The organism is Streptomyces sp. SCA2-17 (assembly GCF_044336695.1).
In genome coordinates this window covers 684,390-741,327 of the sequence record NZ_CP117521.1, presented here as the reverse complement: position 1 = coordinate 741,327, position 56,938 = coordinate 684,390, and the positions used below count along the sequence as shown (strand labels likewise).

Below are 56,938 nucleotides of genomic sequence, written 5' to 3'. Positions count from 1 at the left end.
CTGAACGCCTCCGCGGTGAGCCAGTTCAGGGCGCTCATGCGACGGGGCCCCCGGCCTGGCCGGCGCCGCCGCCGAGCAGCCGCTCGACGTACTTGGCGAGGACGTCCACCTCGAGGTTGACGAGGTCGCCGGGCTGCTTGATGCCGAGCGTCGTCAGTTCGAGCGTGGTGGGGATGAGGCTGACGGTGAAGAAGTCGTCCCCGGCCTCGACCACGGTGAGGCTGATGCCGTCGACGGTGATGGAGCCCTTGTCGACGACGTAGCGGGCGAGCTCCGCCGGCAGGCCGATCTTCACGATCTCCCAGTGCTCGCCGGGGATCCGCTCCAGCACCGTGCCCGTGCCGTCGACGTGGCCCTGGACGAGGTGGCCGCCGAGACGGCCGCCGAGCGCCATCGGGCGTTCGAGGTTGACGCGCGAGCCCGGCACGAGGGCGCCGAGGCTGGAGCGCTTGAGCGACTCGGCCATCACATCCGCGGTGAACTCGCCGCCGGCGGTCTCCACGACGGTGAGGCACACGCCGTTGACGGCGATCGAGTCGCCGTGCTTGGCGTCCTCGGTGACGATCGGGCCGCGGAGCCGGAACAGGGAGCTGTCGCCGAGGTTCTCGACGGAGACGACCTCGCCCAGTTCTTCGACGATTCCGGTGAACACTGTCAGTTCTCCTCAGGGGCGGTGGGGACTGCGGTGATCCGCAGGTCGGGCCCGAGCCGGGCGACGTCGGTCACCTCGAGGCGCAGGGCCCGGGCGATGGTGCCGACGCCGGCGTCGCCGAGGGCGGCCGGCCCGGCGCCGAGCAGGGCGGGAGCGAGATAGCCGACGACGCGGTCCACGGCGCCGGCGGCGAGGAAGGAGCCGGCGAGGGCGGGGCCGCCTTCGAGCAGGACGGAGCGGACCCCGCGCCCGTACAGCTCGGTGAGCAGCGCGGGCACGTCCAGCCCGCCGCGGCCGGCCCCGGCGCGGGGCAGGCGGACGACGTCCACGCCCGGGAGGTGGCCGGTGTCCGCGTCCTCGCCGGCGGCGATCAGGGTGGGGGCCGCGTCGTCGAGGACGCGCGCGCCGGGCTTGACGGAGGCGTGGGTGTCGACGACGACGCGCAGCGGCTGCACCGCGGCGCCCCCTTCGAGGAGCTCTCCGCGTACGGCCAGGTGCGGGTCGTCGGCGCGCAGGGTGCCGGAGCCGACCACGACCGCGTCGGCCTCGGCACGCAGCCGGTGGACGTCGGCGCGGGAGGCGGCCGAGGTGATCCAGCGGCTGGTGCCGTCGGCGGCCGCGCTGCGCCCGTCGAGCGTGGCGGCGTACTTCCACGTGACGAAGGGGCGCCCGCGGCGGACCGAGGAGAGCCAGGCGATGTTGCCGGCGACGGCCTCGTCGGCGAGGAGGCCGCCTTCGGTGGCGATGCCGGCGGCGTGCAGGGCGGCCGCGCCGCCGGTGGCGTTGCCGGTGGGGTCGGCGACGGCGTAGACGACGCGGCCGACGCCGGCGTCGATCAGGGCCTGGGCGCAGGGGCCCGTGCGACCGGTGTGGTTGCAGGGTTCGAGGGTGACGACGGCGGTGCCGCCGCGCACGTCGTGGCCCGCGGCGGACGCCGCGGCGAGGGCTTCGACCTCGGCGTGCGGCCCGCCGGCCCGGCGGTGCCAGCCCTCGCCCAGGACGGCGCCCTGCGGATCGAGGATCACGCAGCCGACGACGGGGTTGGGGCTCGTCGCGCCAAGGGCGCGAGCGGCGAGCGCAAGGGCGCGTCGCATCGCGTCTGCTTCGGTCGCGGTGGCCACCGGGTCCTCCTGCCTCTTCGGGCACGGACTCCGGGGCTGTCGTACGGGACGACGATATGAAGCGGGTACGCCACAGCGGGGGACACCACGGCCCCTGACGGAGCCGTACGGGAGGGGCGCCCGATGAAGGGGCCGCCACCTGCGACGGTGTGCCGATGCGTGCCCGCCGCGCACTGCCTCCCATCCGGACTTTAACCGTCGGTCCAGGAATTTCACCTGGTCAACCGGCCGCTGGCTGCGGACGGGTCGCGGACTGTAACCGCCGGTTCGGACTTTCACCGACCCCGGAGTGCGCTGCGTTTCGTAAATGTCAGGTCATGCTACATGCGGTCGGCCGGCGGCTTCTCGAAACCGCTGGTCGACGGAACGAGCCTACGCCGGGCCGCGGCGCGGTGTCCACGGCGATGTGACGCACTGGACACGGCTCGCGACGGCGCTCCCGCGGCGGCCGCGGTGGAGCTTCGGGCTCCGGTTCCCGGACTTGGTCCGTACCTATTGACGCACTGGTCTAGTCCTCTTAACCTCTGCCACACCTCCGAGGAGTACGGCCCGGCGGTACGCGCGCACCACGGGCCACAGCACGTCGCACACCCCCCACGCACCGCTCTTTTGAGCCCCCCACTGGAGGACCCGATCGTGTTGTTCCGCAAGAGACCCCTCAGCCACCTCAGATCCCGCGCCCGCAGGAGCGCAGCCCTCGCGTCGGCGGGCACCGCTCTGGCCGGGCTGCTCGTGGGCACCCTGGCCGCGACGGCCTCGCACGCCGAGTACGCCGAAGACAACGCCGCCTGCCGCCCGGACGGCCTCTACGCCACCCCCGGCACCGACGTCCCCTACTGTTCGGTCTACGACTCCGCCGGCCGCGAGAAGATGGGCGCCGGCCACCAGCGCCGCGTCATCGGCTACTTCACGGGCTGGCGCACCGGCAAGGACGGCACCCCCGCCTACCTCGTCCCCGACATCCCCTGGGACAAGGTCACCCACCTCAACTACGCCTTCGCGCACGTCGGACCCGACGACAAGATCTCCGTCGGGGCGGACGGCCCGTCCAACCCCGCGACCGGCATGACCTGGCCCGGCGTCGCCGGCGCCGAAATGGACCCGGCCCTGCCGTACAAGGGTCACTTCAACCTCCTGACCACGTACAAGAAGCAGCACCCCGGCGTGAAGACCCTCATCTCCGTCGGCGGCTGGGCGGAGACCGGCGGCTACCTCGACGAGAACGGGAAGCGCGTCGACTCCGGAGGCTTCTACAAGACGGCCACGAACGCCGACGGCTCGGTCAACCAGGCCGGCATCGACACCTTCGCGGATTCGGCCGTCTCCTTCCTCCGGACGTACGGCTTCAACGGCGTCGACATCGACTACGAATACCCGACGTCGATGAAGGACGCCGGCAACCCCAAGGACTGGGCCCTCGCCAACGCCCGGCGCGGCGGGCTCAACAAGGGCTACGCGGCCCTCATGAAGACGCTCCGGCAAAAGCTCGACAAGGCCGGGGCGGCCGACGGAAAGCACTACCTCCTCTCCGTCGCCGCGCCCTCCTCCGGATATCTGCTGCGCGGAATGGAGACGTACCAGTCCACGCAGTACCTGGACTACGTGAACGTGATGTCGTACGACCTGCACGGCGCCTGGAACGAATTCGTCGGGCCCAACGCCGCGCTCTACGACGACGGAAAGGACGCCGAACTCGCCAAGTGGGGCGTCTACACCACCGCCCAGTACGGCGGCATCGGCTACCTCAACGGCGACTGGGCGTACCACTACTTCCGCGGCGCCCTGCCCCCGGGCCGCATCAACCTCGGCCTGCCGTACTACACGCGCGGCTGGAAGAACGTCACCGGCGGCACGAACGGCCTGTGGGGCACGGCGAAGACCACGTCCTGCCCGGCCGGATCCGGCCTCACCACCTGCGGCGACGGCGCCGTCGGCATCGACAACCTCTGGCACGACAAGGACGACGACGGCAAGGAGTCCCCGGCCGGCTCCAACCCGATGTGGCACGCGAAGAACCTGGAGAAGGGCGTCGTCGGGGACTACGCCGCGCGGTACGGCTTCCCGGCCGGCACCAAGCTGACCGGCACCTACGTCCGCAGCTACGACGCCACGCTCACCGCGCCCTGGCTCTGGAACGCCGAGAAGAAGGTCTTCCTCTCCACCGAGGACGAGCAGTCGGCCAAGGCCAAGGCCCAGTACGTCGTCGACAAGGGCCTCGGCGGCACCATGATCTGGGAACTCGCCGGCGACTACGGCTGGAACGCCGCCAAGGGCCAGTACGAACCCGGCAGCACGCTCACCACCGCGATGGACGACGCGTTCAAGAGCGCGCCCGCCTACGGGGCCCGGCGCGCGACGACCGACCTGCCCGCACAGGCGCTCGACATCGACGTCAGCCTCACGAACTTCCCGCTCGGCGACAGCAACTACCCCATCAACCCGAAGATCCACCTCACGAACCGGACCAAGGCCACCCTGCCCGGCGGCACGGAATTCCAGTTCGACTACGGGAACTCCGCGCCCGGCAACGCCAAGGACCAGTCGGGCTGGGGGCTCAAGGTCATCCGCAGCGACCACACCGCCGGCAACAACATCGGCGGCCTCAAGGGCGACTACAACCGGGTCTCCGTGAAGCTCCCGGCCTCTCAGCCGCTCGCTCCCGGCGCCTCCGCGGACCTCGACTACGTCTACTACCTGCCCGCGGCCACCCCCTCGAACTGGAGCGTGACCTTCGGCGGGAAGACGTACGCCCTCGCCGGCGACCTGGCCCGCGGGACGACCGTCGTCGACCCCGGCGGCACCACTACCCCCACCCCGACGGGCACGCCGACCGGCACCCCCACCGGCAAACCGACCGGCGGCACCTGCACCGCACCGCAGTGGGACAAGGGGGCCGTCTACAACGGCGGCGCCACCGTCGCCTGGAAGTCCCACTCCTGGAAGGCCAAGTGGTGGACCCAGGGCGACGAGCCCGGCACCACCGGCGAATGGGGGGTGTGGCAGGACCAGGGCGCCTGCTGAACCCGGCCGTGCACGGTCGGCGGGCCCGCGCGGGGGGTCGACCCGCGCGGGCCCCGTCCGGAAGGATGTCGGCCCATGGGCGCCGGAGAAGGGGACACGGGCCGCACCGACGACGGCCGGCTGCGCCGGGCACGGTTCGCCGTGGCCGCGGTGTTCGCCGTGCACGGCGCGGTCACCGGCAGCTTCGCCACCCGCGTCCCCTGGATCCAGAGCCACCTGGACCTCGGCTCCGGGGCGCTGGGCCTCGCGCTCGTCCTGCCCGCCGTCGGCTCCGCGTGCGCCATGCCGCTCGCGGGCCGCGTCAGCCACCGCCTCGGCTCCCGGGCCGCGCTCCGCCTGCTCCTGGTGCTGTGGTGCGCCTCCCTGGCACTGCCCGCCCTCGCGCCGGGGCTGCCCGCGCTCTGCGGGGTGCTCGCCGTCTACGGCGCGACGGCCGGCATAGCGGACGTCGCCATGAACGCCCTCGGCGTGGAGACCGAGGAGCGGCTGGGCCGCTCGATCATGTCGGGCCTGCACGGGATGTGGAGCGCGGGCGCGCTCGCGGGGTCGGCCGCCGGCACGGTCGCCGCGCACGCGGACCTCGACGCCCGGGTCCACCTGGGCTGCGCGGCCGCGGTGCTGGCCGTGCTGGGCGCGGCGGCCTGCCACTGGGTCCTCGACCTGCGCGCCGCCGGCGACGAGCACCCGCCGCCCCGGTTCACGCTGCCCCCGCGCGCGGCGCTGGTCATCGGCGCCGTGGGCTTCTGCGCGGTCTTCGCCGAGGGCGCGAGCCTGGACTGGTCGGCCGTCTACCTCCGGGACGTCATCGGATCCGATCCGGGCGTGGCCGCGGCCTGCACCACGGCCTTCACGTGCACGATGGCCCTCGCCCGCTTCGCGGGCGACCCGGCCGTGCGGCGCTTCGGGCCCGTACGGACCGTCCGCGCGAGCGGGGTGCTGGCCGCGGCCGGCGGGCTCCTGGTGGTCACGGCGCAGGGCGCGCCGTCCGCGATCGCCGGGTTCGCCCTCCTCGGGGTGGGCGTCGCCGTCGTCGTCCCGCTGGCCTTCGCGGCGGCGGGGCGCAGCGGGCCGGCGCCGAGCCGGGCCATCGCGGGCGTCGCGACGATCACGTACACGTCGGGGCTCGTCGCCCCGGCGGCCATCGGCCAGATCGCCCGGGCCGGCTCGCTCGTGGCGTCCTTCGGCCTGGTGACGGCGCTGGCGGTGGGGCTGGTGGTGGGGGCGGGGGTGCTGCGCACGCCGGAGAGAACGGCGGTGACGACTGCGTTCCTGCGGGCGCCGTCGAAGACGGAATGAGGCCGGATCCGATCCGGCGGGCCCGGTCCGGCACCGCAGGGCCGCCACGTCGTGGTTTTGCTCCGTTGCGGCGGTGACCCTCCGGGCCGTGCTGCCTATGGCTTCGCGTACGTTCACGGCCACCCGCCCGGAGGGCGAAACGCCGGACGGGCCGGGCGGCGGACCACGAGGGTCCGTCGCCACAGCCCGTGCCGTGGTTGTGTTGCGCTACTGCTGCGGTTAGAGGATGCCGCCGAGGAGACCCCAGCCGCCGCCCCAGCCGCCCCAGCCGCCCCAGCCGCCGTGGTGGTGGCCGCCGCAGCTGCGGTTGCAGTCGTCCCAGCCCCAGCCGCCGTGGCCGCCGCGGTGGCCGCCCCAGCCGCCGCCCCAGCCGCCGCCCCAGCCCCAGTCGTCCCAGCCCCAGCCGTGGTCGCAGTCGTCGCGGTCGTGGTGGCCCCAGCCACCGTGGTGGTGGCGGCCGTGGTCGTGGTCGCGGCCGTGGTCGCGCCCGTGGTCGCAGTCACGGTCGCGACCGTGGTCGCGCCCGTGGTCACGGCCGTGGTCGCGGCCGTGGTCGTCATCGTCGTCGCGGTCGTGGTCCCAGGCCTGGACCGCCGGCGTGGCGGGGGCGGCCTGTGCCATCCCGGCGGCCGGGACGATGGCGACGGCGGCGATGACGGCAGCGGCCGCTGCGCGGCCGGCGAGCTTACGCATATGTGTCTCCTGAGTTGCAGGAATCGGACAATGGCACCGATACCGTGCACGGAGCTGAGAAAAGCATGAGAAGCCGGTCATACAGTCCTACGGGCGATCGATTGCGCCGGTTGCAGCACACCCCGCGGTTCCGGCGGCCGGTCCGTGGCCTACCGCCCCGGGGGAGGTGGACCGGAGCACCGTCCGGCCCGGCTTAGCATGAACCGGATCACCCCCCACTCGACCTTTCGGGAGCATCCATGGGCCTCGGCGTGCGCTGGACCCTGCACGGTGACGGGCGCACCCCCGCCCCGGGCGCCGTCGTCCGGCCGGACGAGCGGCTGTCGTGGCCGCGCACCGCCGGGCTCGGCGCCCAGCACGTGGTCGCGATGTTCGGCGCCTCGTTCGTGGCCCCGGTCCTCATGGGCCTGGACCCGAACCTCGCGATCATGATGTCGGGCGTCGCCACGATCCTCTTCCTCCTCGCCACCCGCGGCCGGGTGCCCAGCTACCTGGGATGCAGCCTCTCCTTCGTCGGCGTCGCCGCGATCATCCGGGCGCAGGGCGGCGGCAGCGCGGCCGTCACCGGCGCGATCTTCGTGGTCGGCGTGGCGCTCCTGCTCAGCGGCCTGGTCGTGCAGAAGTTCGGGGCGCGCATCATCCACGCGGCGATGCCGCCCGTGGTCACCGGCGCCGTGGTCATGCTGATCGGCTTCAACCTGGCGCCGGTCACGGCCCGTACGTACTGGCCGCAGGACCAGTGGACGGCGCTGCTGACGATGCTCTTCACCGGCCTCGCCGTGGTGTGCCTGCGCGGCTTCTGGTCGCGCGTCGCGATCTTCCTCGGGCTGCTCTTCGGCTACGCGGTCTCCTGGCTCTTCGACCGCCTCTTCGGCAAGATCCACTCGGTCAACGGCGGACCTGAGGCGGTCGACCACTGGCGCCTGGACCTGTCCGGCGTCTCGAAGGCCGACTGGATCGGCCTGCCGTCGCTGCACGCGCCGAGCTTCGGCTGGTCCGCCGCGCTGGTGGCGCTGCCCGTCGTCATCGCGCTCATCGCCGAGAACGCGGGGCACGTCAAGGCCGTCGGCGAGATGACCGGCGACCGGCTGGACGACAAGCTGGGCACGGCGATCTCCGCGGACGGCTTCGCGACCATGCTCTCCACCGCGGTCGGCGGCCCCGCCAACACCACGTACTCCGAGAACATCGGCGTCATGGCGGCCACCCGCGTCTACTCCACCGCCGCGTACTGGGCCGCGGCCGGCTTCGCCCTGCTGTTCGGTGTCTGCCCGAAGTTCGGCGCGGTCGTCGCCGCGATCCCCGGCGGCGTGCTCGGCGGCATCACCGTCATCCTCTACGGCATGATCGGCCTGCTCGGCGCGCAGATCTGGGTCCACAACAAGGTCGACCTGCGCAACCCGCTGAACCTCGTGCCCGTCGCGGCCGGCGTCATCATCGGCATCGGCGGTGTCAGCCTGAAGATCAGCTCCAACTTCGAGCTCAGCGGCATCGCCCTGGGCACGATCGTCGTCCTCTCCGGCTACCACGTCCTGCGCGCCCTGGCCCCGGCCCACCTCAAGGCCCAGGAACCCCTGCTGGACGAGGGAACGAGCAGCTACGACGCTGCCGCGGACGCCGCTGCCGCGGACGCCGCTGCCGCGGGGGAGAAGGAAGCGGGGTAAGGCGGCTTCGGCACCGCCGGTGCGCGCCGTCGTGCCTTCTCGCCGTTACGTCGCCGGATCCTGCGGGTCGCGAGACCCGTCCCGCCGCGCGCCCCAGCCCGGACCCGACAGCACCTCCCCGTAGGCCTGCATCAGGTCCGGCAGCCGCAGCGTCGCCAGGTCGTCGCGCGTGGGCGTGCCGGGATAGCCCGACAGCCGCAGATCGCGGTAGGCGCAGCTCTTCTCGTACAGGGTGCGCAGGAAGCGGCCGTTGCCCAGCTCGTCGATCCAGCCCTGCGCGACCACGTGCGCGCTGATGCTGCGCAGCTCCTCCAGGGCCTCCTCGTCCCAGCTGTCGCCGTTCTCCGCGGCCAGCACCTCGCCGATGCTGGTGAGTTCGGCGGGGCGGTAGCTGGGGAAGTCGACGCGGGTGGTGAAGCGGGAGCCGAGGCCGGGGTTGGTGGCCAGCAGCCGGTCCATGCCCTCGGGGTAGCCGGCGAGGATCACCACCAGGCGGTCGCGGTTGTCCTCGGCGCGCTTGAGCAGCACTTGCAGCGCCTCGTCGCCGTAGGCGTCGCCCTTGGAGTAGCCCGAGTTGGAGAGGCTGTAGGCCTCGTCGACGAAGAGCACCCCGCCGAGCGCGGAGTCGATCAGCTCGTTGGCCTTGACCGCGGTCTGGCCGAGGAACTCCCCGACGAGGTCCGCGCGCTGCGCCTCCACCAGGTGGTCCCCGCCGAGCAGCCCGAGGGCGTAGAAGACCCGGCCGAGGATCCGGGCGACGGTGGTCTTGCCGGTGCCCGAGGGGCCGGAGAAGACGAAGTGCCGTTTGGGGGGCTGTACCGGCAGGCCCTGGACGGCCCGCAGCCTGGCCATGTGCAGCTGCGCGGAGAGCGCCCGCACCTGCCGCTTGACCGGCTCCAGGCCGACCATCCGCTCCAGCTCGGCGAGGGCCTTGGCGAGCAGGACGGGGTCGGAGGGCCCGGCCACGGCCTTCCCGCCGGGCTGGGCGGGCACGCGGACCTTCCGGCGTATGTCGTCGGGCCCGGCGTCCGCCTGTACGGTGCCGGCCGGCCCGGGGTCCGTGCCGGTGAGCACGTCACGGCCGTCGAGGAGGTCCGGGGCGTCGGCCGCGGCGTCGGCGTAGGCGGCGGGCGGGGGCGGCGCGGCCGGCTCCTCGCCGGACCCGCCCAGCGGCACCGGCGACAGGTCCAGCTCCTGGTCCAGGCCGTCCCCGTCGGCGATGGCGGTGAGCCGCGCCGACGTGTCCATGAACGCCGGGTCCACGCGGTGCACGGCGCGGTACAGGGGGAGCGCCGCGGCGCTGCGGCCGGTGCCCTCGTGGGCGCGCGCGAGCCAGTAGCGCAGCTCCTTGCGCTGGGGCTGCTCGCTGCGGCAGCGCATCAGCGCGGCGGACAGCAGCGGCTCGGCCTGCCCGTACATCTCCAGCCGCACCCGGGCCATGCCGCCGAACAGGCCGGCCTCGATGCCGAGCAGCGGATCGTCCAGGAGCGGCTCGGTGTGCCGCAGCAGCTGCTCCCAGTCCTTGACGAGGTAGGCGCGGCAGGCGTGCAGGAAGCGGGCCTGGGGGTCGGTCTCGACGGGCGGGCAGCCGGCCAGCGCGCGGTCCAGCTCGGGTACGTGACGGCCGTCCAGCCAGTGCGAGGCGTGCGCGAGGAGCAGGTCGCGGCCGGTCTCCAGCACGGGCTGCACCCACCAGCCCAGCCAGTACCAGGAGTTGAGGGTGCGCCGGTGGCGCGTGCGCTGCTCGCCGAAGCGGTCCCGGTGGCGGTACATGCGCAGCAGCGCGGTCGTGGTGTCGGCACGCAGCGCGTGCAGGCCCAGCCAGGCGTCCGCCATGCCGGGGTCCGCCCGGACCGCGGCCCGGAACTCCTCCTCGGCCTGTGCGTACGCGCCCATGGTGTAGGCGTCGACGGCGCGCAGCCAGGCGAGATCGGCCGGGGCGGGTGAGCCCTGCATGCCGAAATCCATCACGTCCCCCACAAACCGTGCCCCCGTAGCGTGCTGCCCGGCGAGTGCCGGGCACGCCTTGCCGAACCGCTGTGCTGTGGACGGGAGTTGACCAGTGTGTGCCAGTGCACCCGCCGATAGGTGCACCGAGTCGCATCGTACCTGCGCCGTTGGTCCGGGCCGAAGGGTGCGGCACCGCAGTTCGCCGCGGACGGCGGCGAGAGGCGGCGGGAAAGGCGTTCTTGAAGACGCGGCGGACCGCTCCGTGCGATGGTCACCCAGGGTGAGGGGCTCGGTGGAGCAAAGTGCCCAAAAGGAGGATTCCGGAGTGGTACGAAGCCCCCGATCACGGGGGAACAACCGGGGGCTTCGCGTCCGCGGGCGGCCTCCAGCGGCCGCACAATGAGAACGTAAGTCCTGTACGCCCCGTCGGTCAAGCGGAGTTGGTGCAGTATCCGGGGATCCGGCCGGGATGCCGGCCGGGCCGCCCGAAGTCGTTCACGCAGTGTGATGATCAGGCGCGTCCGGGGCCCGTCCGGGCCGTCCCGCGCGGCCCCGGCAGCACCTCGTACCCCCCGTCCCGCTGAAGAATCAGCAGTTCTGCGTACGGGCGCGTCGGATCGGCGGCGAAATGCGCGCGCTCCGCCCGCATCCAGCCGTCCCAGAAATCGGACAGCTCTACGCCGTCACGGAGTTGACCCCTTTCCCAGGAGCGCTCATGAGGCAACTCCATCCACAGCAGTGACGCGAGGTGCGGGCGCAGCGCCCGGCGCCCCGCCCCGACGCCCTCCACGAGCACGACCGGCTCCGGGGCGACCTCCCGCCCGGCGGCGAACCGCCGTTCCACCCAGTCGTACGCGCGAAAGCGCGCCGTCTCCCCGTGGGACAGGGGGGCGAGTACCTGCGCGCGCAGCCGGTCCGTCCACGCGAACAGCTCCTCGTGCGTCGCGAGGTCGTCCAGGTGCACGACGGGCGCTCCGCCGAGCGCGGCCGCGAGCCGCGCGCTGAACGTGCTCTTCCCCGATCCGGCGTGCCCGTCCACGGCCACCAGCCGTACGGGGCCGAGGGACGGAGGGAGCGTCAGCAGCCAGGGGGCGAGGTCGCCGAAGGAGGCGGGGACGTGGGGGCCGTGAAGGGGGTGGGCGTGCACCGGACCACCCTATGGCGGGACCCGAGGGGAGTCGTGTTGACGGCTGTGCCGCCCCGGGGCGGCCCCCCAACGGCCCCATCCCCGAGGCCGCCGGTATCGCAACCGGCCGTACGGGGAATCACTGGCACGCACCGGCGCGCGGCGGACCCGTCCGCGCGCCCCGTCCGCAGACGACTGGGGGACCAGCGCCATGTCCAGCAGCATGCCCGGCAGACCCACACCCCGCCGCACCGTGCTCGCCGCCGCCCTGGGCGCCGCGGCGGCCACCTCCTTCGCGGCCTCCTCCTCGCCGCTCGCCTTCGCCTCCTCCGGGTCCTCGGGGCCCTCCCGCGCGGGCTCGGCGCACATCGACTACCACGCCTGGACCTCGGACGAGGACTGGCAGCGGGGCACCGCCGAGGGCACCCGCCCCGCCGGCGGCCACCGGGCGGGCCTGGTCATCGACCGCCCCGCCGGCACCAGGGAGTACAGCGACCCGCACACCGGCGCCAAGGCCACCTGGGAGTACGCCACCTGGACGTCCCCGGTCCACGCCCCGCCCGCCCCGGCGAGCGAGGTCATCGCGTCCTGGAACGCCGACGCGCCCGCCGGCACGTGGCTCCAGACCGAGGTGCGCGGCAGGTACTCGGACGGGACCCGCACGCCCTGGTACGTGATGGGCCGCTGGACGGCCGGCGACGGCCCCGGCGACATCCGCCGCACCTCCGTCGACGGCCAGGGCGACGGCCGCAGCAGCGTCAACACCGACACGCTCGCCATCAGCAAGCCCGCCACCGGGCTGCGCATCGCCTCGTACGAACTGCGCCTGACCCTCTTCCGCAAGCCGGGCACCCGGCTCACCCCCACCGTGCGGCGGCTCGGCGTGATGGGCTCCGACCTCCCCGACCGCTTCACCGTGCCCGCCTCCGTGCCGGGGCCCGGTGCCGGACACGAGCTGCACGTCCCGCGCTACTCGCAGGAGATCCACAAGGGGCAGTACCCCGAGTACGACAACGGCGGCGAGGCGTGGTGCAGCCCGACCTCCTCGCAGATGGTCCTGGAGTACTGGGGCCGCAAGCCCACGGCCGCCGACCTCGCCTGGGTCAACCGCGACTACGCCGACCCGCAGGTCTGCCACGCCGCCCGCTTCACCTACGACTACCAGTACAAGGGGTGCGGCAACTGGCCCTTCAACGCGGCCTACGCGGCGACGTACCGCGACATGCAGGCGGTGATCACACGGCTGCGCTCCCTCGGCGACGCCGAGAAGCTGATCCGCGCGCGGATCCCCGTCATCACCTCCCAGTCCTTCCTCGCCGCCGAGCTCGACGGCGCGGGCTACGGCACCGCCGGCCACCTGATGTGCGTCGTCGGCTTCACGGCGCAGGGCGACGTGGTCGTCAACGACCCGAACAGCCCCTCGGACGCGGCGGTCCGGCGGGTCTACAAGCGGCGGCAGTTCGAGAACATCTGGCTGCGGACCAAGCGCCGCAACGCCCAGGGCGAGGTCAGGAGCGGTTCGGGCGGCGTCTGTTACCTCTACTTCCCCGCCGAGCCGGAGGAGCAGCAGCGCCGGGCGCTCCAGGAGCTGGGGATCCGCTGACGCGCGGAGGTGGCACCTCCGTACGATCGGGCGCGGACAGCACGTGTGCGTCGTACCCCGTACGGAAGGAACCATGACTGTGCATCAGACAACCGCAGCCTCCGTCGTCCCCGAGATCCGCCGGGCCCGGCAGGAGGAGCGGGACGCGATCAGCCTGCTGCTCGGGGAGGCCTTCATGGAGGACCCCGTCAGCGGCTGGGTCTTTCCGGACGAGGCGCACCGGCGCGCCGTCCACCCCGGCTTCTTCGGCGTGTTCCTGGACGCGGCGCTGCGCGACGGGTGGGTCGACGTGACGGACGACCTCTCGGCGGCGGCGCTGTGGATACCGGTGCGCGCGGGGGAGCCGGGCGAGACCGGTGAGGGCGGCGAGGCGGCCGACGGCGGGATCGGCGAGGAGCTGGCGAAGGCCGCCCCCGGCAACGACCGGGCGCGGATCGTGGGCGAGCTGACGGGCGCGGCGCACCCCGGGGACCGCTCGCACTACTACCTGCCGAACATCGTCGCCGCGCCCGGGCGGCGCGGCGAGGGCCGGGGGAGGGCGCTCCTCGCGCCCGTCCTCGACCGGTGCGACCGCGAGGGCATGCCGGCCTACCTGGAGGCGAGCAACTCCCGGAGCAAGGCGCTCTACGAACGCCTCGGCTTCGTCTTCACCGGCGCGCCCATCGACCTGCCGGACGGCGGGCCGCGGATGTGGCCCATGTGGCGCGAGCCGCGGGGCTGACGGCGCCCGGGCGGTGGGCCGTTCCCGTGGCCCCGCGCCGGCCCGCGGGGCGGCCACCGCCGACGGCCGCTGCCGCCGCGGGCCTGCATCGGTGCATATTTCCCCTCATGGTCATTTATTGGCATGATCGACGCCGTGCGGACGGGGGCGGGTGGCAGCGGCATGCGGATGGCTGATTTCCGCTTGACGCTTCCATTCGAACGAATGATCAGTAGCCTCTGCTCACAGGTCCCCGAGACGAGCTGGAGCAACAGACTGATGGAGCGCCCCACCTGGGTCCCCCCGGGCATCGACCCCTCCGTGCCGAGCGTGTCCCGGATCTACGACTACTACCTGGGCGGCTCGCACAACTTCGAGGTCGACCGGGAAGCCGCCCGGCGCGCCATGGAGGCCTATCCCGGGCTGCCGAAGATCATGCAGGCCAACCGGGCCTTCATGCGGCGCGCCGTGCGCTACGCCGTCGGCGAGGGCGTCACCCAGTTCCTCGACATCGGCTCGGGCATCCCGACCTTCGGCAACGTCCACGAGATCGCGCAGGCCGCGGACCCGCGCTCGCACGTCGTCTACGTCGACCACGACCCCGTGGCCGTCGCCCACGGCCGGGCCGTCCTGGAGGGCGACCCGCGCACTGCCGTCCTGCCCGCCGACCTCCGCAAGCCCCGTGACATCCTGACCAGTGACGAGGTCGGCAGGCTCCTCGACCTGGACCGGCCGGTCGCACTGCTGCTCGTGGCGGTCCTCCACTTCGTGGAGGACCAGGACGACCCCTGGGCGGCGGTGGCCGAGCTGCGCGACGCGCTCGCGCCGGGGAGCCTGCTCGTCCTCACGCACGCGACGACCGACACCGGTCCGATCAGGCCTGAGGAGGGGCAGGGAGTGGAGGGCGTCTACCGCAACGTGGGCTCGCCGCTGCTCATGCGCGCGCACCGGGACGTGGCGCGCTTCTTCGACGGCTTCGAGCTGGTCGAGCCCGGCCTGGTGGCCATGCCGGACTGGCGGCCCGACCCGGCGGACGCCCCCGCCGCGGCGCACGAGGACCCCGCGATGTACGTCGGCTTCGCGGGCCTGGGGCGCAAACCATGACCGCGACGCCGCCCGGCGCGGAGTCGAGCGGATCCGGAGACGGAACCGCAGATTCGATTACCGGCGGTCCCGCCGGGGCAGAAGTCACAAGGCCTCACCGGGGGAGTGAGGCCGGGACCGACGGGACCAGCGGAACCAAAAGCGGAATCCGAAACGGAATCAGAAGCGGAAGCGGAACCGAGGTCGGGGTGGGGATCGGGAGTTCGGACGTGGTTCCGGGCACGAGGCGGCCGGGGGCGCGCAACGCGCACGCACACATGGTGCGCGACGCGGGAGCGCCACCGGGCCCGGAGGAAGCGGAGCCCGGCCCCGCCGAGGCCGCCGCCGCGGCAGGCCTCCCGCCGGGAGGCGACGCCGCGCTGCGGCGCTTCGCCGCCGTCTGGAGCCGGGCCGTCTACCCCGCGACGGCGACGCCCATGACCCGTGCCGAGTTCGAGGAGCACCTCGTCCCGCTCGCCGGCCGGCTCCGCGCCGCGCTGCGCTCGGAGCCCTTCGACCCGGCTCCCGCCGCCGAGGTCGGTGCCGCGATCGTCCGCGCGCACTGCACCGAACCCGACGCCCTCACCCCGCTCCTGGGCGCGATCGACGCGTACCTCCTGCTGTACTGCCCGCCGGGCCGGCACCTGACGGCCGGGCAGGCCCGGGACCGCTGCGCCCGCTTGCAGCACGCCGTGGCCGCGGGCTTCGCCGGCGCGCTGCGCGAGCGGACCCTCGCCGAGCAGGAGGCCCTCTCCCGCGCGGCCCTCGCCGCGCAGGCCGAGACCGAGCGGGCGCTGCACACCAGCGAGGAGCGGTTCCGCGCCGTCTTCGAGGGCGCGGCCATAGGCGTCGGCATCGCGGACGTCGAGGGCCGCATCATGGACGTCAACGAGGCCCTCAGCCGGATGTTCGGCACCCGCCCCGCCGAGGTCACCGGCCGGAACGTCGGCGAGATGGTCCACCCCGACGACTCGCCCGACGTGTGGGGCCTCTACAGCGAGCTCGTCCGCGGCGAGCGCGACTACTACCGCGTGGAGAAGGCGTACTACCGCGGCGACGGCAGCGTGCTGTGGACCGACCTGTCCGTCGCGCTGCTGCGCGACGCCCACGGGCGCCCCCAGTACCAGCTGGCCCTCATGGAAGACATCACCGAGCGCCGCCTGCTGCACGAGCAGCTGCGCTACGAGGCCACGCACGACGCCCTCACCGGCCTGCCCAACCGCACCATGTTCTTCGAGCGCCTCGACCGCGCCCTCGCCCCCGGCGGCGACCGCTTCGGCGTCTGCTACCTCGACCTCGACGGCTTCAAGGCCGTCAACGACAGCCTGGGCCACGCCGTGGGCGACCGGCTGCTCGTCGCCGTCGCCGAGCGGCTGCGCACCTGCACCGGCGCCCCCGCGGAGCTCGTCGCGCGCCTCGGCGGCGACGAGTTCGTCGCCCTGCTCACCGGCCCCGCCGCGCAGAGCGACGCCACCGCCCTCGCCCGCCGCATGCTGGCCGCCCTCGCCGAGCCCGTCCGCCTCGACGGCCGCGACCTGTCCGTACGCGCCAGCATCGGCATCGTGGACGGCGCGGCCGGCGAGTGCGGCCCCGCCGAGGTGCTGCGCAGCGCCGACATCACCATGTACCGCGCCAAGGCCGCGGGCGGGAACCGCTACGAGCTGGCCGACGCCGACTCCGACGCCCGCGTCATCGCCCGGCACAGCCTGACCAACTGCCTGCCGGCCGCGCTCGACAACGGCGAGTTCTTCATCGAGTACCAGCCGCTCGTCCGGCTCACCGACGGCACGGTGCGCGGCGCCGAGGCCCTCGTGCGCTGGCTGCACCCGGTCCACGGCGTGCTGGGCCCCGACCAGTTCATCCCCCTCGCCGAGAGCACCGGGCTCATCGTGCCCCTCGGCCGCTGGGTGCTCCAGGAGGCCGCGCGGCAGGCCCGCGCCTGGCGGGCCGACGGCGCCTGCGAGGCGCCCCTGCGCGTCAACGTCAACCTCTCGCCGTCGCAGCTGCGCCACCCCGCCCTCGTCGCCGACACCGTCGCCGTCCTCGACAGCTCCGGCCTGGACCCCTCGGCCCTGTGCCTGGAGGTCACCGAGAACGCCCTCATCGGCGCCGACGAGGAGGAGCTGCGCCCGCTGCGCCAGCTCGCCGACCTGGGCGTGGACATCGCCCTGGACGACTTCGGCACCGGCTACTCCAACCTGTCCTACCTGCGCCGGCTGCCCGTCAGCACGCTCAAGCTGGACCGTTCCTTCACCCGCGGCATGCAGTGCGCGCCCGCGGACCCGGTCGACGTCAAGATCGTCGAGGGGATCGTCTCGCTCGCCCACACCCTCGACCTGTCGGTGACGGTCGAAGGCGTGGAGACGGGCACGCAGGCGGAGCACCTGCGGGTGCTCGGGTGCGACACGGCACAGGGCTGGTACTACGCGCGGCCGGGCCCGCCGGAGCGGCTGCACACGCTGTCGCTGGTGGACGCGGCGTCCTGACGCGCCGGACCGCGGGCGCCCGCGCCCTCGCCCAGGCGCCGCGCCTCCTCGTCCGTCAGCAGCCGTGAACGCAGCAGGAAGCGCAGGCCCTCCGGCGCCTCCAGGGAGAAGCCGCTGCCGCGGCCGGGCACCACGTCCACGGTGAGGTGCGTGTGGCGCCAGCGCTCGAACTGCTCCGCGGACATCCAGAAGCCGACGGGCTCCGGCACGCCCTCCACCGCCAGCTCCGCGAGGAGCACGTCGGAGCCGCCCGTACGGAATTCGCCCGCGGGATAGCACATCGGCGAACTGCCGTCGCAGCAGCCGCCGGACTGATGGAACATCAGGGGGCCGTGGCGCTCGCGGAGGAGGCGGAGGAGGCGCACGGCACCGGGGGTGAGGGCGACGCGCGAGACGCGGGTCGGCTGCGGGCTCACGGTGGATCTCCTTCCCGTAGGGCGGCACGGACCGGACTGCACAGCCTGCCGCCGACGGCGGCCGCCCGCCAGAGGCGAACCCGGGGAAACGGGGGATCTCCAGCATGACCGGACCCACCCACCGGCCCGCTCGCGCCCCGCCGCGACGGCGTTGCCCGCGTTCACGGCGAGGGATGCGGGCGGGCCACCTCTTACGTTCCGGAAGGTGCCCGATGAACCTCCTGCTCCAGGCCTTACCGATAGCCGCCCCGACGCTCGGATGGGCCGCCCACGCCCTCGTCCTCGTCCGCCGCCTGCGCACCGCCCGCACCGACCCGCTCACCGGCCTCATGTGCCGCGAGGAGTTCACCCACCGCGCGCAGCGGGCCGTGAAGCGGCCGCACGCCGCCGTGCTGCTGCTCGACCTCAACGGCTTCAAGCAGATCAACGACACGCACGGGCACGCCGTCGGCGACGAGGTCATCGCGGCCGTCGGCCGGCGCCTGTCGGCCTGGTGCCGGGAGCGGGGCGGGTTCGCGGCGCGGCTCGGCGGCGACGAGTTCACCGCCGTGGTGCGCCTCGCCCCGGACGCCGACCTGGACTCGGAGCTGACGTACAGCCTCTCCGCGCGCCTCTCGGCGCCCCTGGAGACCGGCAGCGTCACGCTCTCCCCGCGCGCCTCGATCGGCGTCTGCCGCACCAGCCACCGGCCGGGCGCCGCCCTGCCGGACCTGCTGCGGGGCGCGGACGAGGCGATGTACACCGCCAAGCGCCTCGGCCAGCACTGGCGCCCCGCCGGGCCCGTGGACGTCTACCGCACCACCAACGGCCGCCGTGACGGCCGCCCGGGGACCCGGCCCGCCGCGCACCTCACGCTGCTCGCACCGATGCGCAGGAACGCGTCGTAGGCGGCCCGCGCTTCCCCGCACCCGGCGCCCGCACCCCGCCCGGCGGGCCGCCGGGAAACCCGACTTGGTATGACTGTTCCTTTATTGACGGAGAAAAGGAGATCCGAAGCCGGATGGGCGAGCCGCCGAAGCAGAACGACACAAGCACGAGGACGAACGCGGACACGAGCACGAGTACGGGTACGAGCACGGGCGCTGACGACTACGTGATCGCGCCACCCGTGCCGTCCGCGCCGCCGCTGCCGCCGGTGGCGCGGATGACGCCGCCACCGCCGCTGCCGATGGGCGCACCGCCGGCCGTGCCGCCGCGCCCCGCCTCCGCGAGGCGCACGGGGCTCGTCGTCCTCGCGGCGGTGGTCGCGCTGCTGCTGGTCGCGTCGCTGGGCGCGGGCGTGTGGATGGTCCTGGCCGCCAAGAAGACGGTGCGCGCCGGCGGCGGCCGGACCGTGTCGTGGAGCCTGCCGTACACCCGCTCCGGACTCGGCCACCCCAGGATGATCCGCGGCCTCTGGTTCACGGACAAGGCCGTGGTCAAGGCGCTTCCGGACCGTATCGTCGGTCTCGACCCCAAGCGCGGCAAGCGGGTGTGGGAGGCGCCCACGCCCGGCTCGGGCAGCGTCATGTGCCAGGCGTCGGCCGACTCGTCGGGAGACGTCGCGGTCCTCGCCCGCGGTGCGGGGGAGCAGTGCGAGACCTTCTACGCCGTCGACCTGACGTCCGGCAGGACCCTGTGGGAGCACTCGCTCGAACCCGACGAGTGGGCGCCCGGCAGCACGCCGCGGATCGCCCGCAGCGGTGACGTGGTGGTCGTCTCGGCCAACGGCCGCCTCACCACGGCGTTCCGGGTCAGCGACGGCAAGCAGCTGTGGAAGGAGGGCGGCAAGGGCCTGTACGAGGGCGCCGGTGACAAGGACACCTGCCGGGGCCAGGGTTACACCGGCGGCAAGCAGCTCGTCCGCATCCAGCGCTGCCTCCTCGGCAGCGCCGACACCGCCTCGTACGCCGTGGCGGTCGATCCCGCGACGGGCCGCGAGAAGTGGCGCCACCGGCTGGGCGAGCACGGCACGGACGCCCAGGTCCTCGCCACCTCGCCGGTCGTCGTCGACGACCCCGAACGGCCCTTCGAGGCCATGCGCCTGACCGTCCTCGGGGACGACGGAGCCGTCCGCACCCGCCTCGAAGGCGAGCCCAGGCGCCGCTACAACCTCTCGGGGGACGACGGCAGCGCGCCCGCCGCGGACGTCCAGGTCAGGGGCGACAAGCTGGTCATGACGCTGGACAAGGAGGAGGGCGACCCCGACGACAACAACCGCATGGCGGCCTGGTCCCTGACGACCGGAAAGCGCCTGTGGGAGAAGCGGGCCGGCGGATACCTCCAGACGTTCCACCTGGTGGCCTCGGAGCCGGACGAGATCCTCGCGTACGTCGCCGGCAACATCCACGACGCGGCCGCATTGGTGCGCTTCGACCCGGACACCGGTGCCCGGACCGAAGTACGCCGCTACCGCCCCACCCCCACCACGGCCTGGATCGGCTCCGACCCCTATCCCGTCACCCACGGCCGCACGCTCTACCTCTCGGCCGGCTATGTGACGGAAGACCGGGGTACCGATATCAAGTCCCGCCAGAAGTCCCTGATCGCCCTTCCCGCTTCCTGAATCGAAGTCGCGGTAGCGACGGGTGCGGAACGCTGCTATTCGGCATGACAGTCCTCCCCCGGCATCGCCCCGCCGGTGGTCATTGAGGGAATCCCTCTCCTGCACGGGCAGGTTCACGGTAGGGGCGGCCCTGCGGACGCAAACAAGATCTTGTCCGTATGCTGAGATGTAAGCAAAGTGGAATGGGGCTGAATGCCCCTCTATGTCCACGGAGTTTTGTGACACTGTACTGGCGGGTGTGGCCTGGATCGCATGTTCTGAAGAATTGATTCCGTTTTCGTATCGCGAAAATTTCCGGCCCGTACCGGAGCGATAAGCGCCGGACCGCTGATCCCTTGACAGTGCTGAACGCTGTCGATACGTTCGCTGCGGAGCGAGGGAATTCACCGCCAACGAGGCGCAATAGCGCGCAGGGTGCGGGCCTCGCCGCAGTCGCTATACGGGGGAATTTCTTCATCTGTCCGGTCCGGGCCGCCCGTTCTATGGCCTGTTAGTCCCGGCATTTCCCCCTGCTCGGATGGGGCCGGATCCCGAGGCTTCATTGTTCGTGAACAGCGCACAGGTAAGCCGAGGGGGAATTTATGAGGACGCCGTCGTCTGCCGTCGGCCATCCGGCCGGCCAACCCTGGTGGAATACCCAGCAGCCCTCCGGAATGCCGGTCCACCGCTACCGGCGCGCCGTACCGCAGGAGCTGCCCGGCCCCGGCGCGCCGCGCCCGTGGCTCGACCGCCCGCTCGACCGGGCGCCGTTGTGGAGCTCGGTGGACCTGCGGGACGGCAACCAGGCCCTGGCCAACCCGATGGACGGCACACGCAAGCGGACGATGTTCGACCTGCTGGTCCGCCTGGGTCTCAAGGACATCGAGATCGGCTATCCCTCCGCCGCCGAGACCGAGTTCGCGTTCGTGCGCCACCTCGTCACCGGCGGTCACATCCCCGACGACGTCACCGTCTCGGTCTTCACCTCGGCCCGCCCGGACGCCATCGACCGCACCTTCGAGGCGATCCGCGGCGCGGACCGCGCCGTCGTCCACCTCTGCCACGCCACCGCGTGCCTGTGGCGCGAGGTCGTCTTCCGCATGACGCCCTCCGAGGTGATGGCGCTCGCCCGCGACGGGGCGGAGCGCATGGTGCGCCTCGCCGACCGGGCGGGCGGCGACATCCGCTTCGAGTACTCGCCCGAGACGTTCAACGTCACCGAGCCCGGCTTCGCCCTGGAGATAGCGAACACCGTGGCCGAGATCGTCGACGCGACCCCGGAACGGCCGCTGATCCTGAACCTGCCGAGCACCGTCGAGATGCACGCGCCGGACGTCTTCGCCGACCAGATCGCGTGGATGGACCGCCACCTCGACCGGCGCGACTCCGTCATCCTGTCGGTCCACCCGCACAACGACCGCGGCACCGCGGTCGCCGCCGCCGAGTACGCACTGGCCGCCGGCGCCGACCGCGTCGAGGGCACCCTCTTCGGCAACGGCGAGCGCACCGGCAACGTCTGCCTGATCACCCTCGCGCTGAACCTGTTCAGCCGCGGCATCGACCCGCAGCTCGACCTCTCCGACCTCCCGGCGGTCCGTCAGACCGCGGAAGAATGCACCGAGATGGCCGTGCCGCCCCGCCACCCCTACGCCGGCGACCTCGTCTTCACCGCCTTCTCCGGCACGCACCAGGACGCCATCGCCAAGGGCCTGGCCCACCTGCGCGACCAGGCGGCGACGGCCGGCCGCGCACCCGCCGAACTGCCCTGGGACGTGCCGTACCTGCCGATCGACCCGCAGGACATCGGCCGCAGCTACGAGGCGATCATCCGCGTCAACAGCCAGTCGGGCAAAGGCGGCATCGCGTACGTCCTGCGCAGCGGCTGGGGCCTCGACCTGCCCGCCCCGCTGCGCGTCGAGTTCGCCGCGGCGATCCAGCAGGTCACCAACGCGAGCGGCGCCGAGCTGGAACCGGAGCGGATCTGGGACGCCTTCCGCGCCCAGTACTGCGACCCGGGCGGCTGGGCCGGCTTCCCGGCAACCGGCACGGTCACCGGCGACGACCCCGGCGACGCGGCGGACGCGGTGCTGGCCGCCGCCCGCGAGCGCGGCGTACGCGCCGGGACGGACCGGCTGGAGCACGACGGCGCCGGGTCCGCGACCGGCGCCGCGCACGCCTGCTACGCCCGGATCCTCGTCGAGGAGCGGCCCGTGTGGGGCGTGGGCCTGGGCGGGACGGCCCGCGCCGCGGCCGTGAACGCGGTGTTGTCGGCCCTGCACCGCAGCGGGGCGAGACCCGAGGACAGCGCGCCCGAGCCGCAGCCGGCCGGGCCCAAGGAAGGAACGCGATGAGCGACCCGGCCCTGCCGGCCTACGTCGAGCTGGAGCCCGGCCGGTTCCGCGAGGACGCGGGCCTGGCCTACGAGGACTACGTCGTCGGCCACGTCTTCGAACACCGCCCCGGCCGCACGATCACCACCACGGACAACATCTGGAGCTCGCTGCTCTGCCTCAACCTGCACCCGCTCCACATCGACGACGTCTACGCCTCGGGGACGCAGTTCAAGAAGCTGCTCGTGTCCAGCCTGGTGACGTTCGGGATCGTCAACGGCATGACGGTCAAGACCATCAGCCAGCGGGCCGTCGCCAACCTCGGCTGGGACAAGGTCAGGCTCAGCGCCCCCGTCTTCGTCGGGGACACGCTCTACGCCGAGACCACGATCACCGGCAAGCGGCCGTCCGGCTCCCGGCCCGGTGAGGGCATCGTCACCGTCCACACGGTGGGCCGCAACCAGGACGGGGTCCAGGTCATCGAGTTCGACCGCACCGTCCTGGCGGCCATGCGCCGGCCGGGCGCCCCGGTCGGCGGCCCCGGCCCTGAGACACCCCAGTCCTGAGACACCCCGGTCCTGAAACACAGGAGGCGCCCATGACCGTCCTACCGGTGATCAATCTGGAAGACGCCCTGCACGGCAACGAGGAGAAGGTCGCCGAGGAGATCTCCCGGGCCTGCACCGAGGCCGGCTTCTTCATCGTCCGCGGCCACGGCATCGACCGGAAGGTCTTCGACGACGCCTACGAGCTGTCCCTCGGCTTCTTCGGCCGGCCCGCCGCCGAGAAGGACGCCCTGCCGATGCGCACCAGCACGGCCCGCGGCGACAACGACTACAGCCCCTACGGCTACAGCGCGCTGCTGTCGGAGAACGCCTACGCCTACACCGGCAAGCAGGGCATGCCGTCCGACTACGTCGAGAAGTTCAGCGTCGGGCGCCTCGTCCTCGACGACTCCGAGGACCTGCCCTTCCCCGCCGACGAGCACGGACGCGCGCTGCGCGCCGCCCTGAAGGCCTACTTCGCCGCGTGCGAGACCGTCTCCTCGCGGGTGACCGAGCTGCTGACCGTCGCCCTGGAACTGCCGCGCGACTTCTTCGCCACCCGCACGGACCGCTCCAACGACTCGCTGCGCTCCCAGTACTACCCGGGCGTGCAGCGGGAGTTCCTCAACGACCAGGGCATGGGCGAGCACACCGACGGCACGCTCATCACCCTGCTCACCGAGGACGGCCCCGGCCTCCAGCTGCGCGACCTGTCCGGCACCTGGCTCGACGTGGACGTCCCCGAGCGCGACCACTTCATCGTCAACATCGGCGACCTCATGGCCCGCTGGTCCAACGACGAGTACGTCTCGACGCCGCACCGGGTGCGGCTCGTGGACCGCCCGCGCCAGTCGATCGTCTTCTTCAAGCTGGCCAACGACGACGCCGTCATCGAGGCCTTCCCGAAGTTCACCCGCGAGCGCCCGGCCACGTACGAGCCCATCCGCTACGAGACGTTCTCGCTGCAGAAGATGGACGCGCTCTTCGGACGGGAGGCCCGCTCGTGAAGGTCGACCCGTGCTTGTTCTACGTCCCGGCGTCACGCGTGGACACCCTGCTCAAGAACGTGCCGCGGGAGTCGATCGAGCTCGTGCTCGACCTGGAGGACTCCGTCCCCAAGGACGCCAAGCCCACCGCCCGTGAGCAGCTCGGCACCGTCGACCTGACCGGCACCGGCCTCACCGGGGTCTCCATGCGCATCAACAGCATCGAGACGCCGGAAGGCCTGCTCGACCTCCAGACCATCCTCGCCCTCGGCGGGCGCATCGGCGGCCTGCCCCTGCGCACGGTGCTGGTGCCGAAGGTCGCCGCCGGCCGCGACGTCGCCATCTACCGGTCCCTGCTGGCCGGCCTGGACGACCCGCCCGAGATCTGCTCCTTCATCGAGACGCTGGACGCCGTCGAGAACGCCTTCGACATCGCCGCGGCCAGCGAGGGCCTGTGCTTCGGGCAGGCCGACCTGGTCGCCGAGATGTGGGCCCAGGACGAGAACTACCTCGCCCACGCCCGGTCCCGGATGTGCGTGGCCGCCTCCCGCTACGGCCTGCCCGTCATCGACACCAACTCCTTCGAGCTGTGGGACATGGACGTGGTCCGCGCCCAGTGCGAGGCCTCCAAGCAGTGCGGCTTCACCGGCAAGGCCGCCATCCACCCCAAGCAGGTCGACACGATCGTCGAGACCTTCAGCGTCCCCCCGGCCGAGCTGGACGAGTACCGGCAGACGATCAAGGACTACGAGGCCGACGAACGCGGCTTCGCCGTCAGCAAGGACAGGGTCCTCGCCCCGCCGTTCGTCCTGCGGGCCCGGCGCATGCTCGCGCTGCACGACGGCATCGCCCGCCCGATCCGCTGATCCACCGAACCTACGCCGGCCCCGGTCCCGCACGGCCGGGCCGGCACCCGTGGAGGACACTGTGAGCACCCCGATGACGGACGTCGCGAGCCAGGCCATGGTCGACGTCTCCGCCTACCCCGTAGAGCTGACCGGCGGGAGCTTCGCCGGCGTGCCCGACGCGCTCGTCGCGCGCCTGGTGGAACTGGTCGCCGACGGCGCCGGCCTGGCCGTCTGCCACGGCGCGGGCGCCCTGCTCGCCCGGCACGGCCTGGACATCCGGCGCGAGTCCGACGCCGCCGCCGTGCGCGACTACTTCGAGGCGGTCTTCCGCGCCTTCGCCGCCGCCGTCGACCCCGCCACGCACTCGCCGCTGCCCATGGGCTACGACCAGGTCGCGAGCATGGACGTGGACGGCTTCAACAAGAACACCAGCTTCACGCCCAACTCCGACCACACCGAGTCGCGCGAGTTCCTGACCACCAAGTGCGTCCACTTCGACTCCGCCACGACGTTCATCGGCAACGTCTACGGCCCCAACACCAACATCGACGGCGGCCTGCCGATCGTGTGCGACACCCGCGCGTACTGCCGGGAGAACGGCGTCGACCCGGCCGACCTGATCGAGCTCATGCCGCACAGCTACAACGTCGCGGTCAAGCAGGAGCACACCGAGGCCGTCCTCGCCCGCCACGCCGTCGCCCTCGACGTCGACCTCAAGGACGACATGGTCATGGTCGTCCTCAACAACGAGGTCGACGGCGGCCTCGCCCACGCCGGCTCGACGCCGCGCCTCGCCGACCCGGAGCGGCCCGGCAAGCGCCCGCTGCGCCACATCGAGCTCCAGTTCACCGACGGCGAGAACCTCAACAACTGGTACCGCCACTACCGCCTGGACATTCCCGAGGTCAAGGTCAAGGTGCCGGACCTGGACACCCCGGACCACAACCGCTACCACCGTGGTGTGGACACCGACCTCGCCGCCCAGAGCCCCGCCGCGCCCGGCAAGTGAGGCACCCCATGTCACTGCTGCACCGGCCGGACGCCCCGGCCATGAGCCCCGCCGACGAGACCGAACTCGCGGACCTGCTCGGCCTGCTGAACGCCGGCGACTGGCCCGAGGACCTCTTCGAGGGCCGCGCGTTCTACGACCAGTGGGGCACCCCGGTGGCCGCGGACGTCCGGGTGACCGAGCGCGAGGCGGGCGGCGTGCCCGCCTACGTGCTCACCCCGCCGGACGCCGACCCCGCCCGGATCGGCATCTGGCTGCACGGCGGCGGCTACGTGTTCGGCACGCAGACCAGCCACGGCAGCATGGTCGCCGAGGCCGCGCGCAGCGCCGGCTGCGCGTTCCTGCACCCGCAGTACCGCCGGGCCCCGGAACACAAGTTCCCGGCTCCCGTCGAGGACGCCGTCGCCGTCTACGCGGCCCTGCTGGACGAGGGCTGGGCGCCGGAAGCGATCGTCATGGCCGGCGACTCCGCCGGCGGCGGTCTCCTCCTCGCTGCCCTGCTCGCCGCCCGCGACCGCGGGCTGCCCATGCCCGCGGCCGCCGCCGTCGTCTCCCCCTGGACCGACCTGGCCGGCACGGGGGAGACCTTCACGACGAAGGAGGACATCGACCCGCTGCTCAGCCGGTCGGTGGTCGACGACGTCGCCGAGGCCTACCTCGACGGAACCGCCCCCGAGACCCCGTACGCCTCCCCGCACTACGGCGACCCGCACGGCTTCCCGCCGGTGCTCATCCAGGTCGGCGAGCGGGAGATGCTGCACAGCGACTCCGAGCGGTTCGCCGCGAAGCTGGCCGCCGCCGGGTCCCCGGTCACCATCGAGGTCTGGCCCGGCATGGTCCACGTCTGGCACCTGCACCACTCGCGCCTGGCCAAGGCCCGCGAGGCGCTCGCGCGCCTGGGCGCCTTCCTGCGCGAGCCCGGCACGGCGGCGCCCCGCGAGGGCGCACGGAACGAGGGAAACTCATGAGCGACACCGTGACCGGCCCCGAGGCCGAGGCGGTGACGGGACCGCACCGGTTCCGGAACAACCAGCGCATGGTCCCGGCCGGCGAGGCGGCGTGGAAGCTCGCCGGCGACCACGGGATGCTCGACATCCGCGTCGACGCCACCCACGGCCAGAACCGGCTGCGCGACGTCCGCACCGGGCACGAGTTCCTCAACCTCGCCTCGTGCTCCTACCTCGGCCTCAACAGCCACCCCACCGTCGTCGAGGCCGGCGTCGCGGCCCTGCGCGAGCAGCAGATCACGGGGCTGGCCATGGCCGAGTTCCGGATCCGCCTGGAGGCCGCCCACCGCCTGGAAGAGGAGCTCGCCGGCCTGTTCGGCGGGCCCGTCCTGCCGTCGATCTCCTGCGGCGTGACCAGCGCCGCCGTACTGCCCATCCTGGCCTCCGGGCACCTCACCGGCAGCGAGCCGCTGGTCATGGTGTTCGACCGGTTCGCGCACTTCTCGATGAACTTCGTCAAGCCGGTCGTGGCCGACGAGACGATGGTGCTGACCAGCCCGCACAACGACATGCAGTTCCTTGAGGACGTGTGCCGCAAGTACCCGCGCGTGGCCTACGTGTGCGAGGGCGCGTACTCCACCGGCGGCCTCGCCGACCTGGAGGGCATCAAGTCCCTCCAGGAGAAGTACGGCCTGTACGTCTACCTGGACGACTCGCACGCCCTCTCCACACAGGGCCCCCACGGCGAGGGCTACGCCCGGTCGGTGTTCCGGGAGCTCGACGAACGCACCATGATCGTCGCCTCGACCGCCAAGGCCTTCGGCAGCACCGGCGGCATCGCCATGCTCGGCTCGTCCAGCGTCTTCGACTTCCTCTACCGCTCCGGCCCGATGGGCTGGTCCCAGGGCATGCGCACCGCCGCCATCGGCACGACCCTGGGCAGCATCGCCGTCCACCGCTCGCCGGAGCTCGGCGTGCGCCAGCGCCAACTCGCCGAGAACGTCGCGATCTTCGACCGGCGCATGAAGGGCCGCGACGTCCGCGGCGCCGGATCGCACATCAAGTTCGTCACGGTCGGCGAGAACGAGAAGGCGGTACGGCTCTCCACCGAGCTCTACCGGCGCGGCTACTACTGCTCGGCGATGTTCTTCCCGGTCGTCCCGCGCGGGCAGGCCGGCGTCCGCCTGATGCTGCGTGGCGACATGACCACCGCCATGACGGAGGACTTCGTCACCGTCCTCGAAGACGTCCTGGACGACGTGCTGGACGGGGCCGCATGACGGACTGCATCCGGATAACGGACTGCCTGCCGGCGACGGACCCCCCGGAGGCGGCCGGCCCCGCCTCCGCGGAGTCCGTGACCCTCGTCCGGTCCCTGGCCGGGGCCATGCGCGACGCGCTGTGCAGCGGCGCCGTCGGCCGGATGCTGGTCCCGCCGCGGGAGACCGTCGAGGACGCCGCGGGCGCGAAGTTCATCTCGATGCCCGCCGTGTCGCCCGACCACGACCTCTACATCAACAAGGTCGCGACGATCGTGGCGTCCCCCGTACCGGGCCGCCGCGCCACCGTCACCTCCGTCGTGCCCGTGTTCTCCGCCTCCACCGGGCGCTTCCTCGGCACGCTGGACGGCGACACCGTCACCAACCTCAAGTGCGCGGCCGTCACCGCGCTGGTGACGGACCGGTGCGCCGCGCCGGACAGCCGCGTCCTGGGCATCATCGGGTCGGGCGTCCAGGCGCGCCGGCAGTTCCTCGGCGTCTCCGCGGTGCGCGACCTCGCCGAGGTCCGGGTCTGGTCCCGCGACCCGGACCGTGCCGCGGCCTTCGCCCGCGACATCGAGGAGATGGCGGCCGCCGACGGCCGGCACGTCGAGGTCGTCGTGGCCGGTTCTGCCGAGGACGCCGCCCGGGGCGCCGACATCCTCTCGACCGCGACGACTTCGGTGCGCCCGCTGCCGATCGGGGACGGCCTGCCCGCCCACGTGCACATCAACTGCATGGGAGCGCACACCACCGCGTCACGGGAGGTGTCCGCCGAGCTGCTGAACAGCAGCGTCGTGATCGTCGAGGACCTGCGCACGGCGCTCGCCGAGGCCGGTGAGAGCCACGCCCGGGCGATCGAGCTCGACGCCCTCTTCGCCCCGGGCGCCGAGGAGTTCACGAAACAGGGGACGATCTTCGCCTCGACCGGGTGCGCGTATCTTGATTTGATCACTTGTGCCCATCTGGCAGGGCGCGACGACTTCGAGGGTTTCCGGCTGACGGGTGCTGCCCCGTGACCGCCGGAACGCCCCCGACCAAGGGAGGGAAACGCATGGCAAGCATGGCGAACAGGGCGAACATCGGACGCGAGGAGATCTCGGGCGCCCACGACGCGCAGATCCCGCAGAAGTTCCTCGACCTGATGGCCTCCGGCTGGCGCGAGGAGGAGGACACCGACCTCACGCCCGTACCGCAGGTCAAGCACCTCGCCCGCCGCCGGGCCCAGCTCTCCGCGGCCTTCCCGGGCGACACCCTCGTGATCCCGACGGGCAGCCACCGCTCGCGCACCTTCGGCGCCCCCTACGAGTTCCGGGCCGGCAGCGACTTCCTGTGGCTGACGGGCGATCAGGAGCCGCACTCCGTCCTGGTCATGCACCCCACGGCCACCGGCCACGACGCCGTCCTCTACGTACAGCCCCGCCTGGACCACCGGGCCGGCGCCGCGTACCTGGACCGGATGGACGGCGAGATCTGGCACGGCCGGCGCTTCTCCCCCGAGGAGAAGTCCGCCATCCTCGGCATCGCCACGCGCCCCCTGGACGAACTGCCCGCCGTGCTCGCCAAGCTGGCGGACTCGGACCGGACGCGCGTCCTGCGCGGCTACGACACCGGCATCGACGGCGGCCTGGAGCGCGGCGCGCTGCCCGCCACCTCCGAGAACGCCGAGCGCGACGCCATGCTCGCCAGCGTCCTGTCCGAGCTGCGGCTGGACAAGGACGAGTGGGAGATCGCCCAGCTCCAGGAGGCCGTCGACGCCACGATCCTCGGCTTCGAGGACATCGCCCGCCGCCTGCGCCCCGACGCCCCGACCCCCGAGCGGTACATCGAGGGCATCATGACCTGGCGCGCGCGCATCGCCGGCAACAGCCTCGGCTACAGCTCCATCGCCGCCGGCGGCCCCCGCTCCACGATCCTGCACTGGTCGCACAACAACGCCGTCGTCGAGCCCGGGCAGATCCTGCTCATGGACATGGGCATCGAGAACAACAACGGCTACACCGCCGACGTCACCCGCGTCCTGCCGGTCTCCGGCACGTTCACCAAGGCCCAGCGCGACGTGTACGACATCGTGCACGCGTCGCGGACCGCCGGCCTCGCCAAGATGGCCCCCGGCACCGCCTTCGCGGAGATCCAGGCGACCTGCAACCGGGTGCTCGCCGAGGGCCTCCTCAGCCTCGGCATCCTCAAGGGCAGCGTGGAGGAGGCCATGGACCCGGCGTCGATCGCCTACCGCCGCTGGTCCCTGCACGGCTTCGGCCACATGCTCGGCCTGGACGTCCACGACTGCGGCCACGCCCGGCCCGAGCACTACGGCCGCGGCGTCCTGCGCGAGAACCACGTCCTGACCATGGAGCCCGGCCTCTACCTCCAGCCGCACGACGAGCTGGTGCCCGAGGAGCTGCGCGGCATCGGCGTGCGCATCGAGGACGACGTCCTGATCACCGCCACCGGCAACCGCCTGCTGACCGAGGCGCTGCCGACCGAGTCGCACGAGGTCGAGTCCTGGCTCGCCGCCCAGCGCGAGGCGGGCCCCCGGGAACCGGGCCTCGATGGCAACTGACGACGCCCGCGCGGCGCTCGTGGCGGACTCCGCGGCGGCGGCGGATCCCGCTGCCGCGGCGGAGTCCGCCGCCGAGGCGGAGTTCGACGCCCTCACCGGCCGGCTGGGCATCGAGGTGCCGGCCGACCTCAAGGGCGGTGTCCTGGCCGGCTACCGGGGGCTGCGGGACATGACCGCGTTGCTGCGGGGCGTGGAGACCGACCAGCACGGCCGTACGGGCGGGGAGACCCGTACGGGCGACGACGAGGAGAGACCGGGTGCCTGACATGCCCTCGGCTCGGCAGGCAACGGCACTGCACGAGCTGTCCGTTCCCGAGGCGGGGGCGCTCCTGCGGGCGGGTGAGCTCACCTCCGTCGAGCTCACCCGGCACGCCCTCGACCGGATCGCCCGGCTCGACCCCGCGCTGCACGCCTTCATCCTCGTCACGGAGGAGACCGCCCTGGAGCGGGCCGCCGCGGCCGACCGCGACCTGCGGGCCGGCACCGACCGCGGCCCGATGCACGGGATCCCGTACGCGCTGAAGGACATCTTCGACGCGGAGGGCGTGCCCACCACGAACGCCTCGTGGCTGCGGACCGGCGACGTGGCCCGTACGGACAGCACCGTGGAGCGCCGCCTGCGGGCCGGGGGCGCGGTCGGGCTGGGCAAGCTGACCACGTTCGAGTTCGCGGTCGGCGGCCCCAGCTTCGACCTGCCCGTCCCGCCCGCCCGCAACCCGTGGAGCGAGGAGCACGTCCCCAGCGGCTCGTCGTCGGGCTCGGGCGCGGCGGTCGCCGCGGGGCTGACCCGCGTCACCATCGGCTCCGACACCAGCGGCTCCACCCGCGGCCCGGCGTTCCACTGCGGCGCGGTCGGACTCAAGCCGACCTACGGGCGGGTGTCCGGGCACGGCGCCCAGACCCTGTCGCAGACGCTCGACCACTTCGGGCCGCTGACCTGGACCGTCGCCGACGCGGCCGCCGCACTGCACGTGGTCGCGGGCGCCGACCCGGCCGATCCGCGCACCACCGGCGCCCCCGCCCCCGACTGGATGGCGGCCCTGGGCCGCGGGGTCGCCGGGCTGCGCGTGGCCACCTCGCCGGGCTGGTACGCCGACGACCCCCTGACGATGCCGGAGATCACCGCCGGCATCCAGCGGGCGCTCGGCGTGCTCGGCGGCCACGGCGCGGCCGTCGAAGAGGTCACGCTGCCGCCGTACGACGTGTTCAACGCGTGCGGGCGCGTCGTCTTCGCGGCGGAGGCGTTCGCGGTCCACCAGGACGACCTGCGCCACCGGCCGCGCTCCTTCGGGCGCTACACGTACCAGCGGGTGATGCCCGGCGCCGGGATCGCGGCCGCCGACTACCTGCGCGCCCTGGACGTACGGCGATGGCTGAAGCGGCGGCTCGACGCGACCGTGTTCGAGCGGCACGACGTCCTGGTGACCGTGTGCGGCCAGACCACCGCGGCGCGCTGGAGCGACTTCCCCGAGAACTGGCCGCCGCCCAAGCTCGCCAACGACATGCAGACGATCCCCTTCAGCGTCACCGGCCATCCGGCCCTGTCGCTGCCGATCGGGTGCGCCGCGGACGGGCTGCCCATCGGGCTCCAGATCGTCGGGCGGGCCCACGACGAGGCGACCGTGTTCCGCGTGGCCGAGGTGCTGGAGGCGGAACTGGGGGAGCGGCACCGCCGCCCGCAGGGCATGGATACGGGGATGGGTACGGGTATCGGCCTCGGCCGCACAGGGACGCCCGCAGGGCGTACAGGGGGGAACTCATGAGCCGTACAGCGAGCCGTCCAGCGAAGGCTCTGGCGACCGACTACGCGTCGGGCGCGCTCAGCAAGGACACACCGGAGGAGTTCGAGCGGCTCCAGCTGCTCCAGGCGTGGGGCGATCCCGACACCCGCACCGTGCTGCGCAACCTCGGGCTCGGCCGCGACTGGCGGTGCCTGGAGATCGGGGCGGGCGCCGGCTCCGTCGCGCGCTGGACCGCCGACCAGTGCCCGGACGGCTCCGTCCTCGCCGTCGACATGGACACCCGGTACCTGGCCGACACCGACCGCGCCAACCTCGAATGGCGCGCCGGCGACATCCGCGAGCTCGACTTCGCGCCCGGCACGTTCGACCTGGTGCACTCGCGCTTCACCTTCTGCCACCTGCCCGAGCGCGAGGAACTGGTGGCCAAGGCCGTGCGGTGGCTGAAGCCCGGAGGCCGGCTGGCGCTCGGCGAGCCGCTGCTCATGCCGGCGGAGGGCTCGGTGTACGAGCCGGTCCGGCGCTTCTTCGGCGCCATGGAGACGAGCTGGCTCGCCCAGGGCTCCGACATGCACCGGTGGGCGCAGACCCTCCCGTCCCGGCTCGCGCGCGCCGGCCTGCGCGACATCGAGGTCCTGACGCGGGCGAACTGCCTGGGCGAGCGCGGCCCCTACGGCGCGCTGTCCGCCGCCAACATCCGGCAGGAGGGCGCCTACCTGGTCGGCGCGGGCCTCCTGACGCAGGCCGACGTCGACGCGGTCATGGACCTGTGCGCGGACCCCGGCTTCACCGACCTCCGCTCGCTCACGGTGTACGCGTGGGGGCGCAAGCCCGCCGGCGCAGAGGGCGGGTCGTGACGGAGCCGAAGCCGGCGGTGGAACCGGCGGAGTTGCCGGGGGAGGCGGGCCCGGCGGCGGCCGCCCCCGGCGGGCCCGAGGGGCAGGGGGCCGGCCCCTCTGCGCTCTCCCCGCTCGTCTGGCGCGCGGTCCTCGGCTGCATCATCGCCGCCGCCATGACCGTCCTGGACCTGGCCATGACCAGCACCGTGCTGGGCAGCATCCAGGAGAGCATGGACGAGCCGCTCGCCAAGGGCGCACTCGTGATCTCGGCCTACGCGACCGCCGAGCTCATCACCCTCTCCCTGAGCGCCTTCCTCACCCGCGTGTTCCCCGCCCGGACGTACCTCGTCCTGCTGGTGTGCCTGTTCGTGGGCGGCGCGCTGCTGTCCGCCTGCGCGTGGAGCTTCGAGAGCCTGCTCGTCGCGCGCGTCGTGCAGGGCGCGGCGAGCGGCGCGATCATGCCGTTCGCCTACTACGCGATCGTGGTGCTCCTGCCGGGCGACAAGCACCCGAAGGCGATCTCGACGTTCTCGATCCTGGTCACCGGCTCGTACGTCCTCGCCCCCGTCCTGTGCATCACCCTGGGGGAGTGGACCGGCTGGCGCGCGCTGTACTGCGTGGCGGCGCCGGTGGGCGCGCTCGGGCTGTGGCTCGCCCTGCCCGGGCTGCGGCACATGCGCACGGAGGCATCCCCGCTCGGGCGCAGGGTCAACGCCGTGGGCGCCGGGGCGGCCGTGGTGGGCCTGGGCTGCACCCAGTACGCGCTGGACACCGGCCAGGAGCGCGGCTGGTTCTCCTCCGCGGTCGTGACCCTCGTGGCCGGCGCGGCGATCGCCGCCGCCGTCCTGTTCGTCGTGACGGAGCTGCGCAGCCGCTACCCGCTCGTCGACCTGCGGCTGCTGCGGCTGCGGCCGTTCCTGGCCGGCTGCGTGTTCAACGTCGTCGGCGGCGTGGCCGTGTACTCCAGCTACGTCCTCATCCCCGTCTACCTGACCACGCTCGGCTTCTCCGCCGCCGACATCGCCACCGTCTCGCTCTACGGCGGGACCGTCCAGCTCGCCATCGCGCTCGGCCTGCCGCTCTTCCTGCGCCGCATCGACACCTACCTCGTGTCGTGCACGGGCGCCCTCCTGTTCGCGACGGCCGCGCTGCTGCCCTTCCTCGCCGGCTCCTCGCCGCCGTACGTCCTGATCGTCATCGCCCTGATGTGCCGCTCCGTCGGCTCCGGCCTGCTGCTCGCCGCGCTCGGCCTGATGGCCACCCGCGCGCTGAGCGCGCACCAGGCGGCCTCCGGATCGCTGCTCTTCAACATGGCGCGCAGCCTCGGTGGATCGGTCGGCGCGGCGGGTTGCGCGGCGTTCCTGACGATCCGCCAGGCGTACCATGCGCATGCGGCCGGCCTGCCGGGCGCCGACGGTGCGGGCCGGAGCGTCCGGAGCCTGGCCCTCCACGACGTGTTCGCCGTGGCGTTCGCGATCCTCCTGCTGCTCGCGCTCTCCCTCGTGGCCGGCTACGGACTGCGCCGGCTCCGGGAACGGCGCGCGGCCCCCCTCACCACCGATGGGTGATCTCCGTGTTCGCTGAAGACAACCGCGCCTTCCTCGCCGGGCAGTACGACGCACGCCGCTCGCCGGAGCACGCGCTCGCGGCGCGGGCCGCCGACCAGCTCCTGCACGACGTGGGCATGAAGGTCCCCGTGCTGCCCTGCCACTTCCGCATCGCCCCGGCGGAGCACGCGGCCCTGGAGCGGGCCACCCGCCTGCTGGCGGACGCCCAGGACAAGGTGCTGGCCCACCTCTGCGCCACCCTGACCGCCGACGAGCTCGTGGCCATGTTCGAGGTCCGGCCGGAGATGGCGGCCCACGTCGACTGGCCGGCCCTGCCCTCGTCCGGGCTGCGCATGCTGCGCGCCGACATCATCCCCACCGACACCGGCTACTGGTTCTGCGAGCTCAACCACTTCTCCGGCGTCGGCGGAGGCGAGGCCTACCACGCGGCGCACCTGCACGCCGAGGTCCTCGGCCGGCCGGTCACCGGCATCTCGCCGTTCCGGCAGCTCGCCCTCCAGTACGTCACGGAGTGCCGGCGCGCCGGCCTCACCCGCATCGTCGTCCTCGACACGCCGGGACACCGGGCCCAGGGCTACGGGCAGCACCTGATGCTCCAGCGGTACCTCCGCCTCCTGGCTCCTGACATCGAGCTCGCGTACCACGACGAGCTGACGTATCCCGCGGAGTGGCTGGAGCCCGGCGAGGCCGGCCGCACCCTGGTCCACCGGCTCGTCACGTTCGACGACACCACGGACCACGGCGCGTTCCTCGCCCGGCTGCGGGCCTGCGGGGCCGTGCTCTCCTGCATGTTCGAGGCGGAGCTGAAGATGCACCGCCGCTGGTTCGCCCTCCTCTGCGACCCTGCCCACCACCACCTGCTCACCGCGGAGGAGCGGGCGGCCGTCGAGCAGTACGTGCCGCACACCGCCGTCGTCGGGCCCGGCGACGTCGACGCGATGGTCGCGGACAAGGACCGGCTGGTGTTCAAGCGCAGCTACCTCTACGGCGGCAGGGGCGTCCTGGCCGGCGACCAGCACACCGCGGAGGAACTGCGCGACCTGCTCACGCGTGACGGCGATGCCACCTGGTACGCGCAGCGGCGCGTCTACGCGTCGACGGTCGAGATTGCGGGGGCGGAGGGCATGCCGGAGCCGTATCACCTGGTCCTGGGCATGTACCTCTACGGGGAGCGGGCGAGCGGCGTGGTCGTGCGGGGGGCCGCCGACTCGCCGGTGGTGAACGGTTCGCGGAGCGCGGGAATGTCGTGGGCGTTCGTGGTGTAGCCGAGGCGTGCCGTTATGGGTGCGGTGAGCGGGGCCTCTTGGACTGGCCGCCCTGCTCTCCTTGCTGCATTGATCCGCGCCTCACTTCCAGTGCACCCGCCCGGGATCCTTCGGCGCCATGATCTTCGCATCAGGGCGCTCGGAGGGCTGAATCCGGGACAGCCGCGGGAGGTTGAGGGGACGGCGGGGTCCCCCACACGAACGGGCAACGGGCGGCCGCTGACCACACCTTCGCAGGAGCGCGACCCAACCCGGCAGCGATACAAGCCCAGTTGGTGACGTTTCTTCCCGCGCGCCCCCCGAAACCGCACCAACTCCACCCAAGGCGGCAATCATCCACGATGGCACCGAAAGGGCGGGGAACCCCCCGTACCTACGTCAACAGTCATCACTCGGAGGAGAACGTGACGTTCCTGAGGAACGCCGCCGCTGCCGCAGCGATCGCCGTCACGGCGTTCGCCGGCCTCGCCGCACCGGCGAGCGCGGACCCGGTGCCCAACACCGCCGATGCCCAGGCGACCAGCACGGACGGGCAGAGCAAGACCAGCACCGCGGGGGTGACGTCGAGCGCGGCGAACACCCAGGTCCAGCGCGCGTCGAGCTCCACCGAGCGTGAACTGGCCGCGAACTGCTGGAACGGCCGCACCGACGGTGGCCGCAACTTCTTCATGACGTGCAACGGCACCTCGTACCACGTGTACGTGGACTGCACGGACGGCCGCCACCTGTTCCCGGAGACCTTCTCGGGCCAGTGGGACTTCCGCCTGACCTGCCCCGTCGGCACGCGAGCCGTCTGGGGCGGCAGCTGGTAACACCCCGCATCCTCTGGGCGCTCCGCCAGGGGGCGCCCAGAGGATGGCCGGCGGCTCATGGCCGGCGGTATGCCTCCGGATCGACACCCGGCGCGGGGTCCCGTGTGATCGTCACATAGGCGGGGTGGGCGGGATCTCCCGCTTCGATGGTCGCGAAGAGGTCCAGATCGTGCCTGCAGAAGCGGTGCAGGTACTGGAAGAAGATTTCCAACTCCTGCTTGGACAGGGGTTCGCCATGTCTCTCGTGTCGCACGCGGACACGATACGACTATCCTTGACGGGTCACGCGGGGCATGTCTCCAGGACACGATGAAGCCCCTCTCCCGGTGACAGGAGAGGGGCGCGAAATCACTTCTTCCGGCGCTTGCGGGGCGCGGGAACGATCGGCGTCTCGGTCTCGCGGGCGGCAGCGAAGAAGGGCGCCATTACCTCCTCGTACTGCTTAAGGGATTCGGGCCCCAGGTCGATCTCGAGCCACTTGGGCACCTGAATCTCCTTGATCTCCGTAACCGGGGAACCATCCTCGTCCACCTCCCCCGTCAGGTCCTCCATCTCCTCGGTCACCGTCACGGCGAACTTGACCGTGGTCAGCTCATCGGTCACCTCGGGGGCGAGGTCGTCGAAGTCGATCCGCTGAACGAAGATCGTCGTCGTGATCGTCTGACCACCGACCTCGATCGTCTTCACGCCTTCTTCCACGCCGGGCTGACCCTTGTGGGATTCGTCTACCTCAATGAATTTGGTGCCCATGAATGGCGCCCTTTCTTTTGCTGGTGCTTGCGTAAAGTCTAGTGGAGTAAGGGCACTTGACGCCAATTCAGGTTAAGGGTGAGAACTGGCCGGCTCGAACGGAAGTTACTGGTCACCGAGGGACTGATAAAAGTCGCCTGACGGGCAAAAGGCAGATTTTCAGGCGCCTTTATCGCACTACTGGAAGAGGCTCGGGAGTCACACCGGCGCCGGCAGGTCCATTCGAGCAAGTTCGGCCGGGTCGACCACAGCGGTGATCTCGGTGATGCGGCCGTCGGAGACGAGGAAGGCGAGGAGGGAGACCGGGGTGCCGTCTCCGTTCCCGGCGATGACACCGGGGAAGCCGTTGACGGTTGCCGCACGTCCCGAAGCAACTGCTCGAACTGACCGTCACGGGCCGCAGCCAGGAACGCCCGGACCACCTCGCGTCGCTGCCGTCCGGGGCTTGCCGGCTGCTGGGCGGCCTGCACCTTCCTGCGGGCACGGCTGGTGAGCACTGATGCGGCCGGCCACCCGGCCATCCGTCCGGGTCAGATCCGTGTCGTGCCCTCGGCCTCGCGGCGGGAAAGCCGGCACCGGCGGCGCACCAGCACCAGGGGGACGGCGCCGATGAAGGCCACCGCGGTGGGTGCGGCGGCGGCCACCTTGTCGATGCCCTTCTGATCGAAGGCGGCGGGAACGGAAAGCGTGTCCCAGCGGTCGACGGGCCAGGCGACGACGATGGCGCGGCCCACCACGTCGTCCACGGGGACGAAGCCCTTGTCGGCCTCGTCCTGGTGGAAGCGGGAATCCTGCGAGTCCTGCCGATGGTCGCCCATCACCCACAACCGGTCCTGGGGCACCGTGACCTTGAACTGAGCATCCGGGTTTGTGCTGCACGGAACATTGCCCGGGAAGACGTAGGGCTCGTCCAGCGGCTTGCCGTTGACCGTCAGCGGGCCGGCGCCCTTGCACTCGACGGTGTCGCCGGCCACGCCCACGACCCGCTTGATGGGGTTCGCCCACTCCGCTCTTCAACCACCGCCGGCTTCCACCCCCGGCGCGGATACCGAAACCCACAGTTGAGCGGAACGTTCCGGCGATGTCACCCTATGCGAAGAGGTACGACAACCAGCGGTGAGCGCCCGGCCCGTGACCGGGCAAACGCGCGGTCGCTTGTGTGCTGAGCCTCCTCCCGACTGATTCGGGCTTGGACCGGCGGTGGGCGGCGGCGGAACTGTGCCGATGCCCGGTGGCATGCCGGGGCCGTGGACCCGCTGTCGGCTGTTTGTCGGGGTGGTCGGGTCCGATGTCGGCTTCTTGTCGGCGGGGGGCCGGAGCCTTGCTGAAGATCGTGCCGGATGCCCGTCCGGCAGGGTTACGACAAGCAAGGAATCACCATGACCACTCACGTCACGATCATCGGTGCCGGACTCGGCGGGCTGACACTCGCCCGTGTCCTTCACGTTCACGGCATCCCGGCCACGGTCTACGAGGCAGAGGCCTCACCAGCGGAACGTTCGCAGGGCGGCATGCTCGACATCCACGACTACAACGGCCAACTGGCCTTGCAGGCGGCCGGCCTGATGAACGAGTTCGGCGGCATCATCCTGGAGGGCCGCCAGACAATGCGGATCCTCGACCGGGACGGGAACGTCCGGCTTGACCAAGGCGACGACGGTACGGGCGGACGCCCCGAGGTGATGCGCGGGGAGCTGCGACGGATCCTGCTCGACTCACTGCCGGCCGGCACCGTCCAGTGGGGGCGCAAGGCCGGCAGGACCCGCACCCTCGGCGAGGGACGTCACGAGGTGATGTTCGCCGACGGCAGCACCGTCGTCACCAGCCTGCTGGTCGGCGCGGACGGCGCCTGGTCACGGGTCCGGCCGCTGCTTTCCACCGCCACACCCGAATACATCGGCAAGTCGGTCGTGGAGACCTACCTGTTCGACGCCGGCACCCGGCACCCCGCCTCCGCAAAAGCGGTCGGTGGCGGGTCGATGATCGCGCTTACCCCGGGCAGGGAGATCTTCGCTCACCGGGAAAGGGACGACACCCTGCACGCCTACGTGGGGCTGTCCGAGCCGCAGGACTGGTTCGCCGCCCTCGTCTTCACCGACCCCGCTGCGGCCACAGCGCGGATCGCGCAGGAGTTCGACGGCTGGGCGCCGGAACTCACCGCGCTGATCACCGACGCCGACACCACGCCGGTCCTGCGTCCCCTCTACGCTCTGCCGGCCGGGCACCGGTGGGGCCGGGTGCCGGGTGTGACCCTGCTCGGTGATGCCGCCCATCTTTCGGCTCCGAACGGCGAAGGCGCCAACCTGGCCATGCTCGACGGCGCTGAACTGGGCATGGCCCTCGCCGCGCACCCCGACGACATCGAGGCCGCGCTGGCCGAGTACGAGCAAGCGCTGTTCCCTCGCAGTGCCGCTGCCGGCGAAGCCGAAGTCCCTGACAACCCCACACTCGAGGACCTGACCGACCTCTTCACCCGGGACGAGCAGACCCCATGAACCGCCGACCGGCGTCCCCCGGTGGCTGCCGGACAGGATGCTGTTCAGTCGACCGGAAGACGCCGGCGGGTCGGCGGCCCGGGCCGGTTCGCTGTCGGGGATGCGCACTCCGGCCACGAGTGTCGGCAGGGTGGAAAATGGCGCGGCTAAATGGCGCGGCCTTATCCCGTAGTAGCTGATGTGCCTGTGCCGGAACGAGTCGTGGCGAAGTCAGGCCCCGTGAGTGTCGGGCGCGCCGTAGGCGGCGCGCCAGCCGGCGGGTGCCGTGGCTGCCTGGCGCCGGAAGAAGGTGGTGAAATTGCCGGCGTCCCGGAAGCCGAGGCGCCGGGCGCAGCCGGCGACCGGCAGGTCGGTGTGGGCGAGCAGTCTCCTGGCTTCCAGCAGGATGCGCTGGTCGAGGAAGGCCTTGGCGCCCGTGCCGGTGGCGGCGCGCGTCGCCCGGGTGAGAGTGCGCACGTCGTAGCCGAGTGCCCGCGCGTAGTCGGCCACGTGGTGCCAGCGGGTGAAGTGTTCTTCGACGGCGGCTCGGTAGGAGCGGAACACGTCCTTGGACCGGTTGTCGGCCGGGCTCCCGCCGGTGCGGGAGGGCGCGTCAGGAAGTATGCGCAGGACCAGCGCAGCCAGCAGGTGGGAGAGCAGCGCGGGAGATGCCAGGAGCGGGGTGCGCGCTGCCGCGTCGTGTTCGCGGCCGAGGTGTTCGGCCGCGAACAGGGCCAGGCTCAGACGCTGCCGGTCCAGGTCTCTGCACACCGGGGCGGTGGCCTCCGCGGTGGTGAGGCCGGGGAGGAAGCCCGGCCGGAAGAGGACCAGCGGGCCGTCGCAGGCGTCGATGTCGCTCCAGCGGTGCACCATGCCGGGCCGGATCCACACGGCGCTGCCTTCCGCCAGCCGGTAGGTGTGGAAGTCCGCTTCATGCGTGCCGGTGCCGGAGGCGATCAGGGCGAGGACGTGGAAGTCGGGGCGCTGGGGGAGTACGCGACGGCGGTGGGTGTCCATGGAGCGCGGCGAGGTCGAGGACCTCCATGCCGTGGGGTGAGCCGACGGCAGGCGAATAGCGCAGCTGTCGCACGGCTTGGTGTCCGTTTTCCACAAGTACTGTGCTCCTTTCCACCAGGGAGCGGACCGCGCTTCCCCTACCGTCGGATGTGCACCTGACAAGCAGGGTCAGGTTACGCGTTCAAGGCCGCGGCTACGGGGCGCGGATCGTCCTTGAGCGGTCGAGCGAAAGGTGCAGCGATGAAGGAAACAACAAGGCCGGTGCCGGTGGCGGGCGGGGCTCTGGACGTACGGGTCGGGGGCCGTACCGGACCGGCGCTGGTGTTCGTCCACTACTGGGGCGGCTCCGCCGGCACGTGGAACGATGTGATCCGTCATCTGCCGCCCGGGCAGGCGACGGTGCGCTATGACCAACGCGGCTGGGGCACCTCGCGGGCTCTGCCCGGCCCCTATCACCTCGACCAGCTCGCCGACGACCTCGCTCACGTGGTCAGCACGTGCACGCCGGGGCCGTACGTCCTCGTCGGCCACTCGATGGGCGGCAAAGTGAGCCAGCTCGTCGCGGCCCGCAGGCCGGCCGGCTTGGCCGGCATGGCGCTTGTCGCACCCGCACCGCCCGAGCCGCCCGTCACGGTCACTGAGGACTACCGGCAGGCCCTTTCCCACGCCTACGACTCGCCCGGGGCGGTGCGGCACGCCCTCGACCATGTCCTCACTGCCTCACCGCTGCCCGAGACGGTGCGGGCCACCGCGGTGCGCGACAGCCTCGCCGCCGGACGCGAGGCCCGGCAGGAGTGGCCGCTACGCGGGATCGCGCAGGACATCGCCCGCGCCGTGCACAGCGTCACCGTTCCGGTGATGGTGCTGGCCGCGGAGAACGACGTGGTGGAACCGCCGCGCGTGCTGCGTGAGTGTCTCCTGCCGCACATCCCGCAGGCGACCCTGGTCACTGTCCCCGCCGCCGGCCACCTCCTCCCCGCGGAAGCTCCCCACGCCGTCGCGACCGCTCTCGGAGACTTCCTCCGGACCCTCCAACGCTGATCGCACAGCGCTGCGCGAACTGAGCGAACAAGCGCGCCGCCAGCGACCCCCGGCGACGCTGACACGATCCCGCCTGTGGGCGCGCTGATGGCAACTCCCACTTCCGACAGCGGACTTCACTGCTCTAGAAGAACCCCAGCTTCTTGGGGCAGTAGCTGACCAATAGGTTCTTCGTGGGGTGCTGGAGGCGCAATGCTGACACCCCGAGCGACCTGCAGTTGACCCACCGACTGGGCCCATTGGGGCCCGGGTGGCCCGTGCATGGTCCGGATCATGATGGTCCGATCCGGTGTTACCCGCCTGCACCGACGTGCGGACACGTCGGGCGTTGCTGGTACTCGCCGGGAACCCCGTTGCCGACGGCGGCCCAGAAACCCCGTGACTCGGCGAAGTGGCCACCGAGAGTGTGCCAGGCCAAGTTGGGGCCTGTCGTTATTGTCGACCGTGTCGGAGCTTGTGCCCAGTAACCGCGAGTGTCAGTCCCAATCGGACGCCCCTCTACGATTTCCAGCCCCGCGGCTCAGCGGCAGGGGTGAACTCTGAGTGGTTTCACCAGACCGCCGCCTACAACAAGACCTGGAAGCGGGCCCGAGAGACCGCCCTCTCGGAGCAGGAGCAAGCACCACTCGTCGCCAAGCGCCCCTACGACCTGCGTCACGCAGGCATCTCCTTCTGGCTCCATTCTGGAGTGGACCCGGCCGAGTGCGCCCGCCGGGCCGGCCACAGCATCGCGGTCCTGCTGCGTGTCTACGCCAAGGTCCTCGCCCAGGGCCAGGAGCGTGCGAACCGCCGGATAGAGGCGGCCATGAAGGAAGGCAAGTAGCCGAGAATGCCCTGATCTCTGCGGTTACGGCAGCGACCAGGTGCGGCGTCTACGCTGTGCGCGGTAAGCGGATCAGTAACAAGGTGGGCTTCACTCCCAAGCTAATCCGTTTCCCTCCGGTAGCAGCCTGGAGATTCTTGAGAGGAGTGGAACTTGGGCAGGTCATCGCGGAAAAAGAAGATCTGTCTTTGTTCTGCGCCGCGGATTTCGTCGGCAGCCTTCCTTGAAACAATCAGGCAGAATTTCTTAGTCAGAGGGCTATGGTTTCCTGACCGACTCAATTGAAGCTCGCCATCGTACTGGCCAGGCTGGAACGTCCAGTTGTCGGCCCAGAATGTCAGCGTGGGTTGCTGGGGTTTGTCCTGGCTGACGATGAATGGTGCAGGATCGCTGGTCCAGTGATAGTTGACCTGGTCTGAAGCGAAATCGTACACGTATGTTCCGGTTTCATGCCAGTAGAAAGTCGGCTTCTTTGAAGAGGGGGTTGATCCTACGGGAGTCAACTGTAGATGTGCATCGCGAATCACCTCGACATCCTGAGTCTTGAACCTGGTGGACACTGTTGGCTGGATTTGGAAAGCGATTCCGTTGTCTACTGGTCCGGTGCGCAGCAGGTGGGGGAGCGCCGCGTTGATTCTTGGCTCCTGCCGGAGTTCGGTGAAGTTGTAGACCGAGAAAGCAAGTGCAACGAGAGCGGCTAGTGTGGCAGCCCACTTGTGTACACTTTCGAATCTCGTTCTTCGCGACTCCGTCGTCCTCTCGTTTGTGTCGTTCACTCTCGTACTCTCTGCTGAGAGCAGAGCCGCGGTTCTGCTGGGTTGCTCCATTTGGTCAGCAGAATTACCACTTGGGTTGCACAGGCCGCACAGGGAGGAGGCGTGGGAGCTACAAACCGGCCCGTAGGTGCTGGGCCCCTGGCCGGGCTTGGTCCGTGACTGGTCCGGGAGTGCTGGTCAGTGACGGGACAAGTTGGTGCATGCATCGCATTGCAGGCTGGTCGGCGGGCAGTGCCCGGCTCCACGTAGAAAGGGCCTCCGACCCGCGCTTTATGCAGGTCGGAGGCCCTTTCGCTTGCCTCTAGAAGAAGCCCAGCTTCTTCGGGGAGTAGCTCACCAGCAAGTTCTTCGTTTGCTGGTAGTGGTCCAGCATCATTTTGTGGGTTTCCCGGCCTATTCCTGACTGTTTGTAGCCGCCGAAGGCGGCGTGGGCCGGGTAGGCGTGGAAGCAGTTGGTCCAGACGCGGCCTGCTTGGATGGCGCGGCCGGCTCGGTAGGCCGTGGTGCCGTTGCGGGTCCAGACGCCGGCGCCCAGGCCGTAGAGGGTGTCGTTGGCGAGGGTGATGGCGTCGTCGAAGTCGGTGAAGGGGGTTACGGCTACGACCGGGCCGAAGATTTCTTCCTGGAAGACGCGCATGTCGTTGCGGCCTTCGAGGATCGTGGGCTGGACGTAGTAGCCGCCGGCCAGTTCGCCGCCCGGGTCGGCGCGGTGGCCGCCGGTGAGGGTGCGGGCGCCTTCCTGGCGGCCTATGTCCAAGTAGGAGAGGATCTTTTCCAGTTGGTCGTTGGAGGCCTGGGCGCCGATCATTGTTTCCGTGTCCAGAGGGTGGCCCGGGACGATCGCCTCGGTGCGGGCTGTCGCCGCTTCCAGGAAGGCCGCGTAGTGGCCGCGTTGGATCAGGGCACGCGACGGGCACGTGCAGACCTCGCCCTGGTTGAGGGCGAACATGGTGAAGCCTTCCAGGGCCTTGTCCAGGAAGTCGTCGTCCGCCGCGGAGACGTCGTCGAAGAAGATGTTCGGGCTCTTGCCCCCGAGTTCGAGCGTGACCGGCTTCAGGTTCTCCGACGCGTACTGCATGATCAGGCGGCCCGTCGTCGTCTCCCCGGTGAACGCGATCTTGGCCACGCGGGGGCTCGCCGCCAGCGGCTTGCCCGCCTCTGCGCCGAAGCCGTTCACGATGTTCACCACGCCCGGCGGGAGGAGGTCCGCCACCAGGTCCATCCAGACATGGATCGAGGCCGGAGTCTGCTCGGCCGGTTTCAGCACCACCGCGTTGCCCGCCGCCAGCGCCGGGGCCAGTTTCCACGCCGCCATCAGGATCGGGAAGTTCCACGGGATGATCTGCGCGACCACGCCCAGCGGCTCGTGGAAGTGGTACGCGACCGTGTCCGCGTCGATCTCCGACAGGCCGCCCTCTTGGGCGCGGATCGCGCCCGCGAAGTAGCGGAAGTGGTCGATCGCGAGCGGGATGTCGGCGGCCAGGGTCTCGCGGACCGGCTTGCCGTTCTCCCAGGACTCGGCGACCGCGAGCGCCTCCTGGTGCTGCTCCATGCGGTCGGCGACGCGGTTCAGGACGGCGGCCCGCTCGGCCACGGGGGTGCGGCCCCACGCCGGGGCCGCCGCGTGCGCCGCGTCCAGGGCGCGTTCGACGTCCTCGGCGGTGCCCCGGGCGATCTCGGTGAACGGCTGCCCGTTCACCGGCGTCGGGTTCTCGAAGTAGCCGCCCTGCTTGGGCGGTACGTACTCGCCGCCGATCCAGTGGTCGTAGCGCGGGCGGTACGAGACCACCGCGTCGGGTGAGCCGGGGTTGGCGTAGCGAGGCATGGGACGGCCTTCCCTTCCGGGATTCCGGGATTCCGGGATTCTGGGAGACAGCGATTCGGAGTCTCCGGTTCGCCGCCGTCCGCTTCCGGCGCGGCGGCGACCGGAAGGACGCTAAGGCCGGGGACGTTGCGCGAACGTTGCCCGGCCGGCAGCGGCAGCGGCAGCGGCAGCCGCCCCCGCCCCGTACGCCTCCCGCAACCTCCGCGCCTCCGCCGCCACCCCTCCCCGCTGCGGCGCACTCACCGGCAGCGCCGCCAGCAGCCGCTCCCACACCTCCAGGTCCTCCTCGCCCCACGCGCTGTCCGCCCACAGTTGCAGCGCCCACGCGTCCCCGCAGCTCAGCACCGCTCGCCGCAGCCGCCCGTCCAGCACCCGCCGCATCCGGCACACCTCCGGCGCCTCGGAGGTGGGCAGCAGCGGCCCGTCGTACGCGCGGAGCGCCCCGCGCACGTCGCCCGCCGCCAGCTCCCGCTCCACCCGCGCGACGTCCGTCCCGACGGGCGCGCACAGCCGGTACGGGCGCGAGCCGAGCAGCGGTCCCACCAGCCGCCGCAGCCGCGACAGCTCGGCGCGCAGCGTCACCGGCGGCACCGGGCGCTCCCCGTACAGCGCCGTCGCGAGCTGATCCCCGGTCAGCCCTTCGGGGTGGGCGGCAAGCAGGACGAGGATCTCGCTGTGCCGCCGGCCCAGGTGTGTCCGGCGGCCGTCCGCCGTCGCCAGGACCGCCTCGTCGCGGCCGAGGGCCGACAGCAGCGGTCCCGGTCCGGCGCCGGCCGCCAGTCTCGCCTCGGCCGCCAGCGCCGTCGCCCGCACCAGCGCCAGGCTGTGCGGGGTGGCCAGCTGGTCGCCGCCGGTGAGGTCCACCGCGCCCAGCAGCCGTCCGGTCCGCGGGTCGTGGACGGGCGCCGCCGCGCACGTCCACGGCTGGACCGCGCGGTTGTAGTGCTCGGTGGCGAAGATCTGCACGGCGTGGTCGAGGGCGAGCGCCGTACCGGGCGCGTTCGTGCCCGCGTGCCGCTCGTCCCAGCGGGCTCCGGCGACGAAGTTCATGGCCTCGGCCCGGCTCCGGGCACCACGGTGCCCCTCCACCCACAGCATCCGGCCGTACGCGTCGCAGACCGCGAGCAGGTGCGCCCCGTCGTCGGCGATCGTGCCGAGCAGCTCCCTGAAGAGCGGCATCACCGAAGCCAGCGGATGCGCCCGGCGGTACTCCTCCAGCTCCGCGCCGTCCAGCTCGACCGGCGCCAGGAAGTCGGCCGCGGGCAGCGCGGCCGCCGACCGCCGCCACGAGCCGGCGACCACCGTGCGGACGCCCGCACCCACCGTGCCCGCGGTCACGAAGTCCTCGTGCGCGCCGCGGACCGTACGGCTCCGCTCGGCCGGGTCGTCGCCGGAGCTCATCGCCGGCCAGGGGTCGGGGTTGGCCACCTGAATCCCTCCTCATCTGCGGTACGTACAGGACGTGCAGCTCCGGGTCTTGCGGTGCGGGCCGCCCCGCCACGACGCTTCCCTTACCCATCGCACACGAACGGAAGAGACGAAGAAACAGTCATGCAGAAAGCACAGAAAGTCCTGCTCGACATCCTCGAGCGCACCGCCGCCGCGTACGTCACCACCTTCCTCGGTCTCCTCCTCGCCGACGGGTTCGACCTCACCGACGTGTCCGCCCTCAAGGCCGCGGCCATCGCCGCCCTCCCCGCCGCCCTCTCGGTGATCAAGGGCGCGATAGGCAGCCGCTTCGGCGACAAGAGCAGCGCGGCCTGGCTCCCGGACGGCCGCCGCAGCCGCAGCCGAAGCGGAAGTGCGAGCGGCCGCACGACCGGAAGCTGATCCTTCACACGGGGTGTGAAGCGCGCACCCGCGATCGCCCCCGCACACACGCTCCCGCGCCCGCCCGCCCCGCGCTTGACTCGGCCGTGCGAGTCCCAATGGAGCGACGGGACCCCGGGCCGCCGGTCCTTCCCCCGAGCCGGCGGCCCACCCGCCTCGTACCGCCGGGCGGACGGTACGGGGCGGGCCCGTGCGCCCGTGCGGGGGGTTCGTACGGGCGTCATCGCGCACCCCGCTGTCGCGCCCCGCGGCGCGGGTGCAACGATGTCCACGTCATGAGAGCAGGGCCGCAGCCGGAACAGGGACCGCGAGCGCTGCGAGCCGCGGTGTTCGCAGCGGTCTGTGTGCTGCTCGCTGCCCTGGGCCACGCGGTCATGTCCGGAACGACGGTCCCGTGGTGGGCCGTCGCCGTCGCCCTGTGCGGCACGGGCAGCGGGGCGTGGTTCCTCGCGGGGCGCGAGCGCGGGCCGCTGCTGATCACGCTCGCCACCGTCGGCGCCCAGACGGGCCTGCACTTCTTCTTCGCACTCGCGCAGAACGTCGTCGTGAACACCGCCCGGGCGGCCCGGCTGGGTCTGGACCCGGGCATGCCCGTGGATCACGGTGCCGCGTCCCCCATGGGTGACATGGCCCCTCATTCCATGGACATGAGCCACTCCATGGGTGGCATGGCGGGCATGGGGCACGGTGCCATGTCCTCCATGGGCGGTATGGACGGTATGGGCGGCATGGAGGGCATGGGCGGCATGGCAGGCATGGCCGGCCACTCCATGTCCATGCACGCCGGCCACGGCGCGCTCGGCATGTGGTCCGCGCACATCCTCGTCGCCGTCGTCTGCGGCATGTGGCTTGCCGGCGGCGAACAGGCCGCCTTCCGGCTCGTCCGCACCGTCCGCGGCCGGCTCCTCGCCCCGCTCCTCATCCTTGTCGGTGCCGTGCCCGCGCCCTCCGGGCCGCCGCGCGTCCGCGCCGACCGGAGCCGCGCCGCGCAGCGCCTGCGGCAGCTGCTGTACGCGCATGTCCTCTCCCGACGTGGTCCGCCGGCCCGCGTCGCCGTCAGCTGACTGACGGCGACCCCCAGCGCCGCATCACGTCACCGGGCCCGTCCCGCTCCTCGGGCTGCCCGGATTCCAGGAAGGACACAGGGCGATGACCCCTGCCCGTACGGGGGACGTGCCACGCCGGCACGCCGTTCCCGCAACCTCCGCAACCTCCGCAACCTCCGCAACCCCCGCAACCCCCTCAACCCACGTCGAACCGCGCCGCGAGCACTCTCAGCCGGCGCGCCCGTTCGCCCCACGCGCAGCACTCTCCGCACCCCCGCAGGTGCGCGTCGAGGGCGGCTCCGGTCACTCCCGGCGGCATCTCCTCGCCGTCGACGCGGGCGGACAGGGCGGTACGAAATTCACTGCAATGCACCTCGCCATCGTCTCCGGTGCCGCTTTTGCCCCGTGCATCACCCCCCGCACCGCCGTCCGTGGGGGAGGCCGCCGTGCGTGACGACGAGAAGGTGACCGCCTGGGCGCTCGCCGCGCGCAGCGGTGACGCCGACGCCATCGAGTGCTTCATCCGGGCCACGCAGAACGACGTGCGGCGCTACGTCGCGCGGCTCAGCAACGACCCGCAGGGCGCGGACGACCTCGTCCAGGAGACGTACCTGCGGGCCCTGCGCTCGCTGCCCCGCTTCGAGGGCCGCGCGTCGGCCCGTACGTGGCTGCTGACGATCGCCCGCCGCACGGTGGTCGACCGGCTCCGCTTCAACGCGGCGCGGCCGCGCGTCTCGGACACCGACGACTGGCAGTCGGCGGCCGAGCGCGCCCAGACGGCGCAGCTGCCCGGCTTCGACGAGGGCGTGGCGCTGTCGCAGCTGCTGGACCGGCTGCCGTACGAGCGGCGCGAGGCGTTCGTGCTCACCCAGATGCTGGGCCTGCCCTACGCGGAGGCCGCCGTCGTCGCGGGCTGTCCCGTCGGCACGGTGCGGTCGCGCGTCGCGCGGGCCCGCGAGTCGCTGATCTGCCAGCTGGAGACGGCGGAGCGGGACGCGGTGCGCGTACCGGTCGCGGCGTAGGCCCTTCCGGCGGAGGGCGCGGCCGCCACCGGTCGCGGTGGTCGCGCATTCCGCCGGACTCTCACCGCTGTGGTCGTGCGCCGTTGCGGCGGGCTTCTTCGCCCGTGCCACGGCGCACGACTGCGAGGCGGCGGTACGGAACAGAGGGGCGGCCGGGCACTTCCCCGGCCGCCCCTCCGTCATCAGCGGCTTCCCGCCCGTACGACCTCCGCCTCCACCCGTACCGTCCCCGCCTCCCGGAACCGCAGGACGACGGGAAGCCGGTCGCCGGGTTTCAGTCGCGGCGGGGACCACACCATGACGTCCAGGCCGTGCGGGGTCATCTCCAGCGTGCGGCCGGCCGGCAGGGGAGCGGACTGCACCATTTCCATGTGGCCCGCGCCCTTCCGCACCACGGTGCGGCTGAGCATCGCGCCGCCGGCCGTGGGAGCTTCGACGCCGATGAGCTCGTCGTCGACGTCGCCGGTGTTCCGTACGCGGAAGAAGGCGGCGGTGTCGTCCCGGCCGAGCGGCACCAGCACCCGTGCCTCCTCGACCTTGACGCCCGGCGGCCGGGGCGCCGCGCCCGAGGCCGTCCAGGCGCAGAGCCCGCCGAGGGCCACGGCCCCGGCGACGACCGGTACGAGCGCGGCGCGCCCGGCGGAGACGAGGGCGGGGGGAACCGAGAGCTTCATGCGTCACCTCGCGAGGGCAGAGCGGCGGCCGTGCGCCGGCCGTGAGAACCGGGGGAGCCGTGAGAACCGGGAGCCGCGGCGCCGCCGCGCCGAGGGCCCCTGCCCGCCGCCGCCCGCGAGGGCACCGGCTGCCAGCCGCGCAGTCGCAGGCTGTTGGCGACCACCAGGACCGAGCTCACGGACATCGCCGCCGCTGCGACCATCGGGCTGAGCAGGCCGACCGCCGCCAGCGGCAGCGTGACCAGGTTGTAGCCGAAGGCCCACGCGAGGTTGGCCCGTACCGTGGCGGACGTCCGCCGGGCCAGCCGGACGGCGTCGGCCAGGGCGCCCATGTCCTCGCGGACCAGCGTCACGTCCGCGGCGCCGATGGCCGCGTCCGTGCCGCCGCCCATCGCGATGCCGAGGTCCGCGCCGGCGAGTGCGGCCGTGTCGTTGACGCCGTCGCCGATGACGGCGACGCGGCGGCCCTGTTCGCGCAGCTCGCGGACGAGCGCGGCCTTGTCCTCGGGCGTGGCCCGCGCGTGGACCTCGGTGATGCCGAGTTCGGCGGCGACGGCCCGCGCCGCGCCCTCGCTGTCGCCCGTCGCGAGGACGGGCCGCAGGCCGAGCCGCTTGAGGTGGTCGACGGCGCGGTACGAGCCGGAGCGGACGGTGTCACCGAGGACGATCACGGCCTCGGGCGTGCCGTCCACGCGGACGACGACCGCGGTACGGCCGTCGCGCCCGGCGGCCTCCACGGCGGCGGCGAGCACCTCGGGGAGGCGGTCACCCGTCGGGACGGACTGCCCCTTTCGCCCCTTCTGTTCGTTCTTCTTGGGCTTTCGGGCGGCGGGAGCTGCCACGGCGGGAGAGGCCTCCGGCCGTACGACCTCGACGAGCCGCTCCCCGACGCGCCCCGCGACCCCCCGGCCGGGCGTGGCGGTGAAGCCGGTGACTTCCGGAACGGCGGGCGAGCCCGGAGCGTCCGCCGTGACCCCGTCCGCCCCCGCGCCCTGCCCGGCCGCGTACGCGCAGACCGCGCGCCCCACCGGGTGCTCCGAGCCGCGTTCGACCGCCGCGGCCAGCCGCAGTGCCGCCTCCGTGCCGAGGCCGTCCGGGCGGGCCGTCACGCCCGTCACCGTCATCGAACCCGTCGTCAGCGTGCCCGTCTTGTCCAGGACGACCGTGTCCACGCGGCGCAGCCCCTCCAGGGCCTGCGGTCCGCTGACCAGGATGCCCAGGCCCGCGCCGCGGCCCGTGGCCGCCAGCAGGGCCGTGGGCGTGGCCAGCCCGAGCGCGCACGGGCAGGCGACCACGAGGACCGCCACCGCGGCCGTCACGGCGGCCTGCGGCGAGGCGCCCGCGCCCAGCCAGAAGCCCAGCACGGTCACGGCGACGGCCAGCACCGCCGGTACGAAGACGCCGGCGACGGCGTCGGCGACGCGCTGCGCCTTCGCCTTGCCCGCCTGCGCCTCCTCCACCAGCTTCGCGATCCGGGCGAGCCGGGTGTCCGCGCCGACCGCCTCGGCCCGCACTTCCAGCAGACCGCCGGAGTTGACGGCTCCGCCGACGACGGACGAGCCCGGACCGGCTTCCACGGGCGCGCTCTCGCCGGTCACCAGGGACAGGTCCAGGGCCGAACTGCCCGCGACGACGACGCCGTCGGTCGCGACGCGCTCGCCCGGCCGGACGACGAAACGGTCGCCGACCCGCAGCTCCTCGATGGGCACCCGGCGCTCCGTGCCGTCCGCGCCGCGCACGAGCACGTCCTTCGCGGCGAGCGAGGCGAGGGCGCGCAGCGCCGAACCCGTACTGTGCCGGGCCCGCGCCTCCAGCAGCCTGCCGATCAGCACGAACAGCGGGACGCCCACGACCGCTTCCAGGTACACGTCCGCCGTGCCGCCCGCCATCGACGGCACCAGCGTGAACGGCATCCGCATGTCGGGCCGCCCCGCGCCGCCGAAGAACAGGGCGTACGCGGACCAGGAGTAGGAAGCGAGCACGCCGAGCGAGACGAGCGTGTCCATGGTCGCGGCCGAGTGCCGCAGACCGCGCAGCGCCCGCTCGTGGAACGGCCACGCGCCCCACACGGCGACCGGCGTCGCGAGCACGAAACACAGCCACTGCCAGTTGCGGAACTGCAAGCCGGGCGCCATGGACAGGACGAGCACGGGGACCGAGAGCAGCGCCGTGATCAGCAGCCGGGTGAGCGCGCCGTCGGCTCCCTCCGCATCCCCGTCCTTCCTGTCCGCCGACCCCGGACCGGGGTCCGGCTCGGGCAGTGCCGCGGTGAAGCCGGCGCCCTCGACGACCGCCATCAGCTCGGCCGCGGTGACGTCGGCGGGGTGGGAGACGCGGGCCCGGCCGGTGGCCAGGTTGACGGTCGCGCTCACGCCGTCCACCCTGCCCAGCTTCTTCTCCACCCGCGCGACGCACGCGGCGCAGGTCATGCCGCCGACGATCAGCTCGGTGGTCGCGGTCGGGGCGCTGCTCCCCGCGCTCGTGCCGGTACTGGTACTGGTGCTCGTGGTCACCGTCCACCCCCCATGCCGTGCATCCCGCCCATGCCGCCGCCGGAGCCATGTCCGGAACCGGAACCGGAACCAGAACCGGAGCCGCCGCCGGTGCGGTGTATGCCGGGAGCGGCAGGCCCGGCGGCCGTGCCGACCGCGTACGAGACTCCGAAGAGGGCTGCCAGGAGCAGGACGAAACCGGCCAGGGTTCCGTACGGACTGAGGGGGCGACGAACGGTCATCCGGGCATCGTGGCACGCTGCGCGGCCCGTTCGGCCGCTCACGACCGGCTCGCGGCGCGTGAGGATTGTCCCTTCCGTCCGCGGGAACCGGAGGCCGTCCGCGGCCGACTACCTGGAGATACGGAACGCGCCCGGACGCGCCCGGACGCGCCCGGACGCGTCCGAACCGGCCGGACACCCGTACGACCTTATGAACTTTCGCCGGACCTGCGGGAACTCACCCCGCCGCCCGTCCGACTTCTCAGGGGTCCACGACTTCGCGAGGAGCCCTTCACCGTGTCCCTGCCCGAGCCGTCCGAGGCCTCTGAGGCGCCCGAGCCTTCCGTGCTGCCCGATCCGGTCCCCCTTTACGGGCCGGAGTACAAGCGGGACCCCTACCCGCTGTACGCGCGCATGCGGGAGGCCGGGCCGATCCACCGGGTCCTCTTCCCCAGCGGGGTCACCGCCTGGCTCGTCACCGGGCACGAGGCCGCCCAGAAGACGCTCGCCGACCCCCGGCTGGGCAAGAACCACGACCGCGGCAACGACCGCTGGCGCGAGCGCGCCTCGATCATGCCCGAGCCGCAGCACTCGCAGCTTCAGGTGCACCTGCTCCACCAGGACCCGCCCAAGCACACCACGATGCGGCGCCTGGTGACGGACGCCTTCGCGCCGCGGCGCGTCGAGGGGATGCGGGCACGCTTCCAGGAGATGGCCGACGCGCTCGTCGACGCGATGCCGGCGGACGCGGACTCCGCCGACCTCGTACGGTACTTCGCCGCCCGCTTCCCCTTCCAGGTCCTCGCCGAGGTCATCGGCCTGCCGCCGCACCTCGCCGCCCGCTTCCGCCGCGAGTGGGGCAAGGTCGTGGCGCCCGTCGGCCCCGCGGACCCCGGGCGGCCCGCCTACGAGGCGCTGCTGCGCGAACTCCAGGGCTACATCGCCGAGGTCGTCGCCGACCGCCGCGGCGCGCCCGGCGACGGGCTGCTCAGCCGGCTGGTGGCCGCCCGCGACGGCGGCGAACTGACCCGGGAGGAGCTGGACTCCATGATCTTCCAGCTGCTGGTGGCCGGCCAGGAGCCCGTCACCAACCAGATCACCACCGCGATGGTGGCCCTGCTCCGCCATCCCGCGACACTGTCCCGGCTGCGGGCCGAGCCGGAGCTCATGCCCGCCGCCGTCGAGGAACTGATGCGCCTCGACGCCGCCTTCGAGCTGACGACCTGGCGGTTCCTCGCCGAGGACGCGGACCTGCACGGCACGCGGGTGCCCGCCGGCGACTCCGTGATCGTCTCCCTGTGCGCCGCCAACCGCGACCCCGAGCGCTTCCCCGACCCCGACACCCTCGACCTGGACCGGGCCCAGGGCCCGCACCTCGCCTTCGGTCACGGCGTCCACTTCTGCCCCGGGGCGGCCCTCGCCCGGGTCGAACTCCAGGTGGCCCTAGGAACGTTGCTGGCCCGGCTGCCGGGCCTGCGGCTCGCCGTGCCCGAGGAGGAGCTGTCCTGGATCCCCGCCGTCCTCGGCCGCGGCACCGCCGAGCTGCCGGTCGCCTTCGACCGGCTCGCCGGACCCGTCTGCCCGCGCGGGCGGGGGTGAGCGCGCGCATGTCCCAGGCCACGCTGACCTTGCCGGCGGCCGCCGCCGCCACCGCCACGGCCTCCTCGGCCGAGGCGCGCATCCTCCGCCTCCTCCTCCCGTACCACCGCACCACCGGCCCGGGATCCGCGGACCCCGCGGACTTCCCGGAGCAGCTGCGCCAGATACGGCAGTTCACGGACGCCGGTGAGCCCGTCCTCTTCACCCTGCCGGGCTTCCCGTGCAAGTCCCCCAACCCCGCCAAGGTCCTCGGGCACCTGCCCGACGAGGGCGAGCGCCTCTCGCTCGCCTTCCTCGACCGGCTCTGCGCCCGCATCGGCGAGGTCTACGCGCCCGGCGCGCGGATACTGATCTGCTCCGACGGCCACATCTTCGGCGACCTCATCCACGTGCCCGACGAGCACATCGACGCCTACGGCGACGAACTGCGCGCCCTGATCGCCGGGGAGGGGCTCGGCCGGCTGGACACGTTCGACCTGCGCGACGTCCACGGGGACCTGGACCACGACACCAAGCGGCGGCTCGTGACGGAGGCCTACGCGCCGCCGGTCGAGGAGCTGCGGGCCCTGGTGCGCGGCGACGAGGAGACGGCACGGCTCTACCGCGGCATCACCCGCTTCCTCGTCGAGGACACCGCCGACTTCGCCGGCACGCGGTCCGCGCTCCAGCGCGAGTGCCGGGCCCGGGCGTACGGCGTCATCGCGCGCAGCCGCGCGTGGGGCGACCTCATCGCGGACTGCCACCCGCGGTCCGTCCGCCTGTCCATCCACCCGCAGCGCCCGGGCGCGGAGAAGTTCGGCATCCGGCTGCTGGAGGCAGCGGACGCGTGGGCCACGCCGTGGCACACGGCGGTCCTGCGGGGGCGCGGGGGAGAGGCGCGCCTGGTGCACCGGGCGGAGGCGGAGAAGCTGGGGCGCCTGGTCCTCCGCGCGGGCCGCCCGAGCCACTTCGAAGAACGTGGCGAACGCGGCTGAGTGCCCGTGCCGCTGAGCGGCCGGCGGGTGCTCAGACGTCGGGCAGCGCCTTCGCCACAGCCCGGATCACGCGCCACAGACCGCCCAGGGCGCCCGCCTCGATCGCGGTGTCCGCGGCGTTCATGGCCAGCTCGGCCCGCTCCCCGCGCCGGCACTTCCGGCACTGACCGCCGTGCCGGAAGCGGCCCGATCGGCCGCAGCTCCTGCACGTTTCCCCGTGGTTCCGCATGACCATGATCATCTCACGGGCGCCGGGGCCGGGGCCGGGGCCGGCGCCATCAGCGGAGGCATCAGCACGCCTCCTGAGCAACCGGAACCCGACCGGCCCGCCCGGCACTATCCCACCGGCCCCGCACCATGGGAAGCCGCCCGGCGCCGCGACGGCGGCCGGGCGGCGGAGAGCCGTTCAGTCACCTGCGCTGCGTGAACGGCTCACAGCCCGAGATCGTGACGGTGCCGTCTCCGTCCGCGAGCGTGACGATGACCTGCTCGCCCTTCTTCGCGGCCTTGAACTGCGGCAGCTTGCCGGACTTCGGCTCCGTCGCCACAGTGCACATCCCCATGGGGTCGTCGTTCGCGCCCTTGCTGACGTACACCCCGGACGGCATGTCCTCACCGACGATGTAACTGCCGTTGCCGACTTCCTTGGCCGGTGCCCGTTTGGCTGCCTTCGGTGCGGCAGCTTCAGAGGACTCGGAGTCCTTCGCGTCAGCTCGGGACCCGGCAGCCGGTTTCTGCCCTCCGGTAGCGCCCTTCGCCGGAGCCCCGGCCTTCGTGGACGTATCTCCCTTACCACCTCCCGTGGCCACCGCGAGGACCACGATCAGCGTGAGTAAGGCCCCCATACCTGTAAGGACCTTGTGCCGTGCGAACCAGCTGCGCTGTGGAGGAGATGCCTGGTCAGGGCCGAACCCATCTGTCATGCCACGCTCCCGATCTGTCGGGTTGTCGTTCTTTCGACGGCTTCAACGCAGGAGGGAACGGGGCGTTACGCGCCCGGCAAGCATCCGGTGCGGATGCAATGAAAGTGAGAGGTGGGCGGGCTCCACCGTCAACAGGTCGATCACGCGGGCGACCTTCGAGCATTACGCTGAGCCGGGCCGAACCCCGTCGTTCACCGAGGGAGTCACCGCACATGACCGTCCCGCTCGACCTCGCCTTCTTCCGCCGTTTTCTCGACCGCGCCACGCGCGTGATCGTGGCGGAGTCGGCGTACCTCACCGAACTCGACGCCGCCATCGGCGACGCCGATCACGGCGCGAACCTCAAGCGCGGGTTCACTTCCGCCGCCGAGGCGGTGGCCGCGGAGCCGCCCGTTACGCCGGGGGC

Annotated in this window: 52 protein-coding genes, 1 pseudogene and 1 riboswitch (2 of these 54 only partly in view); of the genes and pseudogenes, 34 read left to right on the top strand and 19 right to left on the bottom strand. The window is 72.4% G+C overall.

Features of this window, described 5'->3' with window-relative positions; translation table 11 throughout:
* The 3 genes in view from PS271_RS03225 to ribD are tightly spaced (at most 2 nt apart) and all read right to left on the bottom strand, a layout consistent with a single transcriptional unit that may run on beyond the window.
* A protein-coding gene (locus tag PS271_RS03225; RefSeq protein ID WP_398379917.1) for a nicotinamide mononucleotide transporter family protein crosses the window boundary here: on the bottom strand, positions 1-38 show its start. 613 nt of this gene lie to the left of the window's left edge; 38 of the gene's 651 nt are visible here — the first part of the coding sequence; its start codon is at positions 36-38; the stop codon falls past the left edge of the window.
* Complete coding sequence (locus PS271_RS03220; RefSeq protein WP_398379915.1) at positions 35-652, bottom strand: riboflavin synthase; 618 nt, start codon at positions 650-652, stop codon at positions 35-37. The genes PS271_RS03225 and PS271_RS03220 overlap by 4 nt, the downstream gene beginning before the upstream one ends.
* Before the next feature lie 2 nt (positions 653-654).
* Positions 655-1,773 carry a bifunctional diaminohydroxyphosphoribosylaminopyrimidine deaminase/5-amino-6-(5-phosphoribosylamino)uracil reductase RibD gene (ribD, locus tag PS271_RS03215; protein ID WP_398379913.1) on the bottom strand — a complete coding sequence of 373 codons (1,119 nt, stop codon included), beginning with the start codon at positions 1,771-1,773 and terminating at the stop codon, positions 655-657.
* A 166-nt stretch (positions 1,774-1,939) separates the two neighbouring features.
* A riboswitch (FMN riboswitch) is annotated at positions 1,940-2,070 on the bottom strand.
* 339 nt (positions 2,071-2,409) lie between these two features.
* Between ribD and PS271_RS03210 the strand changes: the two genes are divergently transcribed.
* Both PS271_RS03210 and PS271_RS03205 read left to right on the top strand, forming a co-directional pair.
* On the top strand, positions 2,410-4,794 hold the full coding sequence (locus PS271_RS03210) for a chitinase C-terminal domain-containing protein (protein ID WP_398379911.1): 2,385 nt from the start codon (positions 2,410-2,412) through the stop codon (positions 4,792-4,794).
* A 75-nt stretch (positions 4,795-4,869) separates the two neighbouring features.
* A complete protein-coding gene (locus PS271_RS03205; protein WP_398379909.1) occupies positions 4,870-6,090 on the top strand; it encodes an MFS transporter in 1,221 nt (406 codons plus the stop codon).
* A gap of 219 nt (positions 6,091-6,309) precedes the next feature.
* Here the strand turns inward: PS271_RS03205 and PS271_RS03200 are convergent, their stop codons facing one another.
* Complete coding sequence (locus PS271_RS03200; protein WP_398379908.1) at positions 6,310-6,783, bottom strand: hypothetical protein; 474 nt, start codon at positions 6,781-6,783, stop codon at positions 6,310-6,312.
* Between the two features lie 239 nt (positions 6,784-7,022).
* On the opposite strand from PS271_RS03200, the gene PS271_RS03195 reads away from it, so the two are divergent.
* Positions 7,023-8,447 carry a uracil-xanthine permease family protein gene (locus PS271_RS03195; protein ID WP_398379906.1) on the top strand — a complete coding sequence of 475 codons (1,425 nt, stop codon included), beginning with the start codon at positions 7,023-7,025 and terminating at the stop codon, positions 8,445-8,447.
* Between the two features lie 45 nt (positions 8,448-8,492).
* Here PS271_RS03195 and PS271_RS03190 read toward each other — a convergent pair whose 3' ends face one another.
* The gene (locus PS271_RS03190; protein WP_398379904.1) at positions 8,493-10,415 is read right to left on the bottom strand and encodes an AAA family ATPase; all 1,923 of its coding nucleotides are present in this window, start codon (positions 10,413-10,415) and stop codon (positions 8,493-8,495) included.
* A 493-nt stretch (positions 10,416-10,908) separates the two neighbouring features.
* Positions 10,909-11,544 carry a uridine kinase gene (locus tag PS271_RS03185; protein WP_398379902.1) on the bottom strand — a complete coding sequence of 212 codons (636 nt, stop codon included), beginning with the start codon at positions 11,542-11,544 and terminating at the stop codon, positions 10,909-10,911.
* A gap of 190 nt (positions 11,545-11,734) precedes the next feature.
* On the opposite strand from PS271_RS03185, the gene PS271_RS03180 reads away from it, so the two are divergent.
* The 4 genes from PS271_RS03180 to PS271_RS03165 all read left to right on the top strand — a co-directional run bounded on the left by PS271_RS03180 (position 11,735) and on the right by PS271_RS03165 (position 17,395).
* Positions 11,735-13,126, top strand: a complete 1,392-nt coding sequence (locus PS271_RS03180; RefSeq protein ID WP_398379899.1) for a C39 family peptidase — start codon at positions 11,735-11,737, stop codon at positions 13,124-13,126.
* Between the two features lie 79 nt (positions 13,127-13,205).
* Positions 13,206-13,847 (top strand): GNAT family N-acetyltransferase, encoded by a 642-nt coding sequence (locus tag PS271_RS03175; RefSeq protein ID WP_398379898.1) that lies wholly within the window; start codon positions 13,206-13,208, stop codon positions 13,845-13,847.
* Positions 13,848-14,105: 258 nt separating this feature from the next.
* Positions 14,106-14,930: an SAM-dependent methyltransferase gene (locus PS271_RS03170; RefSeq protein ID WP_398379896.1), complete on the top strand. Its 825-nt coding sequence runs from the start codon at positions 14,106-14,108 to the stop codon at positions 14,928-14,930.
* A gap of 257 nt (positions 14,931-15,187) precedes the next feature.
* Positions 15,188-17,395 (top strand): putative bifunctional diguanylate cyclase/phosphodiesterase, encoded by a 2,208-nt coding sequence (locus PS271_RS03165; RefSeq protein ID WP_398386655.1) that lies wholly within the window; start codon positions 15,188-15,190, stop codon positions 17,393-17,395.
* Here PS271_RS03165 and PS271_RS03160 read toward each other — a convergent pair.
* Positions 17,332-17,811, bottom strand: a complete 480-nt coding sequence (locus PS271_RS03160) for a DUF779 domain-containing protein (RefSeq protein WP_398379894.1) — start codon at positions 17,809-17,811, stop codon at positions 17,332-17,334. The two genes, PS271_RS03165 and PS271_RS03160, sit on opposite strands and share 64 nt — an antisense overlap.
* A 212-nt stretch (positions 17,812-18,023) precedes the next feature.
* Here PS271_RS03160 and PS271_RS03155 point away from each other — a divergent pair, with 212 nt between their 5' ends.
* The 17 genes from PS271_RS03155 to PS271_RS03075 all read left to right on the top strand — a co-directional run bounded on the left by PS271_RS03155 (position 18,024) and on the right by PS271_RS03075 (position 37,045).
* Positions 18,024-18,698, top strand: coding sequence for a GGDEF domain-containing protein (locus PS271_RS03155; protein WP_120758224.1), 675 nt, complete (start codon positions 18,024-18,026; stop codon positions 18,696-18,698).
* 113 nt (positions 18,699-18,811) lie between these two features.
* Entirely contained in the window at positions 18,812-20,356 is a 1,545-nt protein-coding gene (locus tag PS271_RS03150) for an outer membrane protein assembly factor BamB family protein (protein WP_398379891.1), read from the top strand.
* A 653-nt stretch (positions 20,357-21,009) separates the two neighbouring features.
* Positions 21,010-22,686, top strand: coding sequence for a 2-isopropylmalate synthase (locus PS271_RS03145; RefSeq protein ID WP_398379889.1), 1,677 nt, complete (start codon positions 21,010-21,012; stop codon positions 22,684-22,686).
* A complete protein-coding gene (locus PS271_RS03140; protein WP_398379887.1) occupies positions 22,683-23,231 on the top strand; it encodes a MaoC family dehydratase in 549 nt (182 codons plus the stop codon). Before PS271_RS03145 ends, PS271_RS03140 begins: the two co-directional genes overlap by 4 nt.
* Before the next feature lie 32 nt (positions 23,232-23,263).
* Positions 23,264-24,217, top strand: coding sequence for an isopenicillin N synthase family dioxygenase (locus PS271_RS03135; protein WP_398379885.1), 954 nt, complete (start codon positions 23,264-23,266; stop codon positions 24,215-24,217).
* Positions 24,214-25,062 carry an HpcH/HpaI aldolase/citrate lyase family protein gene (locus tag PS271_RS03130; protein WP_398379883.1) on the top strand — a complete coding sequence of 283 codons (849 nt, stop codon included), beginning with the start codon at positions 24,214-24,216 and terminating at the stop codon, positions 25,060-25,062. Before PS271_RS03135 ends, PS271_RS03130 begins: the two co-directional genes overlap by 4 nt.
* 61 nt (positions 25,063-25,123) lie before the next feature.
* Positions 25,124-26,053 (top strand): hypothetical protein, encoded by a 930-nt coding sequence (locus PS271_RS03125; RefSeq protein ID WP_398379882.1) that lies wholly within the window; start codon positions 25,124-25,126, stop codon positions 26,051-26,053.
* 8 nt (positions 26,054-26,061) lie between these two features.
* Positions 26,062-27,021, top strand: a complete 960-nt coding sequence (locus PS271_RS03120; protein ID WP_398379880.1) for an alpha/beta hydrolase — start codon at positions 26,062-26,064, stop codon at positions 27,019-27,021.
* A complete protein-coding gene (locus PS271_RS03115; RefSeq protein WP_398379878.1) occupies positions 27,018-28,280 on the top strand; it encodes an aminotransferase class I/II-fold pyridoxal phosphate-dependent enzyme in 1,263 nt (420 codons plus the stop codon). The genes PS271_RS03120 and PS271_RS03115 overlap by 4 nt, the downstream gene beginning before the upstream one ends.
* Positions 28,277-29,278, top strand: a complete 1,002-nt coding sequence (locus PS271_RS03110) for an ornithine cyclodeaminase family protein (RefSeq protein WP_398379876.1) — start codon at positions 28,277-28,279, stop codon at positions 29,276-29,278. The genes PS271_RS03115 and PS271_RS03110 overlap by 4 nt, the downstream gene beginning before the upstream one ends.
* A 35-nt stretch (positions 29,279-29,313) precedes the next feature.
* Positions 29,314-30,822 (top strand): aminopeptidase P family protein, encoded by a 1,509-nt coding sequence (locus PS271_RS03105; RefSeq protein WP_398379873.1) that lies wholly within the window; start codon positions 29,314-29,316, stop codon positions 30,820-30,822.
* Complete coding sequence (locus PS271_RS03100; protein WP_398379871.1) at positions 30,812-31,087, top strand: hypothetical protein; 276 nt, start codon at positions 30,812-30,814, stop codon at positions 31,085-31,087. Before PS271_RS03105 ends, PS271_RS03100 begins: the two co-directional genes overlap by 11 nt.
* Before the next feature lies 1 nt (position 31,088).
* A complete protein-coding gene (locus tag PS271_RS03095) occupies positions 31,089-32,585 on the top strand; it encodes an amidase (RefSeq protein WP_398386654.1) in 1,497 nt (498 codons plus the stop codon).
* On the top strand, positions 32,582-33,418 hold the full coding sequence (locus tag PS271_RS03090) for a class I SAM-dependent methyltransferase (protein ID WP_398379869.1): 837 nt from the start codon (positions 32,582-32,584) through the stop codon (positions 33,416-33,418). The genes PS271_RS03095 and PS271_RS03090 overlap by 4 nt, the downstream gene beginning before the upstream one ends.
* A complete protein-coding gene (locus tag PS271_RS03085) occupies positions 33,415-34,968 on the top strand; it encodes an MFS transporter (protein WP_398379867.1) in 1,554 nt (517 codons plus the stop codon). The genes PS271_RS03090 and PS271_RS03085 overlap by 4 nt, the downstream gene beginning before the upstream one ends.
* 5 nt (positions 34,969-34,973) lie before the next feature.
* Positions 34,974-36,233, top strand: a complete 1,260-nt coding sequence (locus PS271_RS03080; RefSeq protein ID WP_398379865.1) for a hypothetical protein — start codon at positions 34,974-34,976, stop codon at positions 36,231-36,233.
* A 404-nt stretch (positions 36,234-36,637) separates the two neighbouring features.
* A complete protein-coding gene (locus PS271_RS03075) occupies positions 36,638-37,045 on the top strand; it encodes a hypothetical protein (protein ID WP_398379863.1) in 408 nt (135 codons plus the stop codon).
* 55 nt (positions 37,046-37,100) lie between these two features.
* Here PS271_RS03075 and PS271_RS03070 read toward each other — a convergent pair whose 3' ends face one another.
* Together PS271_RS03070 and PS271_RS03065 are read right to left on the bottom strand one after the other, a co-directional pair.
* Entirely contained in the window at positions 37,101-37,298 is a 198-nt protein-coding gene (locus tag PS271_RS03070) for a hypothetical protein (protein WP_398379861.1), read from the bottom strand.
* 95 nt (positions 37,299-37,393) lie between these two features.
* A complete protein-coding gene (locus tag PS271_RS03065; RefSeq protein ID WP_398379859.1) occupies positions 37,394-37,795 on the bottom strand; it encodes a hypothetical protein in 402 nt (133 codons plus the stop codon).
* A 353-nt stretch (positions 37,796-38,148) separates the two neighbouring features.
* On the opposite strand from PS271_RS03065, the gene PS271_RS03060 reads away from it, so the two are divergent.
* On the top strand, positions 38,149-38,295 hold the full coding sequence (locus PS271_RS03060) for a hypothetical protein (RefSeq protein WP_398379857.1): 147 nt from the start codon (positions 38,149-38,151) through the stop codon (positions 38,293-38,295).
* 30 nt (positions 38,296-38,325) lie between these two features.
* Here the strand turns inward: PS271_RS03060 and lepB are convergent, their stop codons facing one another.
* Positions 38,326-38,787, bottom strand: coding sequence for a signal peptidase I (lepB, locus tag PS271_RS03055; protein WP_398386652.1), 462 nt, complete (start codon positions 38,785-38,787; stop codon positions 38,326-38,328).
* A gap of 387 nt (positions 38,788-39,174) precedes the next feature.
* On the opposite strand from lepB, the gene PS271_RS03050 reads away from it, so the two are divergent.
* Positions 39,175-40,290: an FAD-dependent oxidoreductase gene (locus PS271_RS03050; RefSeq protein WP_398379855.1), complete on the top strand. Its 1,116-nt coding sequence runs from the start codon at positions 39,175-39,177 to the stop codon at positions 40,288-40,290.
* Positions 40,291-40,500: 210 nt separating this feature from the next.
* Here the strand turns inward: PS271_RS03050 and PS271_RS03045 are convergent, their stop codons facing one another.
* Positions 40,501-41,286, bottom strand: coding sequence for an AraC family transcriptional regulator (locus PS271_RS03045; RefSeq protein ID WP_398379853.1), 786 nt, complete (start codon positions 41,284-41,286; stop codon positions 40,501-40,503).
* Positions 41,287-41,526: 240 nt separating this feature from the next.
* On the opposite strand from PS271_RS03045, the gene PS271_RS03040 reads away from it, so the two are divergent.
* Both PS271_RS03040 and PS271_RS03035 read left to right on the top strand, forming a co-directional pair.
* Positions 41,527-42,327: an alpha/beta fold hydrolase gene (locus PS271_RS03040; protein ID WP_398379851.1), complete on the top strand. Its 801-nt coding sequence runs from the start codon at positions 41,527-41,529 to the stop codon at positions 42,325-42,327.
* A 532-nt stretch (positions 42,328-42,859) separates the two neighbouring features.
* A complete protein-coding gene (locus PS271_RS03035) occupies positions 42,860-43,150 on the top strand; it encodes a hypothetical protein (protein ID WP_398379849.1) in 291 nt (96 codons plus the stop codon).
* Between the two features lie 101 nt (positions 43,151-43,251).
* Here the strand turns inward: PS271_RS03035 and PS271_RS03030 are convergent, their stop codons facing one another.
* The 3 genes from PS271_RS03030 to PS271_RS03020 all read right to left on the bottom strand — a co-directional run bounded on the left by PS271_RS03030 (position 43,252) and on the right by PS271_RS03020 (position 47,152).
* Positions 43,252-43,926, bottom strand: a complete 675-nt coding sequence (locus tag PS271_RS03030; protein WP_398379847.1) for a hypothetical protein — start codon at positions 43,924-43,926, stop codon at positions 43,252-43,254.
* A 301-nt stretch (positions 43,927-44,227) separates the two neighbouring features.
* A complete protein-coding gene (gene exaC / locus PS271_RS03025) occupies positions 44,228-45,751 on the bottom strand; it encodes an acetaldehyde dehydrogenase ExaC (protein ID WP_398379845.1) in 1,524 nt (507 codons plus the stop codon).
* 111 nt (positions 45,752-45,862) lie between these two features.
* On the bottom strand, positions 45,863-47,152 hold the full coding sequence (locus tag PS271_RS03020; protein ID WP_398386650.1) for a GAF domain-containing protein: 1,290 nt from the start codon (positions 47,150-47,152) through the stop codon (positions 45,863-45,865).
* Between the two features lie 150 nt (positions 47,153-47,302).
* Between PS271_RS03020 and PS271_RS03015 the strand changes: the two genes are divergently transcribed.
* Both PS271_RS03015 and PS271_RS03010 read left to right on the top strand, forming a co-directional pair.
* Positions 47,303-47,581, top strand: a complete 279-nt coding sequence (locus tag PS271_RS03015) for a holin (RefSeq protein ID WP_398379843.1) — start codon at positions 47,303-47,305, stop codon at positions 47,579-47,581.
* Between the two features lie 326 nt (positions 47,582-47,907).
* On the top strand, positions 47,908-48,645 hold the full coding sequence (locus PS271_RS03010) for a hypothetical protein (protein WP_398379841.1): 738 nt from the start codon (positions 47,908-47,910) through the stop codon (positions 48,643-48,645).
* A 178-nt stretch (positions 48,646-48,823) separates the two neighbouring features.
* Here PS271_RS03010 and PS271_RS03005 read toward each other — a convergent pair whose 3' ends face one another.
* Positions 48,824-49,000, bottom strand: coding sequence for a zf-HC2 domain-containing protein (locus tag PS271_RS03005; protein WP_398379839.1), 177 nt, complete (start codon positions 48,998-49,000; stop codon positions 48,824-48,826).
* A 73-nt stretch (positions 49,001-49,073) separates the two neighbouring features.
* On the opposite strand from PS271_RS03005, the gene PS271_RS03000 reads away from it, so the two are divergent.
* The gene (locus PS271_RS03000) at positions 49,074-49,649 is read left to right on the top strand and encodes a sigma-70 family RNA polymerase sigma factor (protein ID WP_398379837.1); all 576 of its coding nucleotides are present in this window, start codon (positions 49,074-49,076) and stop codon (positions 49,647-49,649) included.
* A gap of 182 nt (positions 49,650-49,831) precedes the next feature.
* On the opposite strand, the gene PS271_RS02995 is transcribed toward PS271_RS03000, so the two are convergent.
* From PS271_RS02995 to PS271_RS02985, 3 genes are all read right to left on the bottom strand, one after another.
* Positions 49,832-50,323 carry a copper chaperone PCu(A)C gene (locus tag PS271_RS02995; protein WP_398379835.1) on the bottom strand — a complete coding sequence of 164 codons (492 nt, stop codon included), beginning with the start codon at positions 50,321-50,323 and terminating at the stop codon, positions 49,832-49,834.
* The gene (locus PS271_RS02990; RefSeq protein WP_398386648.1) at positions 50,320-52,752 is read right to left on the bottom strand and encodes a heavy metal translocating P-type ATPase; all 2,433 of its coding nucleotides are present in this window, start codon (positions 52,750-52,752) and stop codon (positions 50,320-50,322) included. The genes PS271_RS02995 and PS271_RS02990 overlap by 4 nt, the downstream gene beginning before the upstream one ends.
* 80 nt (positions 52,753-52,832) lie before the next feature.
* Positions 52,833-53,057 carry a hypothetical protein gene (locus PS271_RS02985; protein WP_398379833.1) on the bottom strand — a complete coding sequence of 75 codons (225 nt, stop codon included), beginning with the start codon at positions 53,055-53,057 and terminating at the stop codon, positions 52,833-52,835.
* Positions 53,058-53,339: 282 nt separating this feature from the next.
* On the opposite strand from PS271_RS02985, the gene PS271_RS02980 reads away from it, so the two are divergent.
* Both PS271_RS02980 and PS271_RS02975 read left to right on the top strand, forming a co-directional pair.
* Entirely contained in the window at positions 53,340-54,635 is a 1,296-nt protein-coding gene (locus tag PS271_RS02980; protein ID WP_398386646.1) for a cytochrome P450, read from the top strand.
* 8 nt (positions 54,636-54,643) lie between these two features.
* A complete protein-coding gene (locus tag PS271_RS02975; RefSeq protein ID WP_398379831.1) occupies positions 54,644-55,609 on the top strand; it encodes an L-tyrosine/L-tryptophan isonitrile synthase family protein in 966 nt (321 codons plus the stop codon).
* Positions 55,610-56,019: 410 nt separating this feature from the next.
* Here the strand turns inward: PS271_RS02975 and PS271_RS31345 are convergent, their stop codons facing one another.
* The gene (locus PS271_RS31345; RefSeq protein WP_495656770.1) at positions 56,020-56,454 is read right to left on the bottom strand and encodes an Rv1352/Rv1906c domain-containing protein; all 435 of its coding nucleotides are present in this window, start codon (positions 56,452-56,454) and stop codon (positions 56,020-56,022) included.
* Between the two features lie 290 nt (positions 56,455-56,744).
* Here PS271_RS31345 and dhaL point away from each other — a divergent pair.
* A pseudogene (gene dhaL, locus PS271_RS02965) lies at positions 56,745-56,938 on the top strand (dihydroxyacetone kinase subunit DhaL) (its annotated part continues 439 nt past the right edge of the window); the annotation flags it as partial.

Excerpts from the sequence above, each read along its gene's own strand:
- PS271_RS03115 (WP_398379878.1), top strand. The coding sequence starts at position 27,018 with ATGAGCGACACCGTGACCGGCCCCGAGGCCGAGGCGGTGACGGGACCG.
- PS271_RS03200 (WP_398379908.1), bottom strand. The coding sequence starts at position 6,783 with ATGCGTAAGCTCGCCGGCCGCGCAGCGGCCGCTGCCGTCATCGCCGCC.
- PS271_RS03155 (WP_120758224.1), top strand. The coding sequence starts at position 18,024 with ATGAACCTCCTGCTCCAGGCCTTACCGATAGCCGCCCCGACGCTCGGA.
- PS271_RS03120 (WP_398379880.1), top strand. The coding sequence starts at position 26,062 with ATGTCACTGCTGCACCGGCCGGACGCCCCGGCCATGAGCCCCGCCGAC.
- PS271_RS03050 (WP_398379855.1), top strand. The coding sequence starts at position 39,175 with ATGACCACTCACGTCACGATCATCGGTGCCGGACTCGGCGGGCTGACA.
- PS271_RS03205 (WP_398379909.1), top strand. The coding sequence starts at position 4,870 with ATGGGCGCCGGAGAAGGGGACACGGGCCGCACCGACGACGGCCGGCTG.
- PS271_RS31345 (WP_495656770.1), bottom strand. The coding sequence starts at position 56,454 with ATGGGGGCCTTACTCACGCTGATCGTGGTCCTCGCGGTGGCCACGGGA.
- PS271_RS03105 (WP_398379873.1), top strand. The coding sequence starts at position 29,314 with ATGGCAAGCATGGCGAACAGGGCGAACATCGGACGCGAGGAGATCTCG.
- PS271_RS03195 (WP_398379906.1), top strand. The coding sequence starts at position 7,023 with ATGGGCCTCGGCGTGCGCTGGACCCTGCACGGTGACGGGCGCACCCCC.
- PS271_RS02995 (WP_398379835.1), bottom strand. The coding sequence starts at position 50,323 with ATGAAGCTCTCGGTTCCCCCCGCCCTCGTCTCCGCCGGGCGCGCCGCG.
- PS271_RS03095 (WP_398386654.1), top strand. The coding sequence starts at position 31,089 with ATGCCCTCGGCTCGGCAGGCAACGGCACTGCACGAGCTGTCCGTTCCC.
- PS271_RS03065 (WP_398379859.1), bottom strand. The coding sequence starts at position 37,795 with ATGGGCACCAAATTCATTGAGGTAGACGAATCCCACAAGGGTCAGCCC.
- PS271_RS03165 (WP_398386655.1), top strand. The coding sequence starts at position 15,188 with ATGGTGCGCGACGCGGGAGCGCCACCGGGCCCGGAGGAAGCGGAGCCC.
- exaC (WP_398379845.1), bottom strand. The coding sequence starts at position 45,751 with ATGCCTCGCTACGCCAACCCCGGCTCACCCGACGCGGTGGTCTCGTAC.
- PS271_RS02990 (WP_398386648.1), bottom strand. The coding sequence starts at position 52,752 with ATGACCTGCGCCGCGTGCGTCGCGCGGGTGGAGAAGAAGCTGGGCAGG.
- PS271_RS03110 (WP_398379876.1), top strand. The coding sequence starts at position 28,277 with ATGACGGACTGCATCCGGATAACGGACTGCCTGCCGGCGACGGACCCC.
- PS271_RS03020 (WP_398386650.1), bottom strand. The coding sequence starts at position 47,152 with ATGAGCTCCGGCGACGACCCGGCCGAGCGGAGCCGTACGGTCCGCGGC.
- PS271_RS02975 (WP_398379831.1), top strand. The coding sequence starts at position 54,644 with ATGTCCCAGGCCACGCTGACCTTGCCGGCGGCCGCCGCCGCCACCGCC.
- PS271_RS03045 (WP_398379853.1), bottom strand. The coding sequence starts at position 41,286 with ATGGACACCCACCGCCGTCGCGTACTCCCCCAGCGCCCCGACTTCCAC.
- PS271_RS03170 (WP_398379896.1), top strand. The coding sequence starts at position 14,106 with ATGGAGCGCCCCACCTGGGTCCCCCCGGGCATCGACCCCTCCGTGCCG.
- PS271_RS03145 (WP_398379889.1), top strand. The coding sequence starts at position 21,010 with ATGCCGGTCCACCGCTACCGGCGCGCCGTACCGCAGGAGCTGCCCGGC.
- PS271_RS03135 (WP_398379885.1), top strand. The coding sequence starts at position 23,264 with ATGACCGTCCTACCGGTGATCAATCTGGAAGACGCCCTGCACGGCAAC.
- PS271_RS03090 (WP_398379869.1), top strand. The coding sequence starts at position 32,582 with ATGAGCCGTACAGCGAGCCGTCCAGCGAAGGCTCTGGCGACCGACTAC.
- PS271_RS03100 (WP_398379871.1), top strand. The coding sequence starts at position 30,812 with ATGGCAACTGACGACGCCCGCGCGGCGCTCGTGGCGGACTCCGCGGCG.
- PS271_RS03190 (WP_398379904.1), bottom strand. The coding sequence starts at position 10,415 with ATGGATTTCGGCATGCAGGGCTCACCCGCCCCGGCCGATCTCGCCTGG.
- PS271_RS02985 (WP_398379833.1), bottom strand. The coding sequence starts at position 53,057 with ATGACCGTTCGTCGCCCCCTCAGTCCGTACGGAACCCTGGCCGGTTTC.
- PS271_RS03040 (WP_398379851.1), top strand. The coding sequence starts at position 41,527 with ATGAAGGAAACAACAAGGCCGGTGCCGGTGGCGGGCGGGGCTCTGGAC.
- PS271_RS03180 (WP_398379899.1), top strand. The coding sequence starts at position 11,735 with ATGTCCAGCAGCATGCCCGGCAGACCCACACCCCGCCGCACCGTGCTC.
- PS271_RS03015 (WP_398379843.1), top strand. The coding sequence starts at position 47,303 with ATGCAGAAAGCACAGAAAGTCCTGCTCGACATCCTCGAGCGCACCGCC.
- PS271_RS03140 (WP_398379887.1), top strand. The coding sequence starts at position 22,683 with ATGAGCGACCCGGCCCTGCCGGCCTACGTCGAGCTGGAGCCCGGCCGG.
- PS271_RS03150 (WP_398379891.1), top strand. The coding sequence starts at position 18,812 with ATGGGCGAGCCGCCGAAGCAGAACGACACAAGCACGAGGACGAACGCG.